The organism is Dietzia sp. CH92 (assembly GCF_032248695.1).
GTDB lineage: Bacteria > Actinomycetota > Actinomycetes > Mycobacteriales > Mycobacteriaceae > Dietzia.
Window position 1 is genome coordinate 1 of sequence record NZ_JAVHXC010000006.1, and the last position, 56,628, is coordinate 56,628.

The window sequence follows — 56,628 nt, forward strand, 5'->3', positions numbered from 1 at the left end:
GAGGACAAACCACCTGATGACTACCGGGGTGAACCGCCACCCTCCAGATCAGGAAGGCAACTCCGCCAGCGTAGCAGGCCCGGGGTCCCGATCCAAAACCGGTCTCCCGCACCGCCTCGCGGCAGCGCCGCCCCTCTCTCGAAGGCAACTTCTCCAAGTTAGTCGGTCCGCCTCGCCGTGTCAAACCGGCTCGGCGCTCCGACTTTCCGGAGCCACCGCCTGTTCCCGGGCCCCGGCCTCTCGGCTGGGGCCCGCTCCCTGGCGGCTCCGATAAAGCTACACGGACCGCGGGGAAACCCCTAATCGCCTGGTCACGGGCCTTTTGGCGAATCCGAGCCGGCACGGGCGCCGAACTCTGCGCGTGCCCCGCGCGGCCGGCGGGGAGTCGCGGCTCAGCGGTGGGTCGGGACCCGCTCGATCTCCCCGCCCAGGGATCGGACGTTGCCCACGAAGTCCGAGTAACCGCGGTCGATGTGGAAGATCTCGCAGACCTCGGTCACGTCGTCGGCGCACATCCCCGCGAGGACGAGTCCCGCGCCGGCGCGGATGTCGCTGGCCCATACGGTCGCCGAGTCCAGGCGCTCCCTGCCGACGATCTTCGCGTGGTGACCGTCGGTCTCCGCGTCGACCCCCATACGCACCATCTCCTCGACGAAGCGGAAGCGGGCCTCGAAGAGGTTCTCGGTGACCACCGAGACGCCCTCGGAGACCGAGGCGAGTGCGATCGCCATCGGTTGGAGGTCGGTCGGGAAACCGGGGAACGGCAGGGTCCGGATGTCCCGTGCCCGGGGTCGGGCCTCCTGGCGCACGCGGATGTGGTCAGGCCCGGTCTCGACGTCGGCGCCGACGGCGCGGAGGTTCTCGAGCACCACGTGGATGAACATCGGATCGATTCCGGTGACGGTGACGTCGCCCCGGGTCATGACGGCGCCCATCGCCCACGTGGCGGCGACGATCCTGTCGCCGATCACCCGGTGGCTGACGGGGTGCAGTTCGTCGACGCCCTCGATGGTGATGGTGCTGGTGCCCGCCCCGCTGATCCGGGCGCCCATCTCGTTGAGCAGGTCGCAGATGTCGACGATCTCCGGCTCGCGGGCGGCGTTCTTCAGGACCGAGGTGCCCTTCGCCAGTACCGCCGCGGTCACGAACGTCTCGGTGGCGCCGACGGACGGGAAGCTCAGTTGGTAGTCGGCGCCCCGGAGCTCCGTGGCCTCGGCGACCAGACGTCCGTGGTCCATCCGGGTACGCGCGCCCAGGCGGTTGAGCCCGTTCTGGTGCCAGTTCAGGGGCCGACTGCCGATCGCGTCGCCACCCGGCATCGCGATGACCGCGCGGTGGTACCGGCCGACGAGGGGGCCCAGGATGCAGACCGACGCGCGGAGCCGCTGGGCCGCCTTGTCGTCGGCGACGTGGCCCAGCTCGGCGGGTGTGTCGATCACAACCGTGTCGCCGGAGATCTCGACCGCGCACCCCAGGTGCCGGAGCACATCGGCCATCGCCGGTACATCGGAGATCGTCGGGCAGTTGGTCAGGGTCGTCCGCCCCTCTGCCATCAGGGCGACCGCCATCAACTTGAGGACGCTGTTCTTGGCCCCCGCGACCGAGATCTCTCCGGACAGACGGGTGCCGCCTCTGACGAGGAAACTCTCCTCGCGGGACGTGGGATTACCGCTCACGGGTCCACCCTAGGCGAGAACGCGGGACGGTCCGGCGACCGCCGGTCCGTGCGGCCACGTAGGTTGACTGCCATGGCTGTCCATCTGACCAAGATCTATACCCGCACCGGCGACGACGGCTCGACGGGCCTGTCCGACTTCTCCCGGGTGAGCAAGAACGACCCGCGGCTCGTGGCGTACGCGGACTGCGACGAGGCCAACGCCGCGATTGGCGTGGCGCTCACGGTCGGCGACCTCGACGAGCGCGTCGCGACCGTGTTGAGGACCGTGCAGAACGACCTCTTCGACGCGGGTGCGGACCTGGCGACCCCCCGGGTGGAGAACCCCAAGTACCCGCCGCTGCGGATCGAGCAGTCCTACATCGACCGCCTCGAGGGCTGGATCGACGAGTTCAACGAGGAGCTCGCGGACCTCACGTCGTTCATCCTCCCCGGTGGCACCCCGGGTGGGGCCTACCTCCACGTCGCACGCACCGTCGCCCGTCGGGCGGAGCGGTCGGCGTGGGCCGCGGTCGAGGCCCACCCCGAGACGACGTCGGTCCTGCCGGCGAAGTACCTCAACCGACTGTCGGACCTGCTGTTCGTGCTGGGGCGGGTCGCCAACCCGGACGGCGACGTCCTGTGGGTTCCCGGCGGCGAGCGCTGACGGAGGCCGCGCGGCTCAGGGCAGAGCGCCCATGCGCCGCGCGGCGTTGACCGCCTCGAAGCGGGTGTGCGCGTCGAGCTTGCGCATCACCGAACGCAGGTAGCTCTTGACGGTCTCGGCACCGATGCCCATGTCGGCGGCCGTCTCGATGTTCGTCTTGCCCTGGGCGACGCACGCCAGCACGTCGAGCTCGCGGCGGGACAGCCGCGCGGTCGGCATCTCGGGCGGCGGCGAGACCATCTCGGCACAGATGCGTTCGAGCTCGGCGCGCACGTCCGGGTCCTCGGTGCGGGAGGCGAGCATCCGCAGGCGGGCGTGGGTCTCACGCATCCGCTCGTTGGACAGCACGTCGTCCCAGCGGCCCTCACCGGAACCCGGGCCGACCGGGGCCGCGCCCCGTGCCGCCAGCGCGTCGTTGACGGCGATCTCCTGCTCGAGGGCGCGCGCCGTGGCGGCCATCTGGTTGAGGACCTTCTCGCCGAACCGCACCGAGGAGTGCACGCCGGCGTAGATGACGGCGCGGACGTCCTTGCCCACCACCACCGGGATGGCGGCCATCGACCGCAGCCCCTCGGACAGCACCGGCAGGTCGTACTCGTGGGTGATGACGCCCGCGCGCGGGTAGTCGGCCACGCCGACCGGCTTGCCGGTGGCCATGACCTTCCCGCCCACGCCGGCGCCGTAGTGGACCTTGAGGTCCTTCATCGCCGAGGTGCGCATCCCGAGCGATTCGGACAGCACGAGCGTGTGTCCCTCGCCGACCACTCCCCCGATCGTCACGGGGATGCCCGTCGCCTCGCGCAGGGCCGCGATGGCGCTGCGAACCGAGGCGAGGTCACGCTTGCGCCGCTGGGCATCGCCCGCCGCGCTCGAGCCGCGGCCCGTATTCTCCTCGTCCACGAGGTCTCCTCCCTCGTTCGGTGCAGCACCCCCACCGCGGGCGGTGGGGCCCCCTGTCGGTGCGACACTTCGCCGTCGTCAGCGCCACTATACGCACGTGGACGGGGTGATGCCGAACAGCAACATGAGACGACCGTCAGGTTGACGGGGGTAGTGCGCCAGGCGTTCCCACCCGGAAGACACTCAGGGGGTGAATGCTGGATCGAATGCCTCGGGATCCTCGGGATCGGCGAGCATCGCCGCGGTCCCGGTGAGGGGTGCCGCGCGCTGTTCGTCGTAGATCCACTCCTCCACGTCGCTGGAGTCCGGGTCACCGATCAGGTACGGGTGCAGGCCGAGGTCGGCGGTCGCGTCGACGGGTTCCCCGGGGGCCAGAACGGCCTCGTCGAGGAAGCGCGTCACCTCGTCGTCGTCCATCCCCACGCCGATCACCACCAGGCCGTCGGGGCCGGATCCGCCGGCGCGCAGTTCCAACCTGCGGCCCACCAGGGCCACCTCGTACCGGCGCGGACCGTCGGCGGTGGCCAGGGTCAGCGTGCCCTTGGCGCGGTAGGCGCCGGTGGGCGGCGCGGAGACCGCGGCGAGGAACCGCCGCGGGTGGAGGTGACCCTCGGGCGCGACGGTCACGGCCGTGTAGCCGTCGTGCAGGTGGGGATGCGCGGCGTGGTCGTCGTGCAGGTGGGGATGCGCGGCGTGGTCGTCGCCGTGGTCGCCGTGGTCACCGTGGGGCGCGTGCCCGGGACCCGGCGCGTCCGGCGCCATGCCGAGGAGCAGGCCGGCGGGGACGGCGGCGCGGACGGCGGGCATCACCGCCACGCGGGGGGCGTGGGTGCGGATCGTCGCGCGGAGCTCGCCGAACCGCTCGCGGGTGACGAGGTCGCATTTGTTGACGACGACGAGGTCGGCCTCCGCCAGGTGCGCCGCCAGTCGCGGGTGGCGCGCCATGGCGTCGTCGAGGCCCTCGGCGTCCACGACCTGGACCATCCCGGCGTGCCGCACCACGTCACGCGGCACGTCGTGGACCATCCGCGACAGCACCGACGGCTCGGCGAGTCCGCTGGCCTCGATCACGGCCAGGTCCAGTCCCATGGCGGGGTCGGCCAGCCGGCCCAGTGTCCCGGCGAGTTCGCTGGCGTCGACCTCGCAGCACACGCAGCCGTTGGCCAGGGAGACCATCGAGTCGACGCGTCCGGCCACGGCGGTCGCGTCCACGTCGATCTCGCCGAAGTCGTTGACGATGGCGGCGATCCGCAGGCCGGGCGCACCCGAGAGCAGGTGGTTGAGCAGCGTCGTCTTGCCCGCGCCGAGATAGCCGGTGAGCACGAGCACCGGCAGGGGCTCGCCGGGGGCGCGGCGGGTGTCCGTACCCGCGTCCGCGCCCCCGGCGAGGTGTCCGTGCGCGAGGCGGTCGCTCAGCGCTTCCACTCGGGCTTCCGCTTCTCCGCGAACGCGGACATGCCCTCGGTCTGGTCCTCGGTGGCGAACAGCGCGTAGAAGGCGTTCTGCTCGGCGAGCAGGCCCTCCTCGAGCGTGGTCTCGAAGGAGCGGTTGACGGCCTGCTTCGCGGCGATCGCGGTGGTCTTGCTCATGGAGGCGATCTTCTCCGCCACCTTGCGCGTCTCGTCCAGCAGGTCGGCGGCGGGGACCACGCGGGCGACCAGGCCGGAGCGCTCGGCCTCCTCGGCGTCCATCTGGCGGCCGGTCAGGCACAGGTCCATGGCCTTGGACTTGCCGACGGCGCGGGTGAGGCGCTGCGAGCCGCCCATGCCCGGGATCACGCCGAGGGTGATCTCCGGCTGGCCGAACTTGGCGTTGTCACCGGCGATGATCATGTCGCACATCATGGCCAGTTCGCAGCCGCCGCCGAGCGCGAAGCCGGACACCGCGGCGATGATCGGGGTGCGCGCGCCGGTGAGGCGCTTCCAGTCACCGAAGTAGCGCTCGAGGTAGATGCCCGGGTAGCTCTTGTCCTTCATCTCCTTGATGTCGGCACCGGCGGCGAAGGCCTTCTCCGAGCCCGTGATGATGATGCAGCCGACGCCGGGGTCAGAGTCCAGGCCCTCGACGGCCTCGACGACCTCCTTCTCCATGGCGCTGGACAGGGCGTTGAGCGCCTTGGGTCGGTTGAGCGTGATGGTGGCGACCCGGTCGGTCTGCTCGACCAGGATGTTCTCGAACTGCTTCTCCGTCACGGACATGCGCGTCTCCACTCTGTGTCTGACTACGAATAGTTGGAAGTCCTTGTAAAAACTCCGGGTCCGATGCTAGCCGGTCAGCGCGCGAGCGGCCCGCCGTTCCACAGCCCCGACCGTACGGCCTCCCCGTGGTCGACGGTCGCCGCCCGCGCCCCGGGCACGAGCGGGGTGTACCGCACGAGCGATCCCCAGTCCCGGTCCCAGTCGTGCTCGAGGTAGGTGGGCACGGTCTCGCCCTCGAGCAGCAGCTCGATGAAGCCGAGCGGCCCGCCGCCGTCCCACGACTGCCAGGTGTTGGTGGAGCTCACGGCGAGGCCGCGGTCGGGAAGGACGCGGTATTCGGGCAGCTCGTGGATGCCGGCGTACTCGTCGAACGGCCGCATGCACGGCACGTGGAAGGCCACGGCCCAGTCGGGGAGCACGGGCCGGGAGTCGCCGACCAGCTCCTGCATCGTCACGAGCTCCGGCATGCGCGGCGGGGTGAACGCGATCCACCGCGACGGGTCCGGATCGAGGTCGCGCACGACCAGCCGGACGGCGGTGGCGTCCTCGGGCAGCGTGTCCATGGGCACGCGCAGGTTGCGCCACGCGGGCGCCGGCCCGATGTCGAGGGGCAGGACGGAACCCACGGCGTCGGTGCCGCCGCCCGTCGCGTACTCGACCCGCAGGGCGTCGGGGGCGAAGGACCCGGCCACGGCGATGGTGATGAGCGGGTTCTCCGCCGACCTGGCGGGCAGCGGGTACCAGTCGGTGGTGGTCTCGGCGTTGAACTGCGCGCCGCTCTGGTGGCTGCCGAGGACGGGCACGCGGGCGGGGTCGAGGCCGAACGGCAGGACGGCGTGGCTGCCGTTGATGCCCGCCCCGATGCGGACGCCGCCCTCGGTGCCGGCGGTGGTCGACGTGGTGTCGGAGCCCTCGCCGGTGCCCGGGGTGTCGGTGTCGACGTCCTGGGTGGCCGTGAGGTCGGCGGGGATGCCGTCGGGGTCGAACCGGACCGGCTCGCCGCCGGCCTCGAGTTGGTCGCGGGGCTCGCCGAGGGGAGCGAGCAGCCCGGCGTTGGCGTCGGGCTCGGCCAGGACGGCGTCGGCGATGCCGCACGGCTCGCCGGACAGGGCGCGCAGGTTCTGCAGGCCAACCGAGTAGGCGGGGTACTGGTTGCGCACGGCCGCGGCCATGGAGGCGACGATGACGACGACGACGAGGGCCGCCGCGAGCCCCAGGGGCGCCTGCGTGGCCTCACTCGCGAGCCGACGCACGGACCCCTGGACCCGGCCCGGCCGCTCCGGCCCGGTGGGGGTGACGAACGGCTCGCGGTAGTGCAGGAACAGTGCCGCGAGCAGCGCCAGCAGCATGAGACCGACGAACACCGAGGACAGGGTGATCCCGGCGACGGACGGCTGCGCACCTCCCCACGGGATGCCGTAGATGGAGATGTACCACCACCCGTTGGTGGAGGTGAAGCTCAGCGCAAGGACGAAGAACACGGCGGCCAGGAAGAGCATGCGGTTGCGCAGCGATCGGGTCGCGGTGGGCAGCACCGCCATGGTCACGAGGGCGGCGAGCGCCGCCCCGATGGTGGCGAACGCCCCGAAGTGGTGGGTCCACTTGGTGGGGTTGAGGGCCATGAACGCGATCGAGATGGCCGCCAGTCCCACGATCCGGCGGGCGGGTCCCACGGACACCCCGGGGATCCGGCCCTTGCGGAAGAGGATCGCGGCGCAGGTGATGAGCGACAGGAACATGGCCAGGACCCCGAACCGTCGGGCGAGGGACCCGTCCGGCGTCGGGTTCATGAGCCACTCGTAGCGCCACACCTCCTCGAACCAGCGGCCGGTCGGCCCCACGTCGCCGAGCAGGGCCGAGGACTGCAGGGTCGTGACCAGGGGCTGGTCCAGGAAGATGAGGTGGAGCACGCCCAGGCCCGCCGCCAGCAGCGGCGCGACGGTCGCGATCCACCCGTCGCGCCGGGCCCGGCGGATGACCAGCAGGAGCAGCGGCCGCGACGCGGCGATGATCACCGCGATACAGAAGGTGCCCGTCGGCGCCGCGGAGAGGGTGAGGCCGCCGATGATGAAACCGGTCGCGGCGGGCAGCAGCCGGCCGGTGGCGACGGCGCGTTCGAGTGAGACCCACGTGGCGAGGACGCCGAAGGCGATGATCGGCTCGGGACGCAGGCCGTTGTTGTAGGTCAGCCAGAAGGCGAGGAAGACGGCGGCCGTGCTCCAGCGGACGGCCGCCGCGCGGCGGGCGGCGATGCCCAGCCGCGGGATGACCTCCCGCGAGAGCAGGATCCACGAGCCGATGCCCAGCAGCAGCGCGGGGAGCCGGAGCCAGACGCTGCCCAGGTACGCCGCGCTCATCGCGGTGTAGAGGTAGTACGGCATCCCGAACGGCGCGTACGGGGCGCCGTAGTAGCGGAACACCTCGGGCATGTAGCCGCTGGAGACCGCGGCGCGCGCCTCGGTGAGGATGTAGCCGTCGTCGGCGGTGTTGGCACCGATGACGTGCCACACCAGCAGGGTGCCCACGACGAGCAGGTCCAGCGGCCGGGGCCTCCACCACCCCCGCGGGAGGATCCGGCGTGCCCGTCGTCCGTCCCGGAGGTCGAGCCGGTGCAGGGCGACGAGCGCGACGATGATGGCGAGCACGCCGAGGGCGATCGCGACCTGCTTGAGGGCGGTCGCCTGCGTGGTGTACCGCGAGTCGACCGTGATGTCGACCGACATGCCCTCGGGGGCCGCGCCCTCGAGGTCAGTGAAGACGCCCACCACCTGGGGCCGGAGATCGGCGTCGATGCGCCCGCCGACGCCCTGCCCGTCGATCGCCAGGCCCGTGAACTCGGCCCCGATCGACCCGGAGTCCGCCGTCACGCGGATCGTCGAGCAGCCACCGGGCGCGGCGACCGCCTCTGTGGGCGCGGACGCCACGAGGACGTTGCGGCTGCGCACCTCGACGTTCGGCCCCGCCACGGACACCATGAGTCCGCGGGCGCCGGCGTTCTCCCCCGCCTCACGAGGCGCGGTCGAGACGAGGACACCGTCCTCTCGGCCCTGCTCGCGCAGCCCGTTCACGGCGGCGCACGGGATCTCCACCTCGATGTCGAGCGGGTAGTACGCCACCAGGGGTGCGGTGACCGGGTCGAGGGTGCCGCCCTCGGGCCAGCTGACGCTCGAGGTGGTCTGCGTGACCGGGAGCAGCGGCACGACGATCGCGAGGAGGACGCCGATCAGCCCGCTGACGGCGGCGATGATCCCCCACCTGGGCCCGGTCTGGGTTCTCTCGGGCGCGGCAGGTCCCCCGCTGGCAGTCGATGGCATGGCGTCCACGCTATAACGAGGGTCCGACGATCCCCGAAACGACGAACGCGCCGGAGGGGATCCCTCCGGCGCGTTCGTCCGTGGTGGCCAGGGCCGGGATCGAACCGGCGACCTTCCGCTTTTCAGGCGGACGCTCGTACCAACTGAGCTACCTGGCCATAAGACCACCGGCGCACCCGGTGAGAAACCGAATGCGCCGGTTGCCTTTGGCGACCCTGACGGGACTCGAACCCGCGACCTCCGCCGTGACAGGGCGGCGCGCTAACCAACTGCGCCACAGGGCCGTGCTCTTCGCACGAGAAAGAACATTAGTGGACGCCGCGGCGAATGCGCAAATCGGGCACCTCGGACACCCTCCGTCGCAGGTCAGCACGGCGTTACAGGGTCGCGCGCGACGCCCGCCGACGAAAGCGGCGAGGCCCCGGCCACCTCCTCGGTGACCGGGGCCTCGCCCGTGTGTACCCCCTACGGGATTCGAACCCGCGCTGCCGGCGTGAAAGGCCGGTGTCCTAGGCCGCTAAACGAAGGGGGCCTGCGCCACGTCCGGGATCGCCGGTCCGCAGCGCGCTCCAGTGTAGGGCACCGTCCGCCGGGCGGATAAACCACCCGGGAGGCGGGACGGTATCGTAACCGTCGCCCCTATAGCTCAGTTGGTAGAGCTACGGACTTTTAATCCGCAGGTCGTCGGTTCGAGCCCGACTGGGGGCACCACCGCGGACGCCCACCGCTCCCGAGCGGCCCGGCCGTGCACACGGCCGTGCGCCCGCCCCGTTCCCGCCCCGCGATTTTGGACGCGCGCGCCCGGCGCTGGGACACTTCAACCATGTCCGTCCCCACCGCCACCGCCTCCCCCGCGCTGCGCATCGGCCCGCTCGAGCTCGCCTCGCCGGTCGTCCTGGCCCCGATGGCAGGAGTCACCAACGTCGCGTTCCGCACCCTGTGCCGTGAGATCGAGCGGGAGCAGCAGGGATCCGTCTCGGGGCTCTACGTGTGCGAGATGGTCACGGCGCGCGCGCTGGTCGAGCGCCAGCCCGCGACGCTGCACATGGCGACGTTCGCGCCGGACGAGTCGCCCCGCAGCCTGCAGCTGTACACCGTCGACGCCGAATACACGTACGCCGCGGCTAAGATGATCGTCGACGAGGATCTGGCGGACCACATCGACATCAACTTCGGGTGCCCGGTGCCCAAAGTGACGCGGCGCGGCGGCGGATCCGCGATCCCGTACAAGCGTCGACTGTTCCGGTCGATCGTGGCGGCAGCGGTGCGGGCCACCGAGGGCACCGACATCCCGGTGACCGTCAAGATGCGCGTGGGGATCGACGACGAGCACCACACCCATCTCGACGCCGGCAGGATCGCCGTGGAGGAGGGCGCGAAGGCCGTGGCACTCCATGCGCGGACGGCGGCCCAGCGGTACTCGGGCGAGGCGGACTGGTCACAGATCACGCGGCTCGTCGAGCACGTCGGTGCGGTCTCCGACGTCCCGGTGCTGGGCAACGGGGACATCTTCTCCGCCGAGGACGCGGTCCGTATGCGCGAGCAGACCGGATGTGCCGGCGTGGTGATCGGTCGGGGCTGCCTCGGCCGACCGTGGCTCTTCTCCGAGCTCGCCGCGCGGCTGGCGGGCCGTGAGGCACCGACCCCGCCGACCCTCGGCGAGGTCGCCCGGATCATGTACCGACACGGCGAGCTGCTCGCCGAGCACCACGGCGAGGACAAGGGCATGCGCGACATCCGCAAGCACGTCGCCTGGTATCTCCGCGGGTTCCCCGCCGGGTCCGGGCGGCGGGTGGCGCTGTCCGCCGTGCGCACGCTCGACGATCTCGCCGCCATGCTCGCGGAACTGCCGGCCGACGCGCCCTTTCCCGCCGACGGGGACGGGCCGCGGGGGCGGCAGGGGTCGCCCTCGAAGGTCCTGCTACCCGAGGGGTGGCTGGACGACCCCGAGGACGACGCGGTGGCGCTGGAGGGCGCCGACGCGCAGAACTCCGGCGGCTGATCCCACCGGCGCCCGGCCGGTACCGACGGCGCCGACCGAAGTTCACCGGGCGTTCATCGCGCGCGCCGAACATGGCGTTGACATGCGCGTATGCTGGACCCATGCGTCTCGTCTACTCCGAAGAACTCGCGGATCTGGCCACCTCGATGGCCCGGATGTGCTCCCTCGCGACCGATGACATGGAGTTGGCCACCCACGCGCTCCTCCAGGTCGACCTCGTCGCCGCGGAGAAGGTCCTGCAGTCCAGTTCGGAGATGTCCCGCCTGGCGACCGAGAACGAGGAGCGGGGTTTCGCCCTCCTCGCCCTCCAGGCCCCGGTCGCCCGGGATCTGCGCCAGGTGGTCACCTCGATCCAGCTGGTCCAGGATCTCGTCCGGATGGGCACCCTGGCCGGGCACGTCGCCAAGATCGTGCGCCGTCGTCACCCGGAGCCGGTCCTGCCCGAGCCGGTCAACGGCTACCTCGCGGAGATGGGCCGGGTCGCCGTCTCACTGGGGCGGTCGGCCACCGAGGTGCTCCTGAACCGCGACCCCGAGCAGGCCGCCACCCTCGCACAGCAGGATGACGCCGTCGACGATCTGCGTCGGCACCTGTTCACCCTGCTCACCGTCCGCGAGTGGAAGTGGGGTGTGGCGTGCGCCGTCGACGTCACCCTGCTGGGCCGCTACTACGAGCGGTTCGCCGACCACGCGGTGGAGGTCGCACAGCGGGTGATCTTCCTGGCCACCGGCGAGTACGCGACCGCTCCGGAGAGCGACCCGGAGGAGCCGTCGCCCTCCAGCGAGGAACTGGTGCGGCGGTTCAACGAGACGGACCGGAACTTCAAGGAGCGGATGGCGCGGCACGGGTCCGACGAGGACACGGACCGGCCCGGCGACGCCTGACCGGCGGGGTCGTGAGCGACGAGCGACTGCCCCGGTCCCGGCCGCGGAGCCGGGGTCGGGGCAGTCGTCTGTGACCGGGGGCGGGACTCAGCCGAAGCGGCCGGAGACGTAGTCCTCGGTCTGCTTGTTCTCCGGGTTGGAGAAGATGCGTTCGGTGGAGTTGACCTCCACGAGCTGGCCCGGCATCCCGGTCGCCTCGAGGGAGAAGAACGCCGTCTGGTCGGACACGCGCGCGGCCTGCTGCATGTTGTGCGTGACGATCACGATCGTGAAGTCGTTCTTGAGCTCGGCGATGAGATCCTCCACCGCCAGGGTCGAGATCGGGTCGAGCGCCGAGCACGGCTCGTCCATCAGCAGGACCTGCGGCTCGATCGCGATCGCCCGGGCGATGCACAGCCGCTGCTGCTGACCGCCCGAGAGCCCGCCACCCGGCTTGTCGAGGCGGTCCTTGACCTCGTTCCACAGGTTGGCGCCCCGGAGGGACTTCTCCGCGACCTCGTCGAGGGTCTTCTTGTTCTTCACGCCCTGCAGGCGCAGGCCCGCGACCACGTTCTCCTTGATGGACATGGTGGGGAACGGGTTGGGACGCTGGAACACCATCCCGATGGTCCGGCGGACGGCGACCGGGTCGATCTTCCGGTCGTAGATGTCCACGCCGTCGAGCTTGATCGACCCCTTCACCGAGGCGCCCGGGATCTCCTCGTGCATGCGGTTGAGTGACCGCAGCACCGTGGACTTGCCACAGCCCGACGGCCCGATGAACGCCGTCACGGAGCGCGGGGGCACGTGGAGGTTGACGTCCTTCACGGCGTGGAAGTCGCCGTAGAAGATGTCGACGCTCTCGAGGTCGAGTCGCTTGGCCATGTCGGGTCCTTACTTGGTCTTGGGCGCGAGGGCCTTGGCGGCGAACGTGGCGAGGACGTTCGCCAGCCCGATGATGATGATGAGTGTCAGGGCGGCACCCCAGATGCGGTACTGGCCGGCGTCGTTGGGGTTCGACAGCTGGTTGTAGATCAGCAGCGGCAGCGAGGCCATGTTGCCCTCGAACACGTCGTAGTTGTAGCGGGCCGTGTAGCCCACGAGGATGAGCACCGGCGCCGTCTCGCCCATCACGCGGGCCAGCGCGAGGAAGATGCCCGAGATCATGCCCGACAGCGCGGTCGGGACCACGACGCTGACGATCGTCTTCCACTTGGGCACGCCCAGCGCGTAGGAGGCCTCCCGGAGTTCGTCGGGGACCAGCTTGAGCATCTCTTCGGTCGACCGCACGATGAGCGGCAGCATGAGCAGCACCAGCGCCAGAGCCACGGCGAAGGCGCTGAGGTTGAACTTCAGCACCGAGATCCAGACGCCGAAGATGAAGATGGCCGCCACCACGGACGGGACGCCGGCGAGGACGTCCACCATGAACGTCGTGGGCCTGGCGAGCCTGGAGTCGGGGTACTCGACGAGCATGATGCCCGCGGCGACGCCCAGCGGGATCGAGATGACGGCCGCGATCAGCGCCTGCACGAGGCTGCCGTAGATCGCGTGACCGACCCCGCCCGCCATCGAGGACGGCGCGACGAGGTTGAACGAGTTGGTCCACCAGTCGGCGTTGATGATCGCGGGGAAGCCCGAGACGATCACCTTGAACAGCAGGGCGACCAGGGGGATGACGGCCAGCACGAAGCAGACCGTGAACACCACGGTCGCCGCCTTGTCCTTGATCTTCCGGCCACCGGAGATCGGCAGGAAGGTGTCGGCCGGCTTGGCCGGTTTGGCGAGGTCGGGGGTTGCCTGGGACATCAGCCGTTGACCTTTCCACCGGACACCGAGCGCGCGATGAGGTTGACGATGAAGGTGAGGATGAAGAGCACGAGGCCGGCCGCGATGTACGCACCGGTCGGCAGCGGGTGGTTGAACTCGGCGCTACCGGACGCGATCTTGGAGGCGAAGGTGAAGCCGCCGTCGAACAGCGACAGCGTGCTGGGCGAACTGGCCGCGCGGAGGATGATCAGGACCGCCACCGTCTCGCCGAGTGCGCGACCGAGCGCGAGCATGGAACCCGCGATCATCCCCGACTTGGCGTAGGGGAAGCAGGTCATCCGGATCTTCTCCCACTTGGTGGCGCCCAGGGCGAGCGCCGCCTCCTGGTGCAGGGCGGGCGTCTGCCGGATCGTCTCGCGCGACATCGAGGTGATGATGGGCAGGATCATGATGGCCAGGACCACGCCGGCCGTGAAGATCGTCCCGCCGCCGGCGATCGTCACGTTGCCGTCCCCGAACAGGAAGAACCAGTTGAGGTTCTCGTTGAGCCAGGTGGCGAACGGGACCATCCAGGGCCCCAGCACGAGCAGGCCCCACATGCCGTAGATGATCGACGGGACCGCAGCCAGCAGGTCGATGAGCGCCGACAACGTGCGCGAGAGCCGCGGGGGCGCGTACTGCACGAGGAACGTGGCGATCCCGATCGAGACGGGCACCGCGAGCAGGAGCGCGAACAGGGAGCTCAGCACCGTGACCTTGAGCAGGTCGAGGATCCCGAACGTCATGTCGGTCGGATCGGTGGTGTTCCACTCGGACGACGTGAAGAAGTTGGCGTTGTTCTGCATGAGCGACGGCGTCGCCTGCATGACCAGAACGATCCCGATGAGGGCGATGAGGGCGACGATGACGGCGCCCGCGGAGACGGTCAGACCGCGGAAGATCGCATCGATCCGCTGGGAGGACCCGGCGTCGCGCAGACCGCTCCCGCCACCCTTGTCCGCGTCCGACACCAGCCCGGTGCCGTCGGCGGGTTCGCCGGGGGAGGAGTTCTTACCGGCGTCACGGTCGACGGATTCGTGAACTGTCATGAGACCTTCAGTCGCTCAGGTGGGAAAGGGGTCGGTCACCGCGCCCGACCGTACAGGGAGGGACGCGGTGACCGGAAATATCAGGAGATCTCGGAGATGGCGGTCAGCAGCTTCTCACGGAACTCGTCGGGCACGGGGATGTAGCCCTCGGGCTCGAGCTGGCCCTGCACGTCCTCGGACACCGCGACGTTGAGGAACGCCTTCACGGCCTGGGCGACCTCGGGGTCACCGTAGGTCGAGCAGACGATCTCGTAGGTCGGCATGATGATCGGGTAGGCGCCCGCGGTCTCGGGGACGTAGAACGACGAGGTGTCGATCACCAGGTCGTTCGAGCCCTCGTTCTTCAGGGTCGCCGAGTCGATCGTGGTGCCGGCGGTCTCGGCGTTGAGCTCCACGCCCTCCGAGTCGGCCGGGGTGATGACCTTGACCATGCCGAGGTCCTGGCTCTTGGCGTAGGACCACTCGGTGTAGGTGATCGTGCCGGGGGTCTGCGCGACGGCCGCGGACACGCCCTCGTTGCCGCGGGAGCCCTCGCCGGTGCCCCCGTTGAAGGTCTTACCGGCGCCCTCGGTCCACACCTCGGGGGCCGCGGCCTCGAGGTACTTCTGGAAGTTGTCGGTGGTGCCCGACTCGTCGGACCGGAAGATCACCGTGATGTCCTGGTCGGGCAGCTCGACGCCCTGGTTCTCCTCGGCGATGGCCGGGTCGTTCCAGTTGGTGATCTCGCCCTTGAAGATCGCGGCGAGCGTGTCCGCCGACAGTGCGACCTCGACGCCGTCGAGGTTGTAGGCGATCGCGATCGGCCCGAAGACGGCCGGCAGGTTCCACGCCGGACCCTCGCACCGCTCCTCGGCCTGGGTGTACTCGTCGTCCTTCAGCGGGGAGTCGGAGCCACCGAAGTCGGTCTGGCCGCCGATGAACTCCTTGACGCCGGAGCCGGAGCCGTTGGAGTTGTAGTCCAGGGTCTGCCCCTCGCAGCTCATCGAGAACGAGTTGGCGAAGATCGTCATGGCGTTGTTCTGCGACGACGCACCCGAGGCGTTGAGGTTGGGCTTGCCCCCACACTCCGCGTCGGAGACCGCCTGCGCGGACGTGGCGTCCCCGCCCGAGTTGTCGTCCGAACACGCGGCCAGGCCGACGGTGGTCAGGGCCGCGAGCCCGAGCAGGGCACCGGTGCGCTTGAGGTCCACAAAATCTCCTTGGTTCGTCCGGCGGGACTCCCCACCGGGTCACGTTCTTGGCGATCTGGTCGCGGGGCCGGACCTCACACACCGGCCCGGCGTGGACAGAACCTAAAGCGCTCACGTGAACAGCCCCGCGAAGCCAGGTGAACCCGAGATGAACTCCCTGCTCGCGGGCGGTTCATCTTCACCTCGCCGCCCGCGCGGTGGGGCCCCCACCTGGGGTGACCCTGAGAACGGGCCCCCTCGCCATCCCGGGAATCACCGGGAGGCGTACGTCACATCGCGGTGCTCGACCGCGAAACCGAGGCGCTCGTAGGTGCGGATGGCCGGGGTGTTGTCACCTTCGACGTAGAGCACCACCGAGTCCGCTCCGACGGAGCCCTCCAGGTGCCCGACGCCGAGCGCGGTGAGGAGCCCGCCGAGACCGCGCCCCTGGTCCGCCGGGTCGACGCCCACCACGTAGACCTCGCCCTCGACCGGCCGGCCCGGCTCCGCGACCGTCTTGGTCCAGTGGAACCCGGCCAGGCGCGGCCGCGACCCTGTGACGTCGACGGCCAGGAACACGCCGGCGGGATCGACCCAGTCCACGGCCAGCCGCTCGTCGAGCTGATCACGACTCCAGCCGCCCTGCTCCGGGTGCCACGAGAACGCGGCGTTGTTGACGCGCAGGAACTCGTCGCGCGCGTCGAGACCCGGCCAGCGCCGCCCGCCCTCGGACGCCGCGTCCGCGAGAGTCCCGGTCTCGATGCCCTCGGTCGTGCGGGGTTCCGGCAGGGCCGGACCGTTCACCGCCCGCCTGCGCATTTTCAGGAGCTCGCGGGTGCGGGCCAGGCCGAGTTCGTCGGCGAGCGCCCGCGCGGACGGCAGGTCCCCGTGGGCCCACACCGCCACAGCGGGCTCGGCGTCCGTCACCGCCCGCACCAGCGCGGTCCCGAGACCCCGTCGGCGGTGATCCGGGTGGACCACCAGCTCGGCGGTGGCCTCGGCCCCGGAGCCGGTCAGCTGCGCGTACCCGGCCGCCTCGTCCACCGCTCCCGCCGCGGACGGCGTGCCCGCGCCGGGCGGCGTGCCCGCGCCGGGCGGCGTGCCCGCGCCGGTGGCGGCCACGACGAAGTGCCGCACCTGTGCGGACGGCGCCCGCAGCGCCCGCAGTGGCTGCTCACCCAGCGGCGCGACCCCGTCGACCTCCTCGGCCGCGCGGGTCATCTGCTCCACCCGGTCGGCCGCGGTGGGGTCCATCGACGTCTCGACGACGCTCATGCGTCCCCTCCCTCCTCGCGGCGGTCCGTCGGTCTGACCGCCTTGTACCCGACGTTACGGACCGTGCCGATGAGGGACTCGTGATCCGGGCCCAGCTTGGCGCGCAGGCGCCGGACGTGCACGTCGACCGTGCGCGTGCCGCCGAAGAAGTCGTACCCCCACACCTCCTGCAGGAGCTGAGCGCGGGAGAACACGCGCCCGGGGTGCTGGCAGAGGTGCTTGAGGAGCTCGAACTCCTTGTAGGTCAGATCCAGGGGACGTCCCTTGACCCGGGCCACGTAGGTCTCCTCGTCGATCACCAGATCGCCGACCGTGAGGAGGCCGCCGTCCGCCTCACCCTGGGTGGAGCGTCGTGCGGCCGCCAGCCGGAACCGGGCGTCCACCTCGGCCGGACCCGTCGTGGGCAGGAGGATGTCGTCCAACCCCCAGTCACCGCTGACGGCGATCAACCCGCCCTCCGACACCACCGCGATGACGGCGATGTCCGCGCCGCCCGCCAGGAGCCTGCACAACGCCCGGGACGCCGCCAGATCGCTCCGCGCGTCGACCAGTGCCAGTGCCGCCCCGGACAGCTCGCCCACCGACGAGGCGAGAGGGGGGAGCACCCGGACCGAGTGCGGGAGCAGAGGCAGGGCCGGGATGACCGCCTCCGGGTCTGCTTCAGCGGCGAGGAGCACTACGTCCATGTCGCTTCCTCTCCATCCGGGGGGCCGAGGGGAATACTAGCGACCCCCACCCCCGGAACAGGGAGTCGAGTACACCTGAATCCCATGAGGATCCCCCGACCCGCTCTCGTCGCGGTCGCCGCGGTGCCCGTCGTGGCCTGTGGCGCGATCGCCGCCGAGGCCGTCTACGCCTCGTCGATCGAGGCGGACCTGTCGACCCGGATCGCCGCCCCCGGACAGGTCGGGGTGCCGTCGGTGAAGATCGGGGGCAGGCCCGGCTCCCGGTGGGTCGCGCCCGACACCCTCGCCTCGGCCGCCATCCGGATCGAGGGCGTCGAACGGCCCGGCCTCGGCCCCGTGGCGGTCGAGGCCGCGGCCACCGGTGTCCGCGTCCCCGGCGACCCGGACGCCCCGCCCACCGCCCCGGAGGCGACGATCTCGGTGCAGATCACCGGAGACTCACTCGGGCCCGCCCTCGGGATGCGGGACGTGCTGGTCGGCGCGGCCGACGATCCGAGCCTGGCCGGCGGGACCGAACACCGGGCCCGCGTCACCGGGACCATCGAGGGGACCGACACCCGTGTCTCCGCGTTCGTCGACCTCGTCGTCGACGCCCGGGGCGCGCACCTCGTCCCCGTCGCGCCCGCCACGGGACCGGCGGGGTTCCCGGACGGCGACGGCGAGCTCGCACTGCGCCGGACCGCACTGACCCTGGAACCCGACGTCCTCCCACTCGGCGCCACGGTCGACACCCTCACGGTGACCGGCGGCACCATCACCGCCGCCGGCACCGTCGCGCCCGGCGGAGCGCCGCTCGACGGCCTCGCGCGCCCCGGACACTAGACTCGCCCACATGAGTCGCGACGACGTACTGGTCAGCACCCGCTGGGCCGCCTCGCGCCTGGCCGACGACTCGGTGGTCTTCCTCGAGGTCGACGAGGACGTGACGGCCTACCACGCCGACGGCCACATCCCGGGGGCCGTCTCCCTCAACTGGCGGACCGAACTGCAGCAGCAGTACACCCGCGACCTGGTCGACCGCGAACGGTTCGGCGAACTCATGTCCGAGCGGGGCATCAGTCGCGACCACACGGTCGTCGTCTACGGCGGCAACCACAACTGGTTCGCCGCCTACGCCTACTGGTACCTCCGCCTGTACGGGCACCGCGACGTCCGGCTCCTCGACGGCGGACGCATGCTGTGGGAACGCGAGGGGCGGCCCCTGGAGACCGAGACGCCACAGCGGCCGGTCACCGGGTACGAGGCCGACCCGCAGGACCTGACCATCCGCGCGTTCCGCGACGACGTCCTCGCCGGGCTGGGCAGTGACGAACTCGTCGACGTGCGGTCCGTGGACGAGTACACCGGCCGCCTGGCCGCCCCCGCCGGCCTCCCCCAGGAAGGGGGGCGCCAACGCGGCCACATCCCCGGCGCGGTCAACATCCCGTGGAACCGCGCGGTCACCCGCGACGGCACCTTCCGACCGGACGCGGAACTGCGCCGGATCTACGCCGACGTGCTCACCGACCCCGATCGGCGCATCGTGGCGTACTGCCGGATCGGCGAGCGCTCCAGCCACACCTGGTTCGTCCTCCACGAGCTCCTCGACCAACCGAACGTGGTCAACTACGACGGCAGCTGGGTCGAGTACGGCTCGCTCATCGGGGTCCCCGTCGAGCGATGAGCGCACGCCCCGTGAGGGCGCGTCGCTGACTAATCTCGACCCCATGACTCTGCTGTCCCGTGCGCTCGGCATGGCCGGGCGGGCGTCCGTCGTCGCCGTCGGCGCCTCCATCGCCTCCGCAGTCCTCGTCGGAATCGACCAGCGTCGGGGGGCGACCCCCGCCGTCCCCGATCACCCCGGCCCCTACTCCCCCGAGGAGCGGGAGGCCGCCGTGCGGACCTACCTCACCGCCCTGACGCTCCCGGCGGCCGCGTTCCGCGTCCCGTTCGCCCCCCACTGCGTCCGTCGTGAGAACGGGCTCAGGACCGGCTTCGGTGCGGACCATCTCCGGTGGGACCTCCACCTGCACCTGCAGTACTCGGTCATCCGTGAACTGCGGGACATCGTCATCACCGTCGACCCCCCGGGGCGGGAGGACGTCGTCCACGCCGACTTCACCATCGTCACCGTCGCGGGCCTGAAGGCGAGGGTCTCGGAGGACTTCGTGGTGCCGCGCGAGGACTGCCTCATCCACGCGATCGACGCCCGCATCGCAGTGGGTCAGAGGGCTCGGGGTTAGGATTGGGCCATGGTGCTCTTCTTCGAGATCCTCCTCGTCCTCTGCACGCTGGCCATCCTGTGGGCCACCTGCTACATCGTCTACCGCACGGTCACCGACGAGTCGTGACGGAAAGCGGCCAGCCGAACGCCGGCGACCCCACGCCGCCCACCCCCGCGGGGGAGGGCGACCAGTCGGTCGTGCCCGGGTCCGGGAACGCTGCCGTCGACGCCGCCGCGCAGCGCTCGGAGCAGACCGCCCGCCGCAATATCACCGCGTTCTCGGAACTCCCCGTCCCGGAGGACACCGCCAACCTGCGCTTCGGTCCGGACCTCCACCCCGGCCTGCTCGCCCTGCTGCCCCTCGTGGGCGTGTGGGAGGGCGAGGGTGAGGCGGACACCGAGGATCGTGGCCAACACCGGTTCGGGCAGCAGGTCGTGGTCTCGCACGACGGCGAGAACTACCTGAGCTGGACCTCCCGGTCGTGGACCTACGACTCCGGCGGCGCGGTCGACAACGCGGCCTACCGTGAGACCGGGTTCTGGCGGATCTCGGCCGACGACCAGCTCGAGTTCCTCGTCGCCCACGCCTCGGGGATCATCGAGATGTACTACGGCGCCCCCATCACGCAGTCCGCCTGGGAGATGGCCACCGACGTGGTCCTCGCCTCCCCCACCGGCCCCAAGCGGGGCGGCGCCAAGCGGATCTACGGGATCGTCGAGGGCGGCGACCTCGGCTGGGTCGAGGAGCGGGTGCACCCGGAGAAGGGACTCGTCCCGCACATGTCGGCGCGTCTGCGCCGCGTCGCGGGCTGACCTCGCGGCCCCCTCCCCACGCCGGTCACGACCGACTCCACCCCGCCCCCGCCGGCACGACCGGACGGGAGCGGGGTGTGACGGTTCAGGCGCGCCCGACCGCCCGGTCGACCATGCCCGCCACGTCGATCCCGGGATCCGCCGTCGGCAGGGTGGTGTCGTCGATCCTGCGCACCCGCGCGTAGAGCGTCACCGAGGACAGCAGCCACACCGCGTCCGCCGAGACCAGGTCGGTGAGCAGGAGCCGCTCCCGCCGCACGGGCACGCCCTCCCGTGCGGCCACGTCGGCCATCGCGGCCAGGGTCGTCCCCTCGAGGATCCCGACCTCCGCCGGCGGGCTCACCAGCTCACCTCCGCGGGCGATCACGACCGTGGACCGCGGACCCTCGAGGACCTCGCCGTCCGAGGACAGATAGATCACGTCGTCGAACCCCCCGGCCGCCGCGTGCCGCAGGGCCGCCATGTTCGAGGCGTACGACAGCGTCTTGGACCCCAGCAACAGCCACGGGGCGGAGCCGGCCACGTCCGAGGCGTACCCCCGACCGAGGGCCGTCACCGCGATCCCCTCGGCCCGGGCCCGCCTCGCGGACGCGCTGACCGGGGCGACGGTGATGTAGGCGGTCTCCGCCCCCCCGCGCTCGGGCCCGCGCGTGAGCACCAGGCGCAGCATCCCCTCGGAGTCCGCGCCCCACTCGCGGGCCGCCAGGTCGATCCCCGACCGCCACGCCTCCTCCGAGGGCCCGGACAGATCGAGGGCGGCCGCCGACCTCGCCAGTCGCGCCAGGTGCCGCTCCGGCTTGGCCGCCCGGCCACCCACCACCAGCAGGGTCTCGAAACAGCCGTCTCCGCGCACCGCCGCGAGGTCGTCCGCGAGGAGCAGGGGCTCGCCCGCCGGGTGGACCCGCGGGCGTGGCCCCTCCGGCCCGCCCGAGACCAGGACGACGACCCGCGCGTCGTCAGGTCGCACGTCCGCCGTTCCCGCTGCAATGCCCATGAGCCCCACCCTACGACGTGGTACGTACACTCGCGTTCGTGACCGATCCAGCTGTGCCCGACCGGACCGACAGCCGCTACCGCAGCCCGATCCTGGCCCGCCCCGGCGCGGTGGACGCGGCCGCCGACTCGGCCGACGCCGGGGTCCCCCACCACTACGGCGACCCCTTCGGCGAGCAGCGGGCCGCCGAGTCCGGCGCCATCGTCGTCGACCGCTCCCACCGTGACGTGCTGACCATCGCCGGTGGTGAACGACTGACGTGGCTCGAGGGCTTCGTCTCCCAGCATGTCACCGAGATCGGCGACGGCGGCGGGGGCGAGACCCTCGTCCTGGACGCCAACGGCCGGGTCGAGCACCACGCGGTCATCGCGGACGTGGACGGCACGCTCGTGGTGGACACCGAGCCCGGCCGGGGGGAGGCGCTGCTGCAGTTCCTCACCAAGATGGTCTTCTGGGCCGATGCCGCGCCCGCGGCCGCCGACCTCGCCGTCCTCACCCTCGCCGGGGCGGCCCTGCCCTCGACGCTGACCTCCCCCGACGGGGTCGCCGTGGACCTGCCCACCGCCGACTACGCGGGCGTGCCGCTCCCGGGTGGCGGGATCGCCCGCCGCATGCCCTGGCCGCAGGCCGGCTCGGTCGACCTGGTGGTCCCCCGGGCGGCACTGACCGAGTGGTTCGCGGTGGCCGTCGACGCCGGTGCCCGGCCCGCCGGTTCCTGGGCGTTCGAGGCGCTCCGGGTCGCCGGGACGACCCCGCCGAGGGGGCGCCTGGGCGTGGACACCGACGAGAAGACGATCCCCCACGAGATCCCCACGTGGATCGGCGGCGTCGCCGAGCGCGGCGCCGTGCACCTGGACAAGGGCTGCTACCGGGGTCAGGAGACGGTCTCCCGGGTCCACAACCTCGGACGCTCCCCTCGCGTTCTTGTGCGGCTGCAACTCGACGGCTCCGGTGGCGACGAGCTCCCCGCGGTCGGGGCCGAGGTCCACGCGGCGGGCCGACCGGTCGGGCGCGTGGGCACCGTGGTCCAGCACCACGAGGACGGCCCGGTCGCGCTGGCCCTGATCAAGCGCGCGGTCCCCATGGACTCGGCGCTCGAGATCGGCGGCGTCGACGCCGCCGTCGACCCGGACACCGCACCGCGGGACGGCGGCCCGCAGGCGGGCCGCGAGGCCATCCGGCGGCTCCGCGGCCAGGCCTGACGGCCCGCCCACCCCCGAGTGTGGCCGACCCGCCGACCGCTCCACGACACCCGGGCGGACATTCCGCCCCGGGCACGCTATCCTGTGGGCAGGCAGATACTCACACTTGCAATGGGCACCCCCGAGGTGGCCCAGCACCGTTTCCGAGGGGGTCAGGTCAATGGGCCGAGGCCGCGCGAAGGCGAAGCAGACCAAGGTCGCTCGCGAACTCAAGTACAACACTCCGCAGACGGACCTAGAACGTCTCCAGCAGGAGTTGTCGGGTGGGGGGTCGTCGACACGGCTCAGCACCGACGAGGACGACGACCCCTACGGGTCGTGGTCCGGCGGCGACACCAGGTACTGACCACCCCCGCTCCCGCCAGACCTCTCGTGGGCCGGGCATCCCCTCCGGATGTCCGGCCCGCACATGTGGCGCGGGCGGGGACTCACGCTGAACGACCGCGACCCGGCCGGAACTGCCCCGGCCGGGTCGCGGTCGTTCTGCGTTCCGCGTGCGGCGCTCAGAACCGGGCGTGTGACCCCTCGAGCACCACGCGGGGCGCGTCGGCGTCCTCGCCGGCCTTCTCCACACGGCCGATCACCCAGTTCTCGACGTGGCGGGCGGTGAGGACGGCCTGGGCGCGATCCGCGTCCTCCTCCGGCAGCACCGCGACCATCCCGATACCCATGTTGAAGGTGCGCTCCATCTCCGCCTGCTCGACACGGCCGTGATGGGCGATGGTGCCGAACACCGCCGGCACGGGCCAGCGACCGCGGTCGAGGCGCGCGACCAGGCCCCGCGGCATGACGCGGGCCAGGTTCTCGGCCAGGCCACCACCGGTGACGTGGCTGAACACGCGGACGTCGGTCTCCGCGATGAGACTCAGGCAGTCGAGCGCGTAGATGCGGGTCGGCTCGAGCAGTTCCTCACCCAGGGTCCGGCCGAACTCCTCCACGTGCCCCTCCAGCGGCAGGCGGGCGAGGTCGAGCAGCACGTGCCGGGCCAGTGAGTACCCGTTGGAGTGCAGACCTGAGGAGGCCATCCCGACGATGACGTCACCGGGCCGGACGTTCTCGGCCTGCAGGATCTCGTCGGCCTCGACGATGCCCACGCCGGTGCCGGAGATGTCGTACTCCCCCGGCGCCATGAGGCCCGGGTGCTCGGCGGTCTCCCCGCCCAGGAGCGCGCAACCGGCCCGCACGCACCCCTCCGCGATACCCTCGACGATGCTCGCGACGTGCTCGGGCACGACCTTGCCGATCGCGATGTAGTCCTGGACGAACAGGGGCTCGGCGCCGCACACCACGAGGTCGTCGACGATCATCGCGATGAGGTCGATGCCGACCGTGTTGTGGATGTCCATCGCCTGGGCGACGGCGATCTTGGTGCCGACGCCGTCCGTGGACGAGGCCAGGAGCGGCTGACGGTAGGTGTTCTTGAGCGAGAACAGGCCCGCGAAACCGCCGAGTCCACCCATCACCTCCGGCCGGGTCGCCCGCTTGGCGTGGGGCGCGAACAGCTCGACCGCGCGCTCACCCGCGTCGATGTCGACGCCGGCGGCGGCGTACGAGGCGCCGGTCGGGGGCTGTGGGATCTCGGTCATGTGGTGTCTCTCCTCGTCGGCGCCGTTCTCGGGCGCCCGGTGGGGGTCGGCGGTCGACGACGTCCCGGTCAGAGCCCGTGGACGACGTCCACGCCCGGGCTGTCGTCCGTGGTCTCGTCGATCTGCGGTCCGTCGACCTCGGCGGCCAGCGCACGGACGGCCGCGCTCATCGCCGAGTCGTCGGGAAGTTCGATGGGATAGTGCCCGTCGAAGCACGCCGCGCAGAGTTCGTCGCTGCGCTGGCCGCTCGCCTCGATCATGCCGTCGACGGAGACGTACCCGAGGCTGTCCGCGCCGATCGCGCGGCGCACCCCCTCGAGCATCCCGTCCGACGCGTCGACGCCGTTGGCGATGAGCTCCGCGGGGCTGGCGAAATCGATGCCGTAGAAGCACGGCCACCGCACCGGCGGCGAGGCGATCCGGACGTGCACCTCCAGTGCACCGGCCTCGCGCAGCATCCGCACGAGCGCGCGCTGCGTGTTGCCGCGCACGATCGAGTCGTCCACCACGACGAGACGCTGTCCGCGGATCACCTCACGCAGCGGGTTGAGCTTGAGGCGGATCCCCAACTGCCGGATGGTCTGGCTGGGTTGGATGAACGTGCGCCCCACGTAGGCGTTCTTGGTGAGCCCCTGGGCGAACGGGATGCCCGACCCCTGCGCGTACCCCACGGCGGCGGGCGTACCGGACTCGGGGACCGGGATGACCAGGTCACCCTCCGCCGGGTGCTCGCGCGCCAGCCGCCGGCCGATCTCCACGCGGGCCGAGTTCACCAGGCGCTGGTTGATCACCGAATCCGGCCGGGCCAGATAGACGTACTCGAAGACACACGTCTTGGGCGTGGGGGCCGCGAACTTGCGCGAGCGCACACCGTCCGCGTCGATCGCGATGAGCTCGCCGGGTTCGATGTCCCGCACGAACGACGCGCCCACGATGTCCAAAGCGGACGTCTCGGACGAGACGACCCACCCGCGCTCCAGACGCCCGAGCGCGAGCGGCCGGACACCGTGCGGGTCGCGGGCCGCGTAGAGCGTGTTCTCGTCGGAGAAGGTCAGGCAGTAGGCCCCGCGCAGCCGCGGCAGCAGGCGGGCGGCGGCCTCCTCCAGTCCCCCCTCCCGCGCCTCGTGGGCGAGCAGGGTCGAGACGATGTCCGAGTCCGAGTGGGCGCTGTCCTCCGTGTAACCGCTGATACCGAGCGCGGTGGCGTGCCGCTTGAGCTCGCGGGTGTTGACCAGGTTGCCGTTGTGCCCCAGGACCACGGAGCCGCCCTCGGTGGTGGGGCGGAACATGGGCTGGGCGTTGTCCCAGGTCGCGGCGCCCGTCGTGGAGTATCGGCAGTGGCCGACCGCCACGTGGCCGTGCATCGACTCCAGCGTCTTCTCGTCGAACACCTGACTGACCAGGCCCAGGTCCTTGTAGACCAGCACCTGCTCACCGTCGGCCACCGCGATGCCGGCCGCCTCCTGGCCGCGGTGCTGAAGTGCGTACAGGCCGTAGTACGTGAGCTTGGCGACGTCCTCGCCCGGGGCCCACACCCCGAACACGCCGCACTCCTCGACGGGGCCGATGCGCTCGGCGTCGACCGGGAGGCCGGCCGGCCCGGGGACGGCCGGATCCGGCAGCCCGAGCCCCACGAGCGCGGGACCGCGGGTACGGCGGAGTGACCCGGTCGGGGCCGGACGTGACGAACTACTTCCCACCTGCTGGTGCTCCCTCACGGATTTGGGGCTTCCCCGCCCGGACGGACCCCGACGGTGCACCCCGAGTCTACGGTCTCCGACCCCCGTGGCCCCAAGTCCGCGGGGGATATCACGTCCGCCGGACGACGGGCAGACCCGCCGCGACCGCCTCCGCCCGCGTACCGGAGGCCCGCACCCGCCCCTCGCTCAACGCGGTCTCCCACGTCACCCTTCCGGTCGCGAGCTCCAACCAGGTCCGCGGGTCCGTCTCCACGACGTTCGGCGGGCTCCCCCGCGTGTGCCGGGGCCCCTCCACGCACTGCGCCGCGGCGAACGGGGGCACCCTGACCTCCACCGAACGCCCCGGCAGTTCGGCCGCGAGGCTCTCCACGGTGCCGCGGACCGCCGCCGCCAACGCGGACCGGGCGGGTTTCGCATTCGTCTCGTCGTCGTCGAGCCACGGGGTCACCGCCTCCACGGCCGCACGCACCACGGCGGCGTCGGGGACCCGGCTCACGTCGGGGCCCCCGCCGTCACACCCGACGCCGGGACACCCGCGGGCAGAGCCCCACGGCGTGCGCGGCGCTCCTGGGCGGTACGCCGACTCCACGTGCGCGCGGGCTGGCTGGTGAGCAACAACAGGATGAGAACGTTCACGGCCAGGACAGGGTAGCCGCCGAGGAAGGTGTCCTGCTCGGCGTCGGTGCTCAGGCGCCCGTACTCGGTGGAGATCGTGCTCACCACGGTCATCGTCAACAGCCACACCCGCGGCCGCCCGTACCCCGCGTACGTGAGCAGGGCGAGCACCCCCATCGCCCCGTGGACGGCGCCGATGAACAGCGCCAGCACCCAGATCGTCGGCGCCACCTCGGCCTCGCTCAGACCGGCGAACTCCTCGAGATCAGCGCCTCCCACCACGTCGCGCAGCGCCAGGACGGTCAGCACCAGCACGGTCCCCGCGACCAGTGCGCACCCCGCCGTCAGCGCGGCGGGACGCGGCAGGTGCCCGGGATCGGGGGCCGCGTCATCGGCGGGGCGATCCGCGTCACCCGACGCGATACCGCCCTCGGCGGCGACGTCGTCGTACCCCCGCGCGGCGCGCACCACACCCGGCGGCAGATCGGCCGCTGACACCTCGGGAACGGGCACCGCCCGCAGGTCCACCACCGGCAGGTCCCCGTCGGTGCGGATCGCGTCACCGCCGCCGTTGCGGGAGTGGTAGCCGGTCGAGAAGTTCTCCAGCACCCGGACGTCCACCCCGGGGACGTGGTAGCGGATCGAATCGACGATGTAGTCCCGCTCGACATCGATGTCCGCATCGATCTTGTGCGTCACCTGGAGGGTGAACAGGGACAGCCCCACCGCCCGGTCATACGTCCCCGCCCCCAGCCACTGGACCCGGTGGCCGCCCGGCAGGAGCCACCCGTCCGGGCAGCGCCAGAACCGGACATGGTGCCGCCGCGACGCGTTGCCCTCCACCTCCTGCTGGTAGGCCAGGCACTGGCGACGGCCGAACAACCGCAACGGGCTCACCGGCGCCGACGGGTACGACCGACGCAGCACCGACGAGACCACGATGCCCCACGAGGACCGCACCGTGACGTCGTCGGCCAACACCCACCCACAGGCGGTCATCGCCTCGTGGATCTGCCGGGCCGTGCCGTCCACCGCGAGGTTCACCGGATCCCCCAGCAGGCCGTCGGACGTCCGGGTGCGCGCGATGAAGTACCCGGGCACATAGACGGACGTGATGAGGGTCTGCAGCCGCGGCAGGACGAGGTAGGCCACCAGCGCCCAGAACGGGATGAGCAGGAACAGGTGCCACCAGGTGTGGTGCCACACATCGTCGAGGAGCCGCCAGCCCAACCACGCCGCCGCGAGGGTCGCGGCCGCGAAGAACACGGTGTCGACGACCGTCCCGGGCAGCGGGGGGCGCACCGTGTCATCGCGGACCTTGGACGGCGGGCTGACGTAGACCGGCGGCCCGGCGGGCCCCGGACGACCGCCGGACGAGGGCGGCACCGGGCCACCGCTGCCGCCGCCGACGACCGACGACGTGCGCTCGCTGGTGGACATGGCTCGACGATAGCGCCCGGCCGGGCCCGAGCGGACCCCGATCGCGCCCCGACCGTCAGGGCGTGCGGTGATCCCGGGCTCGCAGCCGGACGGACACGATGACCGTCCCGATCACGACCGCCGCCGCCAGCGCCAGCGCGTCGGCCCCCAGCACGACATGCAGCAGGGCCCCCGCCACGCCGCCCAGCACGAGCGCCGACCACAGCGCCACCTGCTGGCGGTACGGCGCCCACGACCCGCCGGCCACCGCGTCGACCAGACGGTGCGCGGACTTGACCACCGCACCCGTCATGTAGGTCACGCCCAGCGAGACCTCGCCCCCGGTGTGGAACACCGAGTTCATCGCCCCCATCGCCATGGCCGCGACCGCGACGGACAGGGGAACCGCGAACACCGCGGCGGTGGTGGTCCGGTGGAGGACGAGCGCCGCGACCAACAACACGGCGACCAGGGACAATACGGCGGGCCGGTCGTCGAGGTTCCGGCGGCGGGTCACGACCGCGCCGCCGGCCGCCCCGGTGAAGAACGACACCAGCACGACGGCGGCCATCCCGGCGGCGCCGAGGTCACCGTCGGCGAGGGAGACGACCATGCGGGTGGAGTTACCGCTCATGAAGGACACGAAGTAGCCGCCCACCACGAGGAAACCGACCGCGTCGACGAACCCGGCGGTCGCGGCGAGCACCACCGCCAGCACACGTTCACGCCTCCGCAGATCGCGCATGTGCCCGGCTACCCCCGGCCCCGCCCTCTACGGCGGCCCGTCACACGGGGTCGACGCCGAACAGTGCCGGCAGCGTCCCCTCGTGGGCCTCGCGCAGCTCGTCGATCGTCAGGGTGAACTGGCCCTGGACCTCGAACGTCTCCGGCTCCGGATCGGTGACGCCGATGCGGGCGTGCGGGATGTTCTGGGCGGTGAGCATCTGCTGGAAGCGGATCTCCTCGCCACGCGGCACCGAGACGATGACCCGACCGGAGGACTCGGAGAACAGCCACACGAACGGGTCGGCGTCCTCGGGGAGCACGATGCGCATGCCGCACTCGCCCGCCAACGCCGCCTCGACCAGTGCCTGGGCGAGACCGCCCTCGGACAGGTCGTGCGCACCGGTGACGAGGCCGTCCTTGGAACAGGTCGCCATGATGCGGGCGAGCGTGGCCTCCCACTTCAGGTCCACGGTCGGGGGCGTGCCGCCGAGGTGGCCGTGGGCGACCTGGGCCCAGATCGAGCCGTCGAACTCGTCGCGCGTCTCCCCCAGCAGGTAGATGCTCTCGCCGGGGGTGTCGCCGAACGCGGTCGGCGTGCGGCGGGCGACGTCGTCGATCACGCCGAGCACGCCCACGACGGGGGTCGGGAGGATCGGCGTGGTGCCGGTCTGGTTGTAGAACGACACGTTGCCGCCGGTGACCGGGATCCCCAGTTCAGCACAACCGTCGGCCAGGCCGTGGACCGCCTCGCGGAACTGCCACATCACGCCCGGGTCCTCGGGCGAGCCGAAGTTGAGGCAGTTGGTCACCGCGACCGGGGTGGCGCCGGTGACGGCGACGTTGCGGTAGGCCTCCGCCAGCGCCAGCCGCGCTCCGGTGTAGGGGTCGAGCCGCGTGTAGCGGCCCGAGGCGTCGGTCGAGAGGGCGATCCCCCGGCCCGACTCCTCGTCGATCCGCAGGACGCCGCCGTCGGCGTGCTCGGCGAGGATCGTGTTGCCGCGGACGTAGCGGTCGTACTGCTCGGTGATGAACTTGCGCGAGCACAGCGCGGGGCTGGAGACCATGTCCAGCAGCGTCCGGCGCAGCTCGTCCCCGGTCGCCGGGCGGGCCAGACCGGCGGTGGTGTCGGCCTGCAGCGCATCCTGGTCCGCGGGGCGCTCGACGGGGCGCTCGTACACCGGGCCCTCGTCGGCCAGCGACTCCGGCGGGGCGTCCACGACGATCTCGCCGCGGAACTCGATGGTGAGCCGGTCACCGTCGGTGACCTCGCCGATGTCGGCGGCCAGCACGTCCCAGCGGCGGCACACCTCCATGAAGGCCTCGACGTTCTCCGGCGCCACGACCGCGCACATGCGCTCCTGCGACTCCGAGGACAGGATCTCCGCGGCGCTCATGCCCTCCGCGCGCAGCGGGACGTTGTCCAGCACGACGTGCATGCCGCCGTCGCCCGCCGCGGCCAGCTCGGAGGTCGCACACGCCAGGCCGGCGCCGCCGAGGTCCTGGATGCCCACGACGAGATTCTCGCGGTACAGCTCGAGGCAGCACTCGATGAGAACCTTCTCCATGAACGGGTCGCCCACCTGGACGCTGGGCAGCTTGCGCGGCTTGACCGGCGCGCCGTCCTCGCCCACGTCGAAGGTCTCCGAGGCCAGCACCGACACGCCGCCGATGCCGTCGAGGCCCGTGCGCGCGCCGAACAGGATGATGCGGTTGCCCGTGCCCGAGGCGAAGGCCAGGTGCAGGTCCTCCACGCGCATGACGCCCGCACACAACGCGTTGACCAGAGGGTTTCCGGCGTACGACTCGTCAAAGACGGTCTCGCCGCCGATGTTGGGCAGGCCGAGGCAGTTGCCGTAACCGCCCACGCCCGCGACGACGCCGGGCAGCACCCGGTGGGTGTCGTCGGCGTCGGCGGGACCGAAGCGGAGCTGGTCCATCACGGCCACGGGCCGCGCGCCCATCGCCATGATGTCGCGGACGATGCCGCCGACGCCGGTCGCGGCGCCCTGATACGGCTCGATGTACGAGGGGTGGTTGTGCGACTCCACCTTGAAGGTCACGGCCCAGCCGTCACCGATGTCGACGACCCCGGCGTTCTCGCCGATGCCGGCGAGCATGGTGGAGCGCATCTCCTCGGTGGTGGTCTCACCGAAGTAGCGCAGGTGCACCTTGGACGACTTGTAGGAGCAGTGTTCCGACCACATGACCGAGTACATGGCCAGCTCGGCGTCCGTGGGGCGTCGCCCCAGGATCTCGCGGATGCGGGCGTACTCGTCCTCCTTGAGTCCGAGTTCAGCCCACGGCTGGGCGAGCTCAGGGGTGGCGGAGGCGTGCGAGATGGAGTCCACGTGAGAGGTCACACGCCCGAGTCTAGTCGGCCCCCACCTGCAGGCGAATCCGCTCCCGCGTCGCCACCCCGCCCGACTCCGGACCCGACTACTTGGACAGCACCTCGAACGTGAGCCCGCCCCGCTGCACGCGCTCGAGAAGTGCGTCGCCCATCGCCTGCGCGGTGGTGAGCTGACCGGACAGTGCCGGCAGGTCGTCGAAAGCCAGACACAGGGCGGACTCGGCCAACATCATGGACGTCTCGGTGTACCCGGGGTCGCCACCCGAGACCCGCGTCACGACACGCCGGCCCCCGGCCAGCGCGACGAAGGTGACGTCGAACGACGAGCGCGCCCGACGGGACTCGCTCGGCCCGGCCCCGCGGTCGATCCTCTTGAGCAGCTGCGACCGGATGGGACCGACCTGTGCACCCGCCGCGATCGCACCGACCCCGACCATCCCGGCCACGGCCGTGACCGGCGAGCCGACCGAGGCGTAGTGCGAGTAGGTGAAGTCCGGGCCGTAGGCGTCCAGAGCGGCCGCCGAGCGCAGGACGATCTGCGGATCGATGGTCGGAAGCGGCACCAGCCACCGGCCCAGCACGCTGTCGTGGTGCGGTTTGCCCGTCACCGACTTGATCCGCCGCCCGGGCGCGCGCCCCTCCTTCTTGCGCCGCCGCGCCGCCGTCTTCGCCGCGTCCCGCAGGCGCGCGAACTGGCCGATCGCCGAGTGGTACGTGCCTCCCGAGAACCGGGCGTCCGCGTGGACCGCGCCGTACACGACCGCCGGCACCCCCTCGGGGACGAGCTTCATTGTGTAGAACACGCCGAGGTCGTGGGGGATGGAGTCGAAGCCGCACGCGTGGACGATCCGGGCGCCCGAGGCGACGGCCGCGTCGTGGTGCTCGAGGTACATGCGGTCGACGAACTCGGGCTCGCCGGTCAGGTCGACATAATCGGTGCCGACCTCCGCGCAGGCGGCGACGAGCGGCTCACCATATTCCAGGTAGGGCCCGACCGTCGTGATGACGACGCGGGCCGAGAGCGCCATCTCCACCAGCGACCGCGCGTCGTCGGTGTCCGCGACCACGACGCCCGGGGCGGGGACGTCCGGCATCTCGGATGCTAGTCGGGTGACGAGGGCGTCCAGCTTGGTCCGGTTGCGCCCGGCCACGGCCCACGAGCCGCCCTCGGGCAGGTTCCGCATGAGGTACTCGGCCACCAGTCCACCGGTGAACCCGGTCGCGCCGTAGAGGACGATGTCGTACGGGCGAGCGGCCTTGTCGGACGAGGACGCGGGCTGGGTGCTGGATTCGCTCATCCCACGGTTGTACCGCAAACGGGTCCTGCGTGACCGGACCCCGATATTGCCCGCGCGCCTGTCGAGGCACGCCGTCGAGCGCGGCGACTGCCCCGACCGGGCTGGCCCTGGCCGTATCCCTTCTCACGCACACCCGCAGCCCTTCCTTCCTGACTGCCGGAGTGGGGGAACGTGTTTCCCAGCGCATTCCCAGGTTAATGGTCGCTCGACCGCGGACCGACCCCCACCTGATCCGTCAACCAGCACCGATGAGAGTCAGTGATGTCGATCACTAGTTAAGCAAAACTTGAGTGCATTCCCGTCCCACGATGCACAATCGTCACGCACGCGCGACCATCCGGGTCGCCGGCACCCGCCCCACTCCCCCCGGGGCGCCTACATCAAGGAGTCCCCCATGGGTGACATCACCGGCTCGATCGCCAACACCACCATCCCGCTGAGCATCGAGACCTTCGGCAGCTTCGATGGCATCGGCTCGTCCGCCGTCGACACCATCCTCGGCTTCGTTCTGAACCTGCCGAATACGCTGCTGACCCTCGTCGCCGGAATCGGCGCCGACCTCGGCAGCACCCTGGGGAACCCGCAGGTCTGACCCACCCCGCAACACTGAAGGGCCCGCCGGGAGAGATCCCAGCGGGCCCTTCGCTATGGACTGAGTCCGGTGGCTAGACCTTCACGACCGCGTCGAGCGCGGACAGGAACAGGCCGAGGCCGTCGTCGGACGGGCCGGTCAGCGGATCGATCGCGTGCTCGGGGTGCGGCATGAGCCCCACGACGCGCCCGTTCTCCGAGCAGATGCCGGCGATGTGGTTGGTGGAGCCGTTGGGGGCGTCGCCGGCGAAGCGGAACACCACGCGGCCCTCGCCCTCGAGCTGCTCGACGGTCTCGGGGGTCGCCATGTAGCGGCCCTCACCGGACTTGAGCGGGATGAGGATCTCGGCGCCCTTCTCGAAACGGGAGGTCCAGGCGGTCTCGGTGTTCTCGACGCGCAGCCACTCGTCGCGGCAGATGAAGTGCATGTCGCGATTGCGGCCCATGGCGCCGGGCAGCAGACCGGCCTCGCACAGGATCTGGAAGCCGTTGCAGATGCCGAGGACGGGCATGCCGCCGCGGGCGGCGCCGATGACCTCGCCCATGACGGGGGCCATGGAGGCGATCGCGCCGCAGCGCAGGTAGTCACCGTAGGAGAAGCCGCCCGGGACGACGACGGCGTCGACGCCCTTGAGGTCGGCGTCGGCGTGCCAGAGGGAGACGGCCTCGGCGCCCGCGCGGGTGACGGCGCGGGAGGCGTCGACGTCGTCGAGGGTGCCGGGGAAGGTGATGACGCCGATCCGTGCGGTCACGACGCCACCTCGGCGGCGTCCACGCGGAGGACCTTCCAGTCCTCGATCACCGTGTTGGCGAGCAGGGACGAGGCGATCTCCTCGAGCTCGGCGTCGGTGACCGAGTCGGCGACCTCGAGCTCGAACCGCTTGCCCTGGCGGACGTCGGTGACGCCGTCGTGGCCGAGGCGGCCGAGGGCGCGGTGGATGGCCTGACCCTGCGGATCGAGGATCTCGGCCTTGGGCATGACTTCGACGACGACTCGGGCCACGTGGGAACTCCTCGCTGGGACGGCTTGGCGGGATCGACCCGGACCGGCCGGGGCGCACGGCGTCCATGCTACCCGGCCGCGGCCGGACGGCCGAACGCTCAGGCGACGCCCACCAGCGCGGCGGGCGACCATTCGTAGCGCACGGGGCGCGCGCCGTACTCGCCGGTCACCAGGTCGACGGCGTCGAGCAGCGCCGCGCGTGGGGTGGCGCGGGACAGCTGCTTGGCGGAGATGTTGAGCCGCACGAGGCCGTCGGCGGCGGCGGTGCGGCCGGCGGCGGCGACGAGCGCCCGGCACCACCAGGCGTCCGCGACGAATCCCTCCCCGATCGACAGGGCGCGACCGCGTTCGGAGGTTCCGCGGACCACGTCGTGAATGCCGGTGAGCGCGGCGCAGAGCCGGAAACCGGTGGCGGGGAGCGCCTTTAGGCATCCCGGGGAGGCGTTCCAGCGGGGCGGGGCGAAGACGCGGGTGCGCAGTCCCATGCCGTCCATGAGCCGGTCGGCCGCGGCGAGTCGCACCGTGGCCTCGGCGGGGCCGATGGAGGCGAACTCGGCGCGGCGGAGCCCGGTCGCCGCGTCGTCGTATCCGCCGAGGATGATCGCGTCGCCCTGCCGGCGGCGGTGGCGCAGCCAGTCCTGGGTGCCGTGGTCGGCGGCGAGCTCGTACTCCCGGCCCCGTCGCGGGGCGACGAGGAGGGAGACGGGCACGGACCTGCGCTCGAGCTCGCCGACCAGGTCGACGGCGTGGTCGAGGGTGTGATCGCGCAGACCCGAGACGGAGACGATGAGGCGCGGGGTCATGGCCGCATCGTGTCAGACCGGGGTGACACGGCGACGACGACGAGGTGTACGCCTCATGGCCGGGCCGGGTCCGGCCTGCTCACGCCGTCAGATCGGAAGTGTCTCCTCGAGCGCCTCCACCAGTTCGGGGGCCCCGGGCTCGACCTTGGGGCGGAAGCGGCCGACGACCTGCCCGTCCGGGGAGATCAGGAATTTCTCGAAGTTCCACTGCACATCGCCGGCCTCGCCCCGGGAATCCGCGGCCTTGGTGAGCTCGGCGTAGAGCGGGTGACGGTCGGGGCCGTTGACGTCGACCTTGGCCGCGAGCGGGAAGGTGATGCCGTACTTGCCGGACGTGAACTCCTTGATGGTGTCCTCGTCGCCGGGCTCCTGGCCCATGAACTGGTTGCACGGGAAGCCGATCACGAACAGGCCGCGGTCGCGGTAGTCGTCGGCGAGCTCCTGCAGACCCTCGTACTGCGGGGTCAGGCCGCACTCACTGGCGACGTTGACCACGAGGACGGCGTGGCCCGCGTAGTCGGCCATGCTGGCGGACTCGCCGTCGATGGTGGTGAACGAGATGTCGTGGACGCTGCCGTTGCTCATGTGATCCAGCCTACTCGGAACGCGCCATTGACAAACCGTTGTGTTTTCACAACACTTAGCTGCATGAGTCCAGTGCGCCGGGGAGAAAAGCTCCCGATCTTCAATCGGATCGCCGTGTTGCGCGCCGAGCACCGCCTGAGTCGGGCGGCGCTGGCGGAGCGGATCGCGGTGAACCCCCAGACGGTGGGGGCGCTCGAGCGCGGGGACCACTACCCCAGCCTGGATCTCGCCTTCCGGATCTGCGCGGTGTTCGACCTGCCCGTCGAGGCCGTGTTCTCCCGCGAGGAGTTCCAGCCCATGTCCGCCGAGATGTACCGCCGCCCGCGAGAGGACCGATCATGACCACCACCGACCCCGGCGCCGCGACCCTGTCACCGGCCGAACTCCGGTACGAGAAGCAACTCGCCCGACTGGAGGGCAGCCTGCGCTCGTGGCGCACCCCGGCCCGTCGCCGCCTTCTCGTCCGCCTCAACTGGGCGTGCATCGCCGTGATGTCGGCCATCGCGGTGACCAGCTACTTCTGGCTGCCGATCGCCATCGCGTGGATCCCCATGACCGTGGCGATCTGCGCCGCGTGGTCGATGCTGCGGACGGTGATCGACATGAAGGACGCCGCCCCGGCCCGCTACCTCGACGAGTACGAGACGATGACGCTCCTGCGCGCCCGGTCGACGGCGCTCAAGGCCCTCGTGGCGATCCTCATGGCGCTCGGCATGCTGCTCGTGTGGGCGTCGAGCCTGGAGTTCGGCGACGGTCACCGCCTCGCCTACGCGCTGGGGGGCCTCGCGATCCTCGGGGTCTTCGTCGGCGGGGTCATCCCCGCGGCCGCGATGGCCCGCACGATGGACCCGGCCGATCCCGACGACCGCTGACGACTGCTGGACGACGCGGCACCCCGCCGACGACCCCGCCCTGCACCCGGGCGCCCCGCCACCCCGCCCTGCACCCGGGCTCCCCGGCACCCCGGCCTCGAGCGCCCCACGACCCACGAAATCCGCTACTCCCGCCCGACATCCGCTACCCGTGTGGGAGTAGCGGAAGCGGAGCGGGAGTAGCGGAGCTCGTCGCTGGTCCAGTCGGTGGGCTAGTTGGCGGGCTGGTCGGCGGGCTGGTCGGCGCCGGCGGTACGGACCGTCCACGCGTATTCGAACGCCGTCTGCCGCCACCGCTCGTACCGACCCGACACGCCGCCGTGCCCGGCGCTCATCTCGCAGCGCAGCAGGACCGGCCGGTCAGCGGAGTTGGCCGACGGCGACACCGCACGCAGCCTGGCCACCCACTTGGCCGGCTCCACGTACAGCACCCGGGTGTCGTTGAGCGAGGTCACCGCGAGGATCGCCGGGTAGTCCTTTGCCTCGACGTTCTCGTACGGCGCGTAGGAGGCCATGTAGTCGTAGACCTCCTCCGAGTGCAGCGGGTCGCCCCACTCGTCCCACTCGATCACCGTGAGCGGCAGCTCCGGCATGAGGATCGACGTCAGCGGGTCGACGAACGGCACCACCGCCTGGATCCCGGCGAACAACTCGGGGGCCAGGTTGGCGACGGCACCCATCAGGAGGCCGCCCGCGCTGCCGCCCTCGGCCACCAGACGGTCCGGCGCGGTGAGCCCGGAGTCGACGAGGTGACGGGCGCAGTCGACGAAGTCGGTGAAGGTGTTGCGCTTCGCCAACATCTTGCCGTCCTCGTACCAGAGGCGGCCCATCTCGCCGCCGCCGCGCACGTGCGCCACGGCGAACGCCATCCCGCGGTCAAGCAGGGACAGCCTCGCCACGGAGAACGCCGGGTCGATGCTGGTCTCGTACGAGCCGTACCCGTAGATCAGTGTGGGGACCTGCTCCCCGGCGTCCACGCGTGCGGCGGTCTCGACCGACATGACCAGCGAGATCGGCACCTGCGTCCCGTCACCGGCGGTCGCCCAGTCGCGCCGCTGGACGTAGCCGCTCGGGTCGTACCCGCCGAGCACCTCCTGCTCGCGCAGCAGCGTGCGCTCGCCCGTGGTCAGGTCGAGCGAGTAGACGCGGCCCGGGGTGACGAACGAGCCGAAGCCGAACCGCAGGACCGGCGTCGCCCACTCGGGGTTCGAACCCGGACCGGAGGTGAACAGTTCCTCGTCGAACCTGACGGGCTCGAACCGGGAGTACTGCGCGGTGCCAGCCGTGGACTCCGGGTCGAGCGGCATGAGCGCGAAACGCGGTAGTGCCCCCTCCCGGTAACCCAGCACCAGCACCCGGGCGAAGGCGTCCACGCCCTCCACCCGGACGTCGTCCCGGTGCGGGACGAGCGTGCGCAGGTCACGCAGGGCTCCCTCGATCGGCGCGGCCGGGGCCTCGGCCACCACGTAGTTGGGCGCCCCGTCGTTGTGCGTGACGAGGAACCGGTCCTCGCCGCCGATCACCGCGTGCTCGACGTCGTACTCGACGCCCTCCTCGCGCGGCCGGACACACCAGAACTCGCCCGCGGGATCGCTCGAGTCCAGGCACCACACCTCGGTGGTGATCTTGGACCCCGCCGCTATCTGCAGGTACTTCTCGCTGCGTGTCTCGCCCACCCCGATCCAGTAGGACTCGTCGGGCTCGTGGAACACCTTGTCGTCGTCGTCCCTCGTCGTCCCCAGGCGGTGACGCCAGACGGTGTCCGGTCGCCACGCGTCATCGACCGTCACGTAGAAGACGTACCGGCCGTCACGCGACCACGTCACCCCCGCCGCGATCCCGGAGATCTCCTCGTCCGGCGCGGTGACCTCAGGGTCCAGCGAGCGGAAGCGCAGCGTGTAGCGCTCGTCTCCCTCGGTGTCCGTGGCCCACGCGAGCATCGTGCCGTCGTGGCTGACCGAGAACGCACCCAGTGCGAAGTAGTCGTGGCCCTCCGCCTCGGCGTTGCCGTCCATGAGCAACTGCTCGCCGGGCAGCTCCTCGTCCGGGGAGACCTCCGGCGGCGCCCACCCGGCCGGGTCCGCCGGGTCGTCCACGTACTGCTGCGGCACCGGCACCCGGCAGTGCTTCGCGTAGGATCGGCCCTCCTCCGTCCGCGAGAAGTACCACCAGCGCCCGGAACGAACGGGGACCGACATGTCGGTCTCCTTCACGCGGGAGCGGATCTCCTCGTAGACCGCGTCCTCCAGCGGCTTGAGGTCCGCCGTCATGGCATCGGTGTAGGCGTTCTCGGCCTCGAGGTACTCGCGGGTCGCCGGGGCGTCCTTGTCGCGCAGCCACTCGTAGTCGTCGACGAAGACGCGGCCGTGGTGTTCGCGGCGGTGCGGGCGGCGCTCGGCCACTGGCGGCGCGGGCGTGGTCGCCGGAGCCGCGGGCGGGGTCGAGTCGGTCGCGGGCGAGTCGGTCGCGGGCGAGGTCGAGTCGGCCGCCGAGTTCTGCGAGCCGGCGTCGAAGGCGCTCACGCGTCGTCACCGCCGATCCAGTCGGCGAACGACAGTCCCGAGATCCGCTCGTACGCCTCGATGTACCGCTCGCGCGTGGCGGCCACCACCTCATCGGGGAGCACCGGCGGCGGCGTGTCGGCGTCCTTGTTCCAGCCCGCCTCCGGCCCGGTCAGCCAGTTGCGCACGAACTGCTTGTCGAAACTCGGCTGCACGCGGCCCGGCGAGTACTCGTCGGCGGGCCAGTACCGGGAGGAGTCCGGGGTGAGGACCTCGTCGGCGAGGATGAGCTCCCCGTCGACCAGTCCGAACTCGAACTTGGTGTCCGCGAGCAGCACCCCGCGCTCCGCGGCGATCTCCGCGGCCCGCGAGTAGATGTCCAGGGTCGTCGTCCGCAGCCGCTCGGCCAGCTCCGCGCCTACGATCCGGGACAGTTGATCGAACGAGATGTTCTCGTCGTGGTCCCCCACCGCCGCCTTGGTGGCCGGGGTGAAGATCGGCTCGGGCAACTTGCTGGCCTCTACCAGACCGTCGGGCAGCTCGATACCGCACACCGTGCCCGACTCACGGTACTCGGTGATCCCGGAGCCGGTGAGGTATCCGCGGGCCACGCATTCCGCCTGAACCATGTCCAGGCGCCGCACCACCATCGCGCGGCCCAGCACCTCGGCCGGGATCCGCTCGTCGTCCAGCGGACCCGCGAGATGGTTGGGGACGTCGAGGGCGTCGAAGAAGAACGCGCTCATCGCTGTGAGCACCCGGCCCTTGTCGGGGATGGGCGTCCCGAGCACGTGGTCGTACGCCGAGATCCTGTCGGTGGCCACCATGAGCAGCGTCTCGTCGTCGATCTCGTACAGCTCGCGGACCTTCCCGGAGACGAGGTGGCGATAGGAGGAGAGATCGGGTCGCATGACGGCCAGCGTAGCCGGACCGTGGGGGCCGGCGAGGCGGTGCACCCGGCCGGCGACGAACCGCGGGCGCTCAGCCCAGGCGGGCGTCGAGCCACTCCCCCAGGGCCTCGTACGCCTCGTCCGCGCACAGGTCGTTGAACAGTTCGTGGTAGCCGCCCTCGAACTCCCGATAGGTGATCTCCGGCCGCGGATCATGGGCCGTACCGGCGATCTGCGCGAAGCGACGTGACCCCGTGGGCGAGGTGATGGAGTCGGCGGACCCGTTGAGCACCAGGGTCGGCAACCGTAGAGCAGGTGAGCGCTCGATCAGGTCGAGCCCACCCGCGAGCAACGTGCCCGCCGACAGTGCCGGGACCCCGCCGTGGTGCACGAGCGGATCGGACGTGTAGTCCTGCACGTACACGGGATCGCGGGAGATCTGACCCGGGTCGAGCTTCTCCACGGGCAGGAACGGCAGCAGCCGCGCGACGACCGGCGCGAGCTTCCGCAGCGGCGCCGGGGTGCTCTCACCCACCACCAGACCGGGCGACGACAGGACGAGCCCCTTGAGGTCCCACGGCCGACGCAGGGCGGACTCGCCCGCGATCAGCCCGCCCATCGAATGCCCCATCAGCAGCCGCGGCAGGGACTCGGCGCCGGCCCCCTCGGCCGACCGCGCCCACTCGACCACCGCGTCGCGGACCGCCAAATTGTCGCGGATGTGCGTCTCCATCGCGACCCGCGCGCGGGGGCCCGGGGCGGTGCCGTGGCCCCGCAGGTCATACGAGGCCACGCTCACGCCGCGATCGGTGAGGAACCCGATGGTGCGCCCGTAGCGGCCGGAGTGCTCGCCGAACCCGTGGACCAGCACGAGCAGCGCCCGCGGATCGTCGGCATGGTGCAGCCGCACCTGCAGTCCGGAGGTGCCGGGGACGGGGATCACGGTCTCGCGCATGACGGTCAGACTAGTGCCCGTCCGCTCCGATCCGAGGCCGATCGGGTGGCGGCCCTCAGGTGACGAACTGCCGCGTGGCAGCCTGCCCGAGAGCGGCTGCGGCCGAAGCGAGCAGGAGCGAGAGCGAGACGCCATGCCGAGGAGCGGCTGCGTAGCCGGCGCGCGCAGGAGCGAGAGCGAGACGCCATGCCGAGGAGCGGCTGCCCGGCGGCCACCACTCCCGCCCGTCGCGATGGCGTCTCGCGCGCACCGCGGGGCGGGCGAGACGCCATGCCGAGGAGCGGCTGCGATCGGAGCGCGCAGGGGCGGAAGCGAGACGCCATCCCCGGGAGCCGCTGCACGGCGGCCACTGCTCCCGCCCGCCCCGATGGCGTCTCGCGCGCACCGCGGGGCGGGCGAGACGCCATGCCGAGGAGCGGCTGCGATCGGAGCGAGCAGGGGCGGAAGCGAGACGCCATCCCCGGGAGCAGCTGCACGGCGGCCACTGCTCCCGCCCGCCACGATGGCGTCTCGCGCGCACCGCGGGGCAGGCGAGCCGCCATGCCGAGGAGCGGCTGCGATCGGAGCGTGCAGGGGCGGAAGCGAGACGCCATCCCCGGGAGCCGCTGCACGGCGGCCACTGCTCCCGCCCGCCCCGATGGCGTCTCGCGCGCACCGGGGGGCAGGCGAGACGCCATGCCGAGGAGCGGCTGCGATCGCAGCGAGCAGCGGCAAGAGCGAGACGCCATCCCCGGGAGCGGCTGCGTTGTCGCCGGGAGCAGGGGCGACCGCGACCCCCCGGGCCGCCACCCCGGGGAGCGGCTGGGCAGCGGCAAGCGGGAGCGGCTGCGCAGCCGGCGGGCGCGAGCGGCGGGCGGGAGAGAGGCCGCCCGCCAGCGCCGGATCAGAGAATCGAGCCCGGCGCGTAGCCCGCGGCCTCCGGGTGACGGGCCACCAGTGCCTCGACGCGGGCGGCCACGGCGTCGACCTGGTCTCCGGCCGCGCCGACGAACGCCGCACGATCGGCCAGCGCCTCCTCCAGCGCGGGACGGTCCAGAGGCAGCCGGTCGTCGGCGGCGAGCCGGTCGATGAGATCGGGCTCGCGGCCCTCTTCGCGCATCGCCAGGGCCACGGCCACGGCGTTCTCCTTGATCGCCTCGTGGGCGAGCTCGCGGCCGACGCCCGCGCGCACCGCGGCCATGAGCACCTTCGTGGTGGCCAGGAACGGCAGGTAGCGCTGCAGCTCCTTGTCGATCACCGCGGGGTAGGCGCCGAACTCGTCGAGAACGGTGAGGAAGGTCTCGAACATGCCGTCCAGGGCGAAGAAGGCGTCCGGGAGCGCGACGCGGCGCACGACGGAGCAGAACACGTCGCCCTCGTTCCACTGCGCGCCCGCGAGCTCGGCGGCCATGGACCCGTAACCGCGCAGGACCACCTGCAACCCGTTGACGCGCTCGCAGGAGCGGGTGTTCATCTTGTGCGGCATGGCCGACGAGCCGACCTGCCCGGGCTGGAACCCCTCGGTGACGAGCTCGTGACCGGCCATGAGCCGGATGGTCTGGGCCAGGGACGACGGTCCCGCGCCGAGCTGCACCAGTGCGGAGACGACCTCGTGGTCCAGCGACCGCGGGTAGACCTGGCCCACCGAGTCGAACGTGCGGGAGAAGCCGAGGTGCGCGGCGATCCGCCCCTCGAGCTCGGCCATCTTCGCGGCGTCGCCGCCGAGGAGGTCGAGCATGTCCTGGGCGGTGCCCATCGGCCCCTTGATGCCGCGCAGCGGGTAACGCTCGAGCAGCGACTCGACCCGCTCGAGGGCGACGAGAAGCTCGTCGGCTGCGGAGGCGAAGCGCTTGCCCAGCGTGGTGGCCTGGGCGGCGACGTTGTGACTGCGCCCGGCCATCACGGTGTCGCGGTGGGCGACGGCGTGCTCGGCGAGGCGACGGACCGCGGCCACGCCCCGGTCGCGGATCAGCTCGAGCGACCGCACGATCTGCAGTTGCTCGACGTTCTCGGTGAGGTCCCGGCTCGTCATGCCCTTGTGGATGTGCTCGTGACCGGCGAGGTCGTTGAACTCCTCGATCCGGGCCTTGACGTCGTGCCGGGTGACGCGCTCGCGCTCGGCGATCGAGGTGAGGTCCACGCGGTCGATCACCGCCTCGTAGGCCTCGATCACCCCGTCCGGCACGTCGATCCCCAGGTCGCGCTGGGCGCGCAGGACCGCGATCCACAGCTGGCGCTCGAGCACGATCTTGTGCTCGGCGGACCACAGCGTGGCCAGGTCCGCGCTCGCGTAGCGCGAGGCGAGGACGTTGGAGATCCGGGGCTTGGCGGCCTGGGCGGGCGAGGCGTTCTGGGCGGTCACGCCCCCCAGTATCGCAGCCCGATCAGGAGATCATCGAGCCGCCGGTGGACCCGTTGAAGATCTCGCGGGCGTTGAGGTACACCTGCTCGACGGTCAGCGGCGCCTGCAGCAGCAGCCACGGCCGGGTGATGTAGACGCTGGCGGTGATGATCTCGGCGGAACCCATGGGCTGACGGTAACCGCCCGCGAGCGCCCTCGGGGCCACCACGTCCGGGGGCGCTGGCCGAGCGCTCCCGCCCGGACGAGCACTACCGATGTCGGGCCCTACGGCGCCAGTTCCGCCTCGAGCCGGTCCATCGCCTCGGCGATCTCGTCGGTCGCCCCGGCAAAGCTGAGCCGGACGGTGTGGCGGCCGTCGACTGTGTCGAAGTCCACGCCCGGCGTCAGGGCGACGCCGGTGCGGTCGAGGATCTCCGCGCACCACGCGACCGAGTCGTCGGTCCACCGGGAGACGTCGAAGTAGGCGTAGAACGCGCCGTCGGGAGGGGCGATCTCGGCCACCCCGAGCTCGCCCAGGCGCCGCAGCACGAGGTCGCGGTTCCGGGCGTAGCGCTGCACGTGCAGGTCGAGTTCCGCGGTGGCCTCCTCGGTGAAGGCGGCGACGGCCGCGAACTGCGCGTCGGCGGGCGGGCAGATCGTCAGGTTGCCGATGAGCCGGTCGACGGGGTCCCGCAGGTACTCCGGCAGCAGCATCCATCCGATCCGCCAGCCGGTCATGGAGAAGTACTTGGAGACCGACCCCATGACCACGGCGTCGCGGCTGGTCCGCCACGCGCTCGCGCACTCGCGGCCGTAGGTGACGCCGTGGTAGATCTCGTCACTGATCAACAGGGTGCCGTTGGCCTCGCACCACCGGGCGAGCGCGGCGAGTTCGTCGGCGTCGATGATCGTGCCGGTGGGGTTGGCGGGACTGGCGACGATGAGCCCGGCGGGGGCGTGGCCGAGCTCGGTGGCGACCGCCTCGAGCTGCGCGACCGTGGGTTGGTACCGGGTGTCCGCGCCGCAGGCGACCTCGTGGACGCGGCAGCCCAGGGCCGCGAGCGTGTTGCGGTACGCGGGGTACCCGGGGCGGGCCATGACCACGGTGTCGCCGGGATCGAAGGCGGCGAGGAAGAGCGCGGTGAAGCCTCCGGAGGACCCGGTGGTGACGACGACGTCGTCGACGGTCACGTCCACACCGTCCCGCCTCCGGTGATACCCCGCGATGGCCTCGCGCAGCGGCCGGATGCCGAGAGCCTCGGTGTAGCCGAGGATCTCGGTGTCGAGGGCGTGACGGGCCGCCGCGAGCACCGGGCCGGGCGCGGGCGTCGAGGGCTGCCCGGCGCACAGGGAGATCACGTCACCGTGGGTCTCCTGACGGCGGGCCGCGGCGGCGAGCACGCTCATCACGTGGAACGGTTCGACGGCCGAGCGGCGGGAGGGTTCGCGTGCGACGGACATACCCCTGACGCTAGCGCCCGGGGCGGCGGTGTCCACGACGGGCCGCTCGGTCGGGTGCGACCGCCGCGACGGCGGACTACCGTCGGAGTCGTCCCGGCTCGATCGCACTCGAGGACGGCCCGTCATGAACGTCTCCACCGACGACGTCGTGGTGCGCCCGGCCACGCGGTTCGACGACGTGGCGCTCCTGCTGGGCCCCAAAAAGAACCCCGACGCCTCGGTGTGCTGGTGCCTCAGCCACCGGCTGGACTCCGCGACCAACCGCTCACTGGTCGGCCGCGCCCGGGGCGACCGGGTCCGCGAGCTGTGCGCGCGCGACGTCGCCCCGGGGGTGCTCGCCTACCTGGGGGCCGAGCCCGTGGGCTGGGCCGCCGTCGCCCCGCGCCGCGAGCTTCCCGTCGCGCGGTCCCGGAAGATCCCGACCGTGGACCGGCGCCCCGTGTGGTCGCTCTTCTGCCTCCGCGTCCGACCGGGGTACCGGGGCCGCGGGATCGCCCACGCGCTCGTCGAGGGCGCGGTCGACCACGCCCGCGAGCACGGGGCCCCCGCCGTCGAGGCCGTGCCCGTGGACAACGGCGGCCGGAAGGTGGACCTCACCATGGCCTTCGTCGGGTTCCGTTCCCTGTTCGAGGCCGCCGGGTTCGCCAAGGTCGCGGACACGTCGTCGGTGACGGCGGGCCTGCCCCGGATCGTGATGAGGCGGGAACTCGGGTGAGGTGGGAGCTCGGGTGAGACCGGGGCCGCCCGCGCGGCGACCGCCCGTCAGACGGCCAGCCCGAACACCCACACCAACAGCGTCATGGTGACCAGTGTGATGAGCAGGATCCCGATGAGGTTGAGCCAGAGGCCACCCCGGATCATCTGCCCGATCGTCACGTAGCCGGAGCCGTAGGCGATCGCGTTGGGAGGCGTCGCCACGGGGAGCATGAACGCGCACGTCGCGGCCAGCGCCACCGGCACCGCGAGCAACATCGGATCGACACCGAGCCCCAGGGCGACCCCGCCGGCCACCGGCAGGAACGTCGCGGCGGTGGCGGTGTTGCTCGTCAACTCGGTGAGGAAGATGATCCCCGTGGCGGCCACCACCACCAGCAGGATGACCGGCAGGGCACCCAGAGCACCGGCCTGCTCGCCGATCCAGTCGGTGAGCCCCGAGCCGGAGAACTGCGAGGACAGCGCCAGTCCGCCGCCGAACAGTAGGAGCACACCCCAGGGCAGTGCCAGCGCGGCGTCCCAGGTGAGCAGCCGCACCCCCCGCCGGGACCCGGCGGGCAGCAGGAACAGCAGCAGCCCGGCCGCGAGCGCGATGCCCGCGTCCGAGATCGGTGGCTCCTCGAACACCAGGGGGACGGCCACCCAGGACACCGCCGCCGCCACGAAGACGACCAGGACGCGCTTCTCGCCCGACGACGTGGGGCCGAGTCGGCGCAGCTCGCCGTCGAACAGTTTCCGCCCACCGGGGATCCGCTCGATCTCCGGCTTGAACAGGACCTTCGTGAGCAGGAGCCAGGTGATCACCAGCATGACCACCGCGAGCGGCAGCCCGACGAGCATCCACTGCCCGAAGCCCAGCTGGATGTCGTGTTCCGCGCTCAGGTACCCGGCGAGCAGCGTGTTGGGCGGGGTCCCGATGATCGTCGCCAGCGACCCGACCGACGCCGCGTACGCGATACCGAGCATGAGGGCCGTGCCGAAGTTGGACCGGATCACGGCCTCCTTGACCGCATCCGAGTTCGGATCCGCCCTCGGGTCCATCTCCGGCATCGCGGTCTTCCCGTCGCCGTCGTCGTTGCCGCCGCCCCCGAGTTCGGAGGCCAACATCAGGACGGACACGCCGATCGGCAGCATCATCACGGCCGTCGCGGTGTTGGACACCCACATGCTCAGGAACCCCGTCGCGATCATGAACCCGCCGATCACGCTCGTGGACCGGGTCCCCATCGCGCGCACGGTGAGCAACGCGATCCGCCGGTGCAGGTTCCAGCGCTGCATGGCGATCGCGATGAGGAAGCCGCCCATGAACAAGAAGATGATGTTGTTGCCGTACTGGGCGCCCACATCGTCGACGGAGATGTCGTCGCCGAGCACCGGGAACGCGATGAGCGGGACCAGCGCGGTGGCGGGGATGGGGATGCACTCGGTCATCCACCAGATGCCCAACAGCACGGCCACCGCCGCGGTCAGCCGGGCGTTGTGCTCGAGATCGCCGGGCATGACCAGATAGACCAGGGCGGCGACCGCCAGCCCCGCGATCGTGCCCACGACGCTCCGGATGAACTCTCCGCGCGGCACGGCCTCGTCGAGCTCACCCGGCGACTTCTGGTCCACCTCGACCCCGCGGTGCGGGTCGGGCTCCAGCCCGCGCAGGTGCGGCGCCATGACGATCCTGCGCTCCTCCCCGCCGTCAGTCCCGTCGTGCTCGCCGGTGGTCATGTCGTCTCCCGCTCGTCGTCACCGAATTCTCGCGCACACAGTGTCCGGCACTCACGATCCGAACGGTACCGATCCCAGCGCCCCGGATCCGAGTGACAGGGAGCCGTCCGGCGCCACCTCGAGGCCGAACACCGCGATCTCCTGCGCCGGGCCGCCGGCGAGGCCGATCGAGACCACCACCTCGTGTCGGCCCGCGGCCAGCGGGCGGGACGGGCGCAGGGTGAGGGTGCGATCGAGCTCGCCCCCGGCGGCGACGGCCGCCGACGCCGCGGGCAGGTCCCCGCCCGCGGCCACGATCGGCAGCGACGCCCGCCGCTTGTCGGGACCGGTGACGGTCGCCCGGAGCTCGCCCGTGTACGCGGCGCCGGTGGAGGCGATCCGCACGGGGAGATCGAGCACCTCGTCGTCGTCGACCCGTCGCAGCGCGGCGTCCCCGGCCGCGGTGAGGCGCACGGGTAGGTCGACCACCGGATCGGCGGGGCGCGCCTCGGACGGCGTCCCGTCGCCGACCACCGGCCAGCCACCCACCCAGTCCAGGCGGTCGAGCATCAGGTAGCGGCGCTGGACGCCGCCCGGCAGGACGGCCTGACCGCGCGGCGCCGCGTGGTAGACCATCCAGTCCTGCCCGGCGTCATCGGTCGCGACGTCGACGTGGCCCGGCCCGACCCAGTTCTCGTCGCCCCGGAGGATCACGTCGCCCGCGCCGCGCTCGAGCAGCGGGCGACCACTGCGGTCCGCGTACGGTCCGAACAGGTCGTCCGCGCGTCCGCCGAGGACCCGGTACTGCGAGCGCTCACCGTCGCAGCACAGTCCCGCGCTGGTGAACAGGTGCGTGTGCCCGTCCCGCGCGATGACGGCCGGCGCCTCGACCCCGGGGCCCGCGACGAGCACGGGCTCGCCCTCCAGCTCCGTGCCCGCATCGTTCATCGGCACCGCGTGGATGCCCTCGAAGTTCCCCATGAGCAGCACCGGGCCGTCCTCGGTGAACACGACCTCCGGGTCCATGGGGTCGAGGAGCTCGCCGCGGTAGTCCCCGAAGCACACGACCGGTCGCGCGTCGTGCCCCCACGGCCCCTCCACACCGGGCGCGGTGGCGCGGCCGATACACGGCGCGGAACCGCCGGTGGTGTAGTACATGACCGCCTCGCCCCCGGGCCGGACGTGCACGTCCGGCGCCCACAGGAAGGAGATCAGGGGCGCCCAGCGCGGCCGCGTGGTGAACGCGTCGCCGAGGTACTCCCATTCCACCAGGTCGAACGAGCGGAAGTGCGGGATGAGACGGTGCCCGGCGCCGTCCGCCCAGTCGTCGGAGGTCGCGTAGACGTGGAAGGCGCCGTCGGCGCCGCGGACCACCGTGGGGTCCGGGGCGACCGACGAGATCACGGGGTTGGCCGCCGCGGTGGGCACGAGGGCGGGGGCCGCCGCGCCCGTCGCCGCCGCGATGGTGACGACGACGACGAGGGACGCAGCGACGAGTGATCGGGCACCGGCGGCGAATGTCATGCCTGTGAAGTTAACGCCCCCGGCGCGTCAACTCTGTCCGGCGCGCTCCTTGCGCAGCAGAAAGCGCTGGATCTTGCCCGACGGCGTCTTGGGCAGCTCGCGCACGAAGTGGACCCGGCGGGGGAAGGCGTGGGCCGCGAACTCGGTCTTGACCCACTTCTGCAGCGCGGCCTCGGCCTCCGGGCCGCCGTCGACCCCGTCGCGCAGGACGACGTACGCCTCGAGCACCTCGCCCGCCAGCTCGTCGGGCACGCCGATCACCGCGGACTCGAGCACGTCCGGGTGCTTGGCCAGCACGGACTCCACGTCGAAGGGCCCGATGCGGTAGCCGGACATGATGATCACGTCGTCGTCGCGGCTGGAGAAGTAGAAGTGGCCGTCGGCGTCGATCTTGGCCGCGTCACCCGTGTAGTACCACCGACCGTCCGGGCTGAAGCGCTCGGCGGTCTTCTCCGGGGACTCGTGGTATCCGGTGAACCACATGAGCGGGCTGGCGGGGACGTCGATCGCGACCCGGCCCAGCTCCCCCACGGGCGCCGGCTCGTCGGCGTCGGCCGCCAGCACGGTGCACGACCAGCCCGGCAGGGGCACACCCATCGAGCCCGGGCGCACGTCCTGACGTAGCGAGTCGTGCCACGGGTTGATGATGAACATGCCGTGCTCGGTCTGGCCGTACTGGTCGCGGACCTCCACCCCGAACTGCTCGACGGACCACTCGATCACCTCGGGCGTGAGGGGCTCACCGGCGGCCGAGGCGCGGCGCAACTTCACGTCCGCCGGCGCGATGTCCCGCTTGGCCCGCATCGTCCGGTAGACGGTCGGCGCGGCGGCGAAATTGGTGACGTGGAAGTACTGGAGAACCGCGAAGGCCAGCTCCGGGGTGTAGCGGGCGTGCAGCAGCAGGCTGCGGCGCCCCACCGCCAGCGGCCCGAGGATCCCGTAGTAGAGGCCGTACGCCCACCCGGGGTCGGCGCCGTTCCAGAAGACGTCGTCAGCGCGCACGTCCAGGCCCGTCTCGATGTACTGGTGGAACGCGGCGAGCGCGCGCACCGGCACCACGACACCCTTGGGGGTGCCGGTGGTCCCGGAGGTGAAGAGCATGACCATGCCGGCGTCCGGGCCGGTGACCGCGGCCGGGCGGCCGGGCTCCTGCGCCGCGACGATGGTGGCCAGGTCGAGGTCGCCCTCGCGGGCGTCGGGGCAGTCCGCCAGCCCGGCCACGACCACCGGCACCGAGATCGACTCGAGCTTGCCGCGCTGGTCGGCGTCGGAGACGACCACCTTGGCGTCGCCGCCGGTGATGCGCATCTCGATGGCCGGCCAGGCGAACGCGGTGAACAGCGGCATGTGCACGGCCCCGAGCCGCCAGATCCCCATGAGCGTGAACACCAGGTCCGCGGACTTGGACATGAGCGTGGCCACCCGGTCGCCCTCGCCCACGCCGAGCTCCGCCAGCGCGGACGCGACCTTCTCGCTCTCCGTCCGCAGTTCGGAGTAGGTGATGTCGCGCCCGGACAGGTCCGCGTCGATGACGGTGAAGGCGACCGCGGCCGGATCGTGCCGGTCGCACAGGAACTCCGCGGCGCTCGCGCCGGGGACGTCGTAGATCGCCAGCAGTTCCTCCGGCGACAGGGGCGTGGACGTGGTGCTCGACTCGCTGCTCTCTGCCATAGAGCGGATTGTGGTCCAGACGACACCGCGAGCACCACCACCCACCGACGGGCACCCCCGCTTTCGGGCCTACCAGTCCCGCGAACCGGGCGTGCACTCTAATGGGACCCGGTAACTTTCCCGCACGCACCCGGAGGACCCCATGGCCGTGGACCGACTGCTCCCCAGCGACGAGGCGTACGAACTCCTCGAGATGACGCGCGCGGTCGCGGACAAGCTCCTCGAACCGATCGCCGCGGAACACGAGCGGAATCACACCTACCCCGAGGGGCTGTTCGCCCAGCTGGGTGAGGTCGGCCTGCTGGGCCTGCCCTACCCGGAGGAGTTCGGCGGCGGCGACCAGCCCTACGAGGTGTACCTGCAGGTCCTCGAGGAGCTCGGCGCCCGGTGGGCCGCCGTGGCGGTGGCCACGAGTGTGCACGGGCTCTCCTGCTTTCCGCTGGCCACGGCCGGCACCGACGAGCAGAAGGCGCAGTGGCTGCCCGGACTGCTCGCCGGTGAGCAGATCGGCGCGTACTCGCTGTCCGAGCCGCAGGCCGGGTCCGACGCCGCCGCGCTGCGGTGCCGGGCCGAGCGCGACGGTGGCGAGTACGTGGTGACCGGCACCAAGTCGTGGATCACCCACGGTGGGATCGCCGACGTCTACAACACCTTCGTCCGCACCGGCGAGGGCTCGCGCGGAATCTCGTGCCTGCTCGTCCCGCGCGACACCGAGAACCTCCACTTCGGTAAGCCCGAGGACAAGATGGGCCTCAACGGCGTGCCCACCACGACGGCGTCCTACGAGGGAGCCCGCGTCGACGCGGGTCGGCTCATCGGCGCGGAGGGCGAGGGCCTCCGGATCGCGTTCTCCGCACTGGACTCGGGCCGCCTCGGGATCGCGGCCGTCGCCACCGGCATCGCGCAGCGCGCGCTCGACGACGCGGTGGCCTACGCCAACGAGCGGGAGGCGTTCGGCAAGACCATCATCGGCCACCAGGGGCTGGGCTTCCTGCTGGCGGACATGGCCGCCGCCGTCGCCTCTGCGCGGGCCTCCTATCTCGACGCCGCCCGTCGCAAGGACGCGGGTCGCCCGTACTCCCGGGAGGCCTCGATCGCCAAGCTCACCGCCACGGACGCCGCGATGAAGGTCACCACCGATGCCGTGCAGGTCCTCGGCGGCGTGGGCTACACGCGCGAGTTCCCCGTCGAGCGCTACATGCGCGAGGCCAAGATCACCCAGATCTTCGAGGGCACCAACCAGATCCAGCGCCTGGTGATCGCCCGCAGCCTCGCCGGCTGACCCGCAGCCCCGCCGGCTGACCCACGGCCCGCCCGGCGGCGGGAGGCGGATCGGCCGCCCGCCGCCGCGCCTCCCCCGGCCGGGCCGTCCCCCGGGCCGCCGCGGTACCGGGGCGGTGGGAAATCCCTAGGCTGGACGGCATGTCCTCTCTCTCCGGCTCCGCTGCTGGCCCCGTCTCCTCGCCCGCCTCGGGCCCGACCGAGCTCGTCGTCCTCCTCGACGAGGACGGGACGCCCACCGGCACCGCGGACAAGGCCACCGTGCACACCACCGACACCCCGCTCCACCTGGCGTTCTCGTGCCACGTCATCGACGACGAGGGCCGCGTCCTCCTGACGAGGCGTGCGCTGGGCAAGCTGACCTGGGCCGGCATCTGGACCAACTCGTTCTGCGGCCATCCCGGTCCGGGCGAGGACCCGGTGGACGCGATCGTGCGGCGGGCCGAACAGGAGCTCGGTACGCGGGTGGACTCCATCGAGCCGGCGGTCCCGGATTTCCGGTACCGGGCTGTGGACGACTCGGGGATCGTGGAGAACGAGATCTGCCCGGTGTTCACCGCGCGCATCCGCGCAGCGCTGGACCCGCGCGCCGACGAGGTCTGCGCCCACCACTGGGCCAGGCCGGAGGACGTGCGCACCGCTGTCGACGCCACCCCGTTCGCGTTCAGCCCGTGGCTGGTCGCACAGGTCCCCCGCATGGAGCTCTACGCCCGCTGAGTCGGCCCCTGCACAGAGATGATCGCCCCGGGGAATTCTCCCCGGGGCGATCACCGTGTGTAGCGGTCAGGGCTGTGACTGCGGCCCGTCCTCCGGCGAGAGGTCGGGAGTGGGCTGCGGCCCGTCGGGGGCCTGCCGCGCCTGCCGCGCCTGCGGCGTGGCAGGAGCCTCCGGCGTTGGCAGGACCGTGAACTCGAAGGTCTCGGTCGAGACGACCCCGTAGCGATCAGTCGCGGTGATCGTCACCGTGTGCGTCCCGACCTCGAGATCCTCGGGGATCGCGTAGCGATACAGGTGAGGGCTGGAGTAGAACAGCGTGCCCCCGTGGACGAGATGGTGCGTCGTGGAGACGACTTCCGCATGCTGCCATCCCACCTTGAGCGGATCACCGGCCGGCTGGTTCAGGAAGCCCGGGGCCGAGGGCTCGCCATTGATCGAGAACTCGACGTTCGCCCTGGTCGACCCGCCGTAGAAGCTGGTCGAGATGGTCGAGCGCCCCGTCTGCACGTCCGCGAGCGTCAACGTCGAGGTGTCGAACTCCTCGGGTGCAGGAGCCGCCGCACCGGCGTCCCGCCACGCTTTGGCCGCCCTGGCCCAGTCATCCCAGGAGTAGCTGTAGATACCGGTCAGGGTCTGCTTGGTCTGAGGTTGGTTGCGCGCCGTGTAGAACTCGCTGCGGTTCGTACCGTCGAACCGCATCGTCAGCACGCCCGGCTCGGCCCCCTCGGGGGTGTACGCGTATGGAAGACCGTTCTCGTTGAGCGCGCCCGCGTTCCAGGAGCCCGACACCGCGCCGGCCACGATCTGATCGACGGGCAGCCGCGGGATACCCGCCTCGGTCCACGCCGGCCGGACCTCCCCGGCCACGAGGTTCTCGACCGTGTGCATGTGCCCGCTCACGGTGACCGCATTGGCGAACGGGGCAAGGATCTCGTAGAGCGCGGCGGCGTTCTGGGTCACCACGCCCCGGTAGTTGACCAGGGGCGCGTGCGAGGCCACCACGATGTGCTTGCTCCGGTCCACCGTCGCGAGATCGTTGCGGAGCCACTCGAGCTGCTCCTCCGGGATGGTCTCGACGTAACCCCCGTACGCGCCGCCAGCAGTGACTCCGTTGTAGCGGAGGTTGAACAGGGCCACGATGTGGGTCTGACCCACGTCGTAAGAGAAGTACGGCGCTCCGAAGTCACGACGGAAGGTGTCGACCGAGTTCTCGTACCCCGGCGAGTCGAAGTTCATGTCGTGGTTCCCCGGCAGGGCACGGACGGGCCCGTTCATCTCCGAGTAGAGCTCCTTGACCGCCTCGTTGAGGCTGAGATCGTTCTCCACGTTGTCACCGAGCAGCAGCACGCCGCAGGAGGAGTAGTCCTCACGTGCCGCGAGGTCCGCCACCACGCCGTTCCGCGCGTACCCCACCTCGGCCAGGTTCTTGGGCTGCGTGTCCGCGGCGAACACGCAGCTCTGCTCATCCGCCGCCGTGTCCCGCCACGGGGCCAGCGGGAAGTTCACCGCCGCCGGCAGGTCGCCGGTGGGCGCGACCCCGGGGAAGCGCAACGTGGGCGAGCCCTCCGGGTAGTGGTTGAAGCTGAACTGCGCGAAGTTGTTCTGGTCGACCGGCACCTGCCAGCCCGCGGGCTGCGTGACGAACGCGGTGAAGTTCCCCCGCACCGGCAGGCTGTACACGCCCTGCGCGTCGGTCTCCACGACATCCACGCCGTTGGAGACACTGACCCCCGCGACCCCCGCCTCGCCCTCGTCGAGCTGCGAGTTCCTGTTGGCATCGTCGAACACGCGGCCGGTGAGCGTCTGCGGATCCGCGGCGGGGCCGCTGACGACCTCCACGCTCCCCTCGTACGGCCCCTCCGGCTGACCCGGCCCGGGGTCGACGGGGCCCGGGTCCACGGGGCCCGGGTCCACGGGGCCGGGGTCGACGGGGCCGTCACCGCTTCCCGAGGAACCGGCCGACCCTCCCCCGCCGGCTGATCCGCTCAGCGAACCGGACGACAGCTCGCCTGTGGGCTGCGCCCCCGCCGGGGCCACCGCCAGGGCCGACGCCACGACCACTGAGATGCCGGTCGCGGTGATGCCCCGTGCCATGCGGCGTGTGCGATGGAGGCGGGATCTTCCAACCATCATGGGTCTCCTAAGAAAACATCAAGCGCGGCTTATGAAGTCGCGCTTACGGAAGGTGAGGTTCACAGGAGAACATAAGGAGAGAATTATCTCAATACTTTTTCATTTTTTGATGACGACGTTGACATCTGTCCAACAGAGCTCCGCCCACACGCGACTGCCTGACCAGCGCCGCACCGCCCGGCCGACCGGAACAGTCACCGACGATTTTTTCTGGTCCGCCCCCGCCGCGACCCGCCCTCGCGGCTCCCGAACCCGCCGGGTGCGCCCCGGAAGCGCGAGGGCCCCGTGACCGCCTCTGCGGTCACGGGGCCCTCCCCGCCGGGCATCGCCCGACGGTCTACGCGAGTGGGCCGGGGATGCTGATCCGCCCCTCCTCCGCCGCCTGGCCGATGTCGCGGCGGAAGTGTCCCCCCGGCAGCTCGACCCCCTCGAGGACCCGGTACGCCTCGGCGCGGGCGGCCGCCAGATCCGGGCCCGTCCCCACGATCGAGAGCACTCGCCCGCCGGCCGAGACCAGGCGCCCCTCCGCGTCGCGGGCCGTGCCCGCGTGCAGCACTCCCGGCTGCTCCGCCCCCTCGATGACATCTCCCCGTCGCGGGGTCGACGGGTAGTGCTCGGCGGCGAGCACCACGGTCACGGCGGCGCCGTCGCGCCAGACGAGGGGCGGCAGTTCGGACAACCGACCGGTCGCCACCGCGTGCAGGGTCTCGCCGAGCGGCGACTCGAGCAGGGCAAGCACGGCCTGGGTCTCCGGGTCCCCGAAACGGCAGTTGAACTCCACCACCTCGGGACCTTCGGCGGTGATCGCCAGCCCGGCGTACAACAGCCCCGAGAAACCACACCCGCGGGCGACCATCTCGCGGGCGACCGGCTCGCACACCTCGGTGACGATCCGCTCGACCATCCCCTCGGGCAGCCACGGCAGCGGGGTGTACGCACCCATGCCGCCGGTGTTGGGTCCACGGTCTCCCTCCCCGACGCGCTTGTGATCCTGAGCGGGGAGCAGCGGCACGACGGTCTCGCCGTCGACCAGACAGAACAGCGACACCTCGGGACCGTCGAGGAAGGACTCCAGCAGGACCGGGTGGCCGTCGTCGAGGCACGCCAGGGCGTGGGCGTGGGCGGCGGCCCGGTCGGGGGTCACCACGACGCCCTTGCCCGCGGCCAGCCCGTCGTCCTTGACCACCCACGTCGGGCCGAAGCGGTCGAGCGCCTCGTCGAGGTCGGCGGGCGAGTCCACGATCTCGGCCCGCGCCGTCCGGACACCGGCGGCGGCCATGACGTCCTTGGCGAACGCCTTGGACCCCTCGATCCGGGCGGCCTCGGCGGACGGGCCGAAGACCGGGATCCCGGCCTCCCGCAGCGCGTCGGCGACCCCGGCCACCAACGGCACCTCGGGACCGATCACCACGAGTTCCGCGTCGATCCTGCGCGCCAGGGCGGTCACCGCGGCGGGATCGGTGACGGCGACCTCGTGGCGCGTCGCCTGCACCATCCCGGGATTGCCGGGTGCGGCGTGCAGCTCGGACACCGCGGGGTCCGCTGCGAGGGCTACGAGGAGGGCGTGCTCACGGGCACCGGAACCGATCACGAGAATGCGCACAACGCCTACAGTAGCGTCGTGCCCTCGCGGCCTCGAGCGGGCCCGGAACGTACGGCCCCTAGGCCGCCCCGTCGGCGCCGATTCCGCCGGTCTGCGCCACCTCGTCGCGGACCCGCAGACCCGCCTCGGTGAGCAGATCGGTCAGGCAGAGATCGATCGTGCGCGCCGTCGCGCGCACCGCCGACGGTGTCCGCATGGAGTGCACGCCGTACATCGCCTGGGCGCTCAGCCCGTCGATCGCCGCCCACAGCGGCAGGTGCTCGCCGATCAGGGTGCCGGGCCGGAACGCCCCGGCGTCGATCCCCCGCTCGACGATCTCCTGCAGCTTCACCCGGATGGTGCCGGCCCGCTCCGTGACGGTCTGGGAGGAACCGAGGTTCTCGATCATCGTCCGCGCCCAGGCCGGCTCGTCGATCGCGAAGTCGACCATGGCGACGGCCGCGTCCCGCAGCTCGAGGTAGGCGGCCCGCACGGGATCAGAGCCGGCACCGGTGATCTCACCGGCGTCGACACGCGCGGCCATCTCCGCGAACCCGCGGGCCGAGACCTCTTCGACGAGTTGCTGCCGATTGGCGAAATGCCGATACGCGGCGGTGGCGGACACGCCGATGTGCGGCGCGATCTCGCGGAGGACGATCGCCTTCTCCCCCGACACGCGCGCACGCGCGGTGGCCTCCTGGATGATGGCGTTGCGGAGGTCGCCGTGATGGTATGCCTTCTTCTTCACCGCGCCCTCTGCAGTCGCAACACTTGCCTCGACCATGTCGATGCTCCTTCGCGTGAGTAGAGGACCCGAAGCCGCCCGGTGGGCGGC

50 protein-coding genes and 4 tRNA genes are annotated in these 56,628 nt (G+C 71.7%); 16 read left to right on the forward strand and 38 right to left on the reverse strand.

The genetic code is table 11. The annotated features are described in order from the left end of the window. Window positions 1-392: 392 nt before the first annotated feature. Window positions 393-1,676, reverse strand: coding sequence for a UDP-N-acetylglucosamine 1-carboxyvinyltransferase (murA, locus tag RWK90_RS12760; protein ID WP_314038004.1), 1,284 nt, complete (start codon window positions 1,674-1,676; stop codon window positions 393-395). 72 nt (window positions 1,677-1,748) lie between these two features. Here murA and RWK90_RS12765 point away from each other — a divergent pair, with 72 nt between their 5' ends. Beyond that, window positions 1,749-2,321, forward strand: a complete 573-nt coding sequence (locus RWK90_RS12765) for a cob(I)yrinic acid a,c-diamide adenosyltransferase (protein WP_314038005.1) — start codon at window positions 1,749-1,751, stop codon at window positions 2,319-2,321. A gap of 15 nt (window positions 2,322-2,336) precedes the next feature. Here the strand turns inward: RWK90_RS12765 and RWK90_RS12770 are convergent, their stop codons facing one another. From RWK90_RS12770 to RWK90_RS12800, 7 genes are all read right to left on the reverse strand, one after another. Beyond that, a complete protein-coding gene (locus tag RWK90_RS12770; RefSeq protein WP_063972926.1) occupies window positions 2,337-3,221 on the reverse strand; it encodes a LuxR C-terminal-related transcriptional regulator in 885 nt (294 codons plus the stop codon). 183 nt (window positions 3,222-3,404) lie between these two features. Next, the gene (locus RWK90_RS12775; RefSeq protein ID WP_314038006.1) at window positions 3,405-4,646 is read right to left on the reverse strand and encodes a GTP-binding protein; all 1,242 of its coding nucleotides are present in this window, start codon (window positions 4,644-4,646) and stop codon (window positions 3,405-3,407) included. After that, the gene (locus RWK90_RS12780) at window positions 4,634-5,419 is read right to left on the reverse strand and encodes an enoyl-CoA hydratase (RefSeq protein ID WP_314038007.1); all 786 of its coding nucleotides are present in this window, start codon (window positions 5,417-5,419) and stop codon (window positions 4,634-4,636) included. The genes RWK90_RS12775 and RWK90_RS12780 overlap by 13 nt, the downstream gene beginning before the upstream one ends. Before the next feature lie 74 nt (window positions 5,420-5,493). After that, complete coding sequence (locus RWK90_RS12785) at window positions 5,494-8,733, reverse strand: arabinosyltransferase domain-containing protein (RefSeq protein ID WP_314038008.1); 3,240 nt, start codon at window positions 8,731-8,733, stop codon at window positions 5,494-5,496. Between the two features lie 81 nt (window positions 8,734-8,814). Next, window positions 8,815-8,891: transfer RNA gene (locus tag RWK90_RS12790), tRNA-Phe, on the reverse strand. 49 nt (window positions 8,892-8,940) lie between these two features. Further along, a tRNA-Asp gene (locus tag RWK90_RS12795) sits at window positions 8,941-9,017 on the reverse strand. A gap of 175 nt (window positions 9,018-9,192) precedes the next feature. Further along, window positions 9,193-9,265, reverse strand: a tRNA-Glu gene (locus RWK90_RS12800). Between the two features lie 103 nt (window positions 9,266-9,368). Between RWK90_RS12800 and RWK90_RS12805 the strand changes: the two genes are divergently transcribed. The 3 genes from RWK90_RS12805 (at window position 9,369) to phoU (ending at window position 11,619) form a co-directional block, all read left to right on the forward strand. After that, window positions 9,369-9,444: transfer RNA gene (locus RWK90_RS12805), tRNA-Lys, on the forward strand. A gap of 112 nt (window positions 9,445-9,556) precedes the next feature. Beyond that, on the forward strand, window positions 9,557-10,735 hold the full coding sequence (gene dusB, locus RWK90_RS12810) for a tRNA dihydrouridine synthase DusB (protein ID WP_314038009.1): 1,179 nt from the start codon (window positions 9,557-9,559) through the stop codon (window positions 10,733-10,735). A 101-nt stretch (window positions 10,736-10,836) separates the two neighbouring features. Beyond that, the gene (gene phoU / locus RWK90_RS12815; RefSeq protein WP_314038010.1) at window positions 10,837-11,619 is read left to right on the forward strand and encodes a phosphate signaling complex protein PhoU; all 783 of its coding nucleotides are present in this window, start codon (window positions 10,837-10,839) and stop codon (window positions 11,617-11,619) included. 87 nt (window positions 11,620-11,706) lie between these two features. On the opposite strand, the gene pstB is transcribed toward phoU, so the two are convergent. The 6 genes from pstB to RWK90_RS12845 form a co-directional block, all read right to left on the reverse strand. Beyond that, a complete protein-coding gene (gene pstB, locus RWK90_RS12820) occupies window positions 11,707-12,483 on the reverse strand; it encodes a phosphate ABC transporter ATP-binding protein PstB (RefSeq protein ID WP_314038011.1) in 777 nt (258 codons plus the stop codon). Window positions 12,484-12,492: 9 nt separating this feature from the next. Next, the gene (pstA, locus tag RWK90_RS12825; protein ID WP_314038012.1) at window positions 12,493-13,407 is read right to left on the reverse strand and encodes a phosphate ABC transporter permease PstA; all 915 of its coding nucleotides are present in this window, start codon (window positions 13,405-13,407) and stop codon (window positions 12,493-12,495) included. After that, window positions 13,407-14,456, reverse strand: coding sequence for a phosphate ABC transporter permease subunit PstC (gene pstC / locus RWK90_RS12830; RefSeq protein ID WP_314038013.1), 1,050 nt, complete (start codon window positions 14,454-14,456; stop codon window positions 13,407-13,409). Before pstC ends, pstA begins: the two co-directional genes overlap by 1 nt. Before the next feature lie 80 nt (window positions 14,457-14,536). Further along, the gene (gene pstS / locus RWK90_RS12835; RefSeq protein ID WP_314038014.1) at window positions 14,537-15,646 is read right to left on the reverse strand and encodes a phosphate ABC transporter substrate-binding protein PstS; all 1,110 of its coding nucleotides are present in this window, start codon (window positions 15,644-15,646) and stop codon (window positions 14,537-14,539) included. A gap of 252 nt (window positions 15,647-15,898) precedes the next feature. Then, the gene (gene mshD / locus RWK90_RS12840) at window positions 15,899-16,900 is read right to left on the reverse strand and encodes a mycothiol synthase (protein WP_314038015.1); all 1,002 of its coding nucleotides are present in this window, start codon (window positions 16,898-16,900) and stop codon (window positions 15,899-15,901) included. Continuing rightward, window positions 16,897-17,586 carry a winged-helix domain-containing protein gene (locus RWK90_RS12845; protein ID WP_070722307.1) on the reverse strand — a complete coding sequence of 230 codons (690 nt, stop codon included), beginning with the start codon at window positions 17,584-17,586 and terminating at the stop codon, window positions 16,897-16,899. Before RWK90_RS12845 ends, mshD begins: the two co-directional genes overlap by 4 nt. A gap of 84 nt (window positions 17,587-17,670) precedes the next feature. Here RWK90_RS12845 and RWK90_RS12850 point away from each other — a divergent pair, with 84 nt between their 5' ends. The 4 genes from RWK90_RS12850 to RWK90_RS12865 all read left to right on the forward strand — a co-directional run bounded on the left by RWK90_RS12850 (window position 17,671) and on the right by RWK90_RS12865 (window position 20,602). Next, window positions 17,671-18,408 carry a DUF2993 domain-containing protein gene (locus tag RWK90_RS12850; protein ID WP_314038016.1) on the forward strand — a complete coding sequence of 246 codons (738 nt, stop codon included), beginning with the start codon at window positions 17,671-17,673 and terminating at the stop codon, window positions 18,406-18,408. Window positions 18,409-18,418: 10 nt separating this feature from the next. Then, window positions 18,419-19,249: a sulfurtransferase gene (locus tag RWK90_RS12855; protein WP_314038017.1), complete on the forward strand. Its 831-nt coding sequence runs from the start codon at window positions 18,419-18,421 to the stop codon at window positions 19,247-19,249. A gap of 43 nt (window positions 19,250-19,292) precedes the next feature. Further along, window positions 19,293-19,808 carry a hypothetical protein gene (locus tag RWK90_RS12860; protein ID WP_314038018.1) on the forward strand — a complete coding sequence of 172 codons (516 nt, stop codon included), beginning with the start codon at window positions 19,293-19,295 and terminating at the stop codon, window positions 19,806-19,808. A 104-nt stretch (window positions 19,809-19,912) separates the two neighbouring features. After that, window positions 19,913-20,602 (forward strand): FABP family protein, encoded by a 690-nt coding sequence (locus RWK90_RS12865; protein WP_314038019.1) that lies wholly within the window; start codon window positions 19,913-19,915, stop codon window positions 20,600-20,602. Window positions 20,603-20,687: 85 nt separating this feature from the next. Here RWK90_RS12865 and RWK90_RS12870 read toward each other — a convergent pair whose 3' ends face one another. After that, the gene (locus RWK90_RS12870) at window positions 20,688-21,596 is read right to left on the reverse strand and encodes an aminodeoxychorismate lyase (protein WP_314038020.1); all 909 of its coding nucleotides are present in this window, start codon (window positions 21,594-21,596) and stop codon (window positions 20,688-20,690) included. A gap of 38 nt (window positions 21,597-21,634) precedes the next feature. Here RWK90_RS12870 and RWK90_RS12875 point away from each other — a divergent pair, with 38 nt between their 5' ends. Further along, on the forward strand, window positions 21,635-22,798 hold the full coding sequence (locus RWK90_RS12875) for a folate-binding protein (RefSeq protein WP_314038021.1): 1,164 nt from the start codon (window positions 21,635-21,637) through the stop codon (window positions 22,796-22,798). Window positions 22,799-22,958: 160 nt separating this feature from the next. Further along, window positions 22,959-23,144, forward strand: coding sequence for a DUF3073 domain-containing protein (locus RWK90_RS12880; protein ID WP_314038022.1), 186 nt, complete (start codon window positions 22,959-22,961; stop codon window positions 23,142-23,144). 157 nt (window positions 23,145-23,301) lie between these two features. Here the strand turns inward: RWK90_RS12880 and purM are convergent, their stop codons facing one another. The 7 genes from purM to RWK90_RS12915 all read right to left on the reverse strand — a co-directional run bounded on the left by purM (window position 23,302) and on the right by RWK90_RS12915 (window position 32,492). Then, window positions 23,302-24,384 carry a phosphoribosylformylglycinamidine cyclo-ligase gene (gene purM, locus RWK90_RS12885; RefSeq protein WP_314038023.1) on the reverse strand — a complete coding sequence of 361 codons (1,083 nt, stop codon included), beginning with the start codon at window positions 24,382-24,384 and terminating at the stop codon, window positions 23,302-23,304. 68 nt (window positions 24,385-24,452) lie between these two features. Then, window positions 24,453-26,084 carry an amidophosphoribosyltransferase gene (purF, locus tag RWK90_RS12890; RefSeq protein ID WP_396230337.1) on the reverse strand — a complete coding sequence of 544 codons (1,632 nt, stop codon included), beginning with the start codon at window positions 26,082-26,084 and terminating at the stop codon, window positions 24,453-24,455. Window positions 26,085-26,193: 109 nt separating this feature from the next. Next, a complete protein-coding gene (locus RWK90_RS12895) occupies window positions 26,194-26,580 on the reverse strand; it encodes a sterol carrier family protein (protein WP_314038024.1) in 387 nt (128 codons plus the stop codon). Then, on the reverse strand, window positions 26,577-28,139 hold the full coding sequence (locus tag RWK90_RS12900; protein WP_314038025.1) for an LssY C-terminal domain-containing protein: 1,563 nt from the start codon (window positions 28,137-28,139) through the stop codon (window positions 26,577-26,579). Before RWK90_RS12900 ends, RWK90_RS12895 begins: the two co-directional genes overlap by 4 nt. A 55-nt stretch (window positions 28,140-28,194) precedes the next feature. Then, window positions 28,195-28,863 (reverse strand): DUF1275 family protein, encoded by a 669-nt coding sequence (locus tag RWK90_RS12905; protein WP_314038026.1) that lies wholly within the window; start codon window positions 28,861-28,863, stop codon window positions 28,195-28,197. 40 nt (window positions 28,864-28,903) lie between these two features. After that, complete coding sequence (gene purL, locus RWK90_RS12910; RefSeq protein WP_314038027.1) at window positions 28,904-31,204, reverse strand: phosphoribosylformylglycinamidine synthase subunit PurL; 2,301 nt, start codon at window positions 31,202-31,204, stop codon at window positions 28,904-28,906. A gap of 76 nt (window positions 31,205-31,280) precedes the next feature. Continuing rightward, complete coding sequence (locus RWK90_RS12915; RefSeq protein WP_314038028.1) at window positions 31,281-32,492, reverse strand: saccharopine dehydrogenase NADP-binding domain-containing protein; 1,212 nt, start codon at window positions 32,490-32,492, stop codon at window positions 31,281-31,283. A gap of 394 nt (window positions 32,493-32,886) precedes the next feature. Between RWK90_RS12915 and RWK90_RS12920 the strand changes: the two genes are divergently transcribed. Beyond that, window positions 32,887-33,084 carry a hypothetical protein gene (locus RWK90_RS12920; RefSeq protein ID WP_314038029.1) on the forward strand — a complete coding sequence of 66 codons (198 nt, stop codon included), beginning with the start codon at window positions 32,887-32,889 and terminating at the stop codon, window positions 33,082-33,084. Window positions 33,085-33,157: 73 nt separating this feature from the next. On the opposite strand, the gene purQ is transcribed toward RWK90_RS12920, so the two are convergent. The 4 genes from purQ to RWK90_RS12940 all read right to left on the reverse strand — a co-directional run bounded on the left by purQ (window position 33,158) and on the right by RWK90_RS12940 (window position 35,474). After that, window positions 33,158-33,835: a phosphoribosylformylglycinamidine synthase subunit PurQ gene (gene purQ, locus RWK90_RS12925; RefSeq protein WP_314038030.1), complete on the reverse strand. Its 678-nt coding sequence runs from the start codon at window positions 33,833-33,835 to the stop codon at window positions 33,158-33,160. Then, window positions 33,832-34,086: a phosphoribosylformylglycinamidine synthase subunit PurS gene (purS, locus tag RWK90_RS12930; RefSeq protein WP_314038031.1), complete on the reverse strand. Its 255-nt coding sequence runs from the start codon at window positions 34,084-34,086 to the stop codon at window positions 33,832-33,834. The genes purQ and purS overlap by 4 nt, the downstream gene beginning before the upstream one ends. A 98-nt stretch (window positions 34,087-34,184) precedes the next feature. Beyond that, a complete protein-coding gene (locus tag RWK90_RS12935; protein ID WP_314038032.1) occupies window positions 34,185-34,889 on the reverse strand; it encodes a DUF2334 domain-containing protein in 705 nt (234 codons plus the stop codon). Window positions 34,890-34,976: 87 nt separating this feature from the next. After that, complete coding sequence (locus RWK90_RS12940; RefSeq protein WP_314038033.1) at window positions 34,977-35,474, reverse strand: glutathione peroxidase; 498 nt, start codon at window positions 35,472-35,474, stop codon at window positions 34,977-34,979. Window positions 35,475-35,537: 63 nt separating this feature from the next. Between RWK90_RS12940 and RWK90_RS12945 the strand changes: the two genes are divergently transcribed. Together RWK90_RS12945 and RWK90_RS12950 are read left to right on the forward strand one after the other, a co-directional pair. Further along, complete coding sequence (locus RWK90_RS12945; protein WP_314038034.1) at window positions 35,538-35,816, forward strand: helix-turn-helix transcriptional regulator; 279 nt, start codon at window positions 35,538-35,540, stop codon at window positions 35,814-35,816. Beyond that, window positions 35,813-36,346, forward strand: a complete 534-nt coding sequence (locus RWK90_RS12950) for a hypothetical protein (RefSeq protein WP_314038035.1) — start codon at window positions 35,813-35,815, stop codon at window positions 36,344-36,346. Before RWK90_RS12945 ends, RWK90_RS12950 begins: the two co-directional genes overlap by 4 nt. A gap of 212 nt (window positions 36,347-36,558) precedes the next feature. On the opposite strand, the gene RWK90_RS12955 is transcribed toward RWK90_RS12950, so the two are convergent. From RWK90_RS12955 to RWK90_RS12980, 6 genes are all read right to left on the reverse strand, one after another. After that, complete coding sequence (locus RWK90_RS12955; protein ID WP_396230338.1) at window positions 36,559-38,868, reverse strand: S9 family peptidase; 2,310 nt, start codon at window positions 38,866-38,868, stop codon at window positions 36,559-36,561. After that, the gene (locus RWK90_RS12960) at window positions 38,865-39,758 is read right to left on the reverse strand and encodes a phosphoribosylaminoimidazolesuccinocarboxamide synthase (RefSeq protein WP_314038036.1); all 894 of its coding nucleotides are present in this window, start codon (window positions 39,756-39,758) and stop codon (window positions 38,865-38,867) included. Before RWK90_RS12960 ends, RWK90_RS12955 begins: the two co-directional genes overlap by 4 nt. Before the next feature lie 70 nt (window positions 39,759-39,828). Then, window positions 39,829-40,692: a lysophospholipase gene (locus RWK90_RS12965; RefSeq protein WP_314038037.1), complete on the reverse strand. Its 864-nt coding sequence runs from the start codon at window positions 40,690-40,692 to the stop codon at window positions 39,829-39,831. 883 nt (window positions 40,693-41,575) lie between these two features. Continuing rightward, a complete protein-coding gene (gene purB / locus RWK90_RS12970; protein ID WP_314038038.1) occupies window positions 41,576-43,033 on the reverse strand; it encodes an adenylosuccinate lyase in 1,458 nt (485 codons plus the stop codon). A gap of 22 nt (window positions 43,034-43,055) precedes the next feature. After that, complete coding sequence (locus RWK90_RS12975; RefSeq protein WP_314038039.1) at window positions 43,056-43,199, reverse strand: hypothetical protein; 144 nt, start codon at window positions 43,197-43,199, stop codon at window positions 43,056-43,058. 98 nt (window positions 43,200-43,297) lie between these two features. Then, the gene (locus tag RWK90_RS12980; RefSeq protein WP_314038040.1) at window positions 43,298-44,473 is read right to left on the reverse strand and encodes an aminotransferase class I/II-fold pyridoxal phosphate-dependent enzyme; all 1,176 of its coding nucleotides are present in this window, start codon (window positions 44,471-44,473) and stop codon (window positions 43,298-43,300) included. Between the two features lie 124 nt (window positions 44,474-44,597). On the opposite strand from RWK90_RS12980, the gene RWK90_RS12985 reads away from it, so the two are divergent. Then, on the forward strand, window positions 44,598-45,188 hold the full coding sequence (locus tag RWK90_RS12985; RefSeq protein WP_314038041.1) for a GNAT family N-acetyltransferase: 591 nt from the start codon (window positions 44,598-44,600) through the stop codon (window positions 45,186-45,188). 47 nt (window positions 45,189-45,235) lie between these two features. On the opposite strand, the gene RWK90_RS12990 is transcribed toward RWK90_RS12985, so the two are convergent. From RWK90_RS12990 to RWK90_RS13000, 3 genes are all read right to left on the reverse strand, one after another. Continuing rightward, complete coding sequence (locus tag RWK90_RS12990; protein WP_396230343.1) at window positions 45,236-46,852, reverse strand: SLC13 family permease; 1,617 nt, start codon at window positions 46,850-46,852, stop codon at window positions 45,236-45,238. A gap of 105 nt (window positions 46,853-46,957) precedes the next feature. After that, complete coding sequence (locus tag RWK90_RS12995; RefSeq protein WP_314038043.1) at window positions 46,958-48,409, reverse strand: family 43 glycosylhydrolase; 1,452 nt, start codon at window positions 48,407-48,409, stop codon at window positions 46,958-46,960. Between the two features lie 27 nt (window positions 48,410-48,436). After that, a complete protein-coding gene (locus tag RWK90_RS13000; protein WP_314038044.1) occupies window positions 48,437-50,080 on the reverse strand; it encodes an AMP-binding protein in 1,644 nt (547 codons plus the stop codon). 142 nt (window positions 50,081-50,222) lie between these two features. Between RWK90_RS13000 and RWK90_RS13005 the strand changes: the two genes are divergently transcribed. Both RWK90_RS13005 and idi read left to right on the forward strand, forming a co-directional pair. Continuing rightward, window positions 50,223-51,362, forward strand: a complete 1,140-nt coding sequence (locus tag RWK90_RS13005; RefSeq protein WP_314038045.1) for an acyl-CoA dehydrogenase family protein — start codon at window positions 50,223-50,225, stop codon at window positions 51,360-51,362. 140 nt (window positions 51,363-51,502) lie between these two features. Continuing rightward, entirely contained in the window at window positions 51,503-52,078 is a 576-nt protein-coding gene (idi, locus tag RWK90_RS13010) for an isopentenyl-diphosphate Delta-isomerase (protein ID WP_314038046.1), read from the forward strand. A 66-nt stretch (window positions 52,079-52,144) separates the two neighbouring features. Here idi and RWK90_RS13015 read toward each other — a convergent pair whose 3' ends face one another. From RWK90_RS13015 to RWK90_RS13025, 3 genes are all read right to left on the reverse strand, one after another. Further along, window positions 52,145-54,172 (reverse strand): calcineurin-like phosphoesterase family protein, encoded by a 2,028-nt coding sequence (locus RWK90_RS13015; protein WP_314038047.1) that lies wholly within the window; start codon window positions 54,170-54,172, stop codon window positions 52,145-52,147. Between the two features lie 376 nt (window positions 54,173-54,548). Next, the gene (gene purD / locus RWK90_RS13020; protein ID WP_314038048.1) at window positions 54,549-55,814 is read right to left on the reverse strand and encodes a phosphoribosylamine--glycine ligase; all 1,266 of its coding nucleotides are present in this window, start codon (window positions 55,812-55,814) and stop codon (window positions 54,549-54,551) included. Between the two features lie 58 nt (window positions 55,815-55,872). Beyond that, on the reverse strand, window positions 55,873-56,577 hold the full coding sequence (locus RWK90_RS13025; RefSeq protein WP_314038049.1) for a TetR family transcriptional regulator: 705 nt from the start codon (window positions 56,575-56,577) through the stop codon (window positions 55,873-55,875). Between the last annotated feature and the right edge of the window lie 51 nt (window positions 56,578-56,628).

Excerpts from the sequence above, each read along its gene's own strand:
- RWK90_RS12765 (WP_314038005.1), top strand. The coding sequence starts at position 1,749 with ATGGCTGTCCATCTGACCAAGATCTATACCCGCACCGGCGACGACGGC.
- RWK90_RS12780 (WP_314038007.1), bottom strand. The coding sequence starts at position 5,419 with ATGTCCGTGACGGAGAAGCAGTTCGAGAACATCCTGGTCGAGCAGACC.
- RWK90_RS12785 (WP_314038008.1), bottom strand. The coding sequence starts at position 8,733 with ATGCCATCGACTGCCAGCGGGGGACCTGCCGCGCCCGAGAGAACCCAG.
- dusB (WP_314038009.1), top strand. The coding sequence starts at position 9,557 with ATGTCCGTCCCCACCGCCACCGCCTCCCCCGCGCTGCGCATCGGCCCG.
- phoU (WP_314038010.1), top strand. The coding sequence starts at position 10,837 with ATGCGTCTCGTCTACTCCGAAGAACTCGCGGATCTGGCCACCTCGATG.
- pstB (WP_314038011.1), bottom strand. The coding sequence starts at position 12,483 with ATGGCCAAGCGACTCGACCTCGAGAGCGTCGACATCTTCTACGGCGAC.
- pstA (WP_314038012.1), bottom strand. The coding sequence starts at position 13,407 with ATGTCCCAGGCAACCCCCGACCTCGCCAAACCGGCCAAGCCGGCCGAC.
- pstC (WP_314038013.1), bottom strand. The coding sequence starts at position 14,456 with ATGACAGTTCACGAATCCGTCGACCGTGACGCCGGTAAGAACTCCTCC.
- mshD (WP_314038015.1), bottom strand. The coding sequence starts at position 16,900 with ATGAGCGTCGTCGAGACGTCGATGGACCCCACCGCGGCCGACCGGGTG.
- RWK90_RS12845 (WP_070722307.1), bottom strand. The coding sequence starts at position 17,586 with ATGGACGTAGTGCTCCTCGCCGCTGAAGCAGACCCGGAGGCGGTCATC.
- RWK90_RS12850 (WP_314038016.1), top strand. The coding sequence starts at position 17,671 with ATGAGGATCCCCCGACCCGCTCTCGTCGCGGTCGCCGCGGTGCCCGTC.
- RWK90_RS12855 (WP_314038017.1), top strand. The coding sequence starts at position 18,419 with ATGAGTCGCGACGACGTACTGGTCAGCACCCGCTGGGCCGCCTCGCGC.
- RWK90_RS12860 (WP_314038018.1), top strand. The coding sequence starts at position 19,293 with ATGACTCTGCTGTCCCGTGCGCTCGGCATGGCCGGGCGGGCGTCCGTC.
- RWK90_RS12870 (WP_314038020.1), bottom strand. The coding sequence starts at position 21,596 with ATGGGCATTGCAGCGGGAACGGCGGACGTGCGACCTGACGACGCGCGG.
- RWK90_RS12880 (WP_314038022.1), top strand. The coding sequence starts at position 22,959 with ATGGGCCGAGGCCGCGCGAAGGCGAAGCAGACCAAGGTCGCTCGCGAA.
- purM (WP_314038023.1), bottom strand. The coding sequence starts at position 24,384 with ATGACCGAGATCCCACAGCCCCCGACCGGCGCCTCGTACGCCGCCGCC.
- RWK90_RS12900 (WP_314038025.1), bottom strand. The coding sequence starts at position 28,139 with ATGTCCACCAGCGAGCGCACGTCGTCGGTCGTCGGCGGCGGCAGCGGT.
- RWK90_RS12905 (WP_314038026.1), bottom strand. The coding sequence starts at position 28,863 with ATGCGCGATCTGCGGAGGCGTGAACGTGTGCTGGCGGTGGTGCTCGCC.
- RWK90_RS12915 (WP_314038028.1), bottom strand. The coding sequence starts at position 32,492 with ATGAGCGAATCCAGCACCCAGCCCGCGTCCTCGTCCGACAAGGCCGCT.
- RWK90_RS12920 (WP_314038029.1), top strand. The coding sequence starts at position 32,887 with ATGGGTGACATCACCGGCTCGATCGCCAACACCACCATCCCGCTGAGC.
- RWK90_RS12935 (WP_314038032.1), bottom strand. The coding sequence starts at position 34,889 with ATGACCCCGCGCCTCATCGTCTCCGTCTCGGGTCTGCGCGATCACACC.
- RWK90_RS12940 (WP_314038033.1), bottom strand. The coding sequence starts at position 35,474 with ATGAGCAACGGCAGCGTCCACGACATCTCGTTCACCACCATCGACGGC.
- RWK90_RS12945 (WP_314038034.1), top strand. The coding sequence starts at position 35,538 with ATGAGTCCAGTGCGCCGGGGAGAAAAGCTCCCGATCTTCAATCGGATC.
- RWK90_RS12950 (WP_314038035.1), top strand. The coding sequence starts at position 35,813 with ATGACCACCACCGACCCCGGCGCCGCGACCCTGTCACCGGCCGAACTC.
- RWK90_RS12960 (WP_314038036.1), bottom strand. The coding sequence starts at position 39,758 with ATGCGACCCGATCTCTCCTCCTATCGCCACCTCGTCTCCGGGAAGGTC.
- RWK90_RS12965 (WP_314038037.1), bottom strand. The coding sequence starts at position 40,692 with ATGCGCGAGACCGTGATCCCCGTCCCCGGCACCTCCGGACTGCAGGTG.
- RWK90_RS12975 (WP_314038039.1), bottom strand. The coding sequence starts at position 43,199 with ATGGGTTCCGCCGAGATCATCACCGCCAGCGTCTACATCACCCGGCCG.
- RWK90_RS12980 (WP_314038040.1), bottom strand. The coding sequence starts at position 44,473 with ATGTCCGTCGCACGCGAACCCTCCCGCCGCTCGGCCGTCGAACCGTTC.
- RWK90_RS12985 (WP_314038041.1), top strand. The coding sequence starts at position 44,598 with ATGAACGTCTCCACCGACGACGTCGTGGTGCGCCCGGCCACGCGGTTC.
- RWK90_RS12990 (WP_396230343.1), bottom strand. The coding sequence starts at position 46,852 with ATGGCGCCGCACCTGCGCGGGCTGGAGCCCGACCCGCACCGCGGGGTC.
- RWK90_RS12995 (WP_314038043.1), bottom strand. The coding sequence starts at position 48,409 with ATGACATTCGCCGCCGGTGCCCGATCACTCGTCGCTGCGTCCCTCGTC.
- RWK90_RS13000 (WP_314038044.1), bottom strand. The coding sequence starts at position 50,080 with ATGGCAGAGAGCAGCGAGTCGAGCACCACGTCCACGCCCCTGTCGCCG.
- RWK90_RS13005 (WP_314038045.1), top strand. The coding sequence starts at position 50,223 with ATGGCCGTGGACCGACTGCTCCCCAGCGACGAGGCGTACGAACTCCTC.
- idi (WP_314038046.1), top strand. The coding sequence starts at position 51,503 with ATGTCCTCTCTCTCCGGCTCCGCTGCTGGCCCCGTCTCCTCGCCCGCC.
- RWK90_RS13015 (WP_314038047.1), bottom strand. The coding sequence starts at position 54,172 with ATGGCACGGGGCATCACCGCGACCGGCATCTCAGTGGTCGTGGCGTCG.
- RWK90_RS13025 (WP_314038049.1), bottom strand. The coding sequence starts at position 56,577 with ATGGTCGAGGCAAGTGTTGCGACTGCAGAGGGCGCGGTGAAGAAGAAG.